This is a genomic window from Cryobacterium glaciale, from assembly GCF_004402535.1.
Classification (GTDB): domain Bacteria; phylum Actinomycetota; class Actinomycetes; order Actinomycetales; family Microbacteriaceae; genus Cryobacterium; species Cryobacterium glaciale.
This window is the reverse complement of record NZ_SOEY01000006.1, coordinates 403,574-447,806: the sequence shown is the minus strand read 5'-3', so window position 1 is coordinate 447,806 and position 44,233 is coordinate 403,574. Positions and strand designations below refer to the sequence as shown.

Annotated in this window: 41 protein-coding genes and 1 pseudogene (1 of these 42 only partly in view); 26 read left to right on the top strand and 16 right to left on the bottom strand. The window is 63.2% G+C overall.

All coding sequences use genetic code 11. From position 1 onward, the window contains the following. The first annotated feature begins 284 nt into the window (after positions 1–284). The gene (locus E3O06_RS03850; protein WP_134501646.1) at positions 285–836 is read left to right on the top strand and encodes a hypothetical protein; all 552 of its coding nucleotides are present in this window, start codon (positions 285–287) and stop codon (positions 834–836) included. Between the two features lie 112 nt (positions 837–948). Here the strand turns inward: E3O06_RS03850 and E3O06_RS03845 are convergent, their stop codons facing one another. The 3 genes from E3O06_RS03845 to E3O06_RS03835 form a co-directional block, all read right to left on the bottom strand. Then, a complete protein-coding gene (locus tag E3O06_RS03845; protein ID WP_134501691.1) occupies positions 949–1,719 on the bottom strand; it encodes an SDR family NAD(P)-dependent oxidoreductase in 771 nt (256 codons plus the stop codon). 110 nt (positions 1,720–1,829) lie between these two features. Next, on the bottom strand, positions 1,830–3,482 hold the full coding sequence (locus E3O06_RS03840) for a flavin-containing monooxygenase (RefSeq protein WP_134501645.1): 1,653 nt from the start codon (positions 3,480–3,482) through the stop codon (positions 1,830–1,832). Between the two features lie 64 nt (positions 3,483–3,546). After that, positions 3,547–4,461, bottom strand: coding sequence for an alpha/beta hydrolase (locus E3O06_RS03835; protein WP_134501644.1), 915 nt, complete (start codon positions 4,459–4,461; stop codon positions 3,547–3,549). 429 nt (positions 4,462–4,890) lie between these two features. Here E3O06_RS03835 and E3O06_RS03830 point away from each other — a divergent pair, with 429 nt between their 5' ends. From E3O06_RS03830 to E3O06_RS03815, 4 genes are all read left to right on the top strand, one after another. Further along, positions 4,891–6,036, top strand: coding sequence for a substrate-binding domain-containing protein (locus E3O06_RS03830; RefSeq protein WP_134501643.1), 1,146 nt, complete (start codon positions 4,891–4,893; stop codon positions 6,034–6,036). A 121-nt stretch (positions 6,037–6,157) separates the two neighbouring features. After that, positions 6,158–6,877: an SDR family NAD(P)-dependent oxidoreductase gene (locus tag E3O06_RS03825; protein WP_134501642.1), complete on the top strand. Its 720-nt coding sequence runs from the start codon at positions 6,158–6,160 to the stop codon at positions 6,875–6,877. 14 nt (positions 6,878–6,891) lie between these two features. After that, positions 6,892–9,432 carry an ATP-binding cassette domain-containing protein gene (locus E3O06_RS03820; RefSeq protein ID WP_134501641.1) on the top strand — a complete coding sequence of 847 codons (2,541 nt, stop codon included), beginning with the start codon at positions 6,892–6,894 and terminating at the stop codon, positions 9,430–9,432. Next, entirely contained in the window at positions 9,429–10,481 is a 1,053-nt protein-coding gene (locus tag E3O06_RS03815; RefSeq protein WP_134501640.1) for an ABC transporter permease, read from the top strand. Before E3O06_RS03820 ends, E3O06_RS03815 begins: the two co-directional genes overlap by 4 nt. A gap of 22 nt (positions 10,482–10,503) precedes the next feature. On the opposite strand, the gene E3O06_RS03810 is transcribed toward E3O06_RS03815, so the two are convergent. Then, on the bottom strand, positions 10,504–12,228 hold the full coding sequence (locus tag E3O06_RS03810) for a sigma-54-dependent Fis family transcriptional regulator (RefSeq protein ID WP_166788089.1): 1,725 nt from the start codon (positions 12,226–12,228) through the stop codon (positions 10,504–10,506). Positions 12,229–12,469: 241 nt separating this feature from the next. On the opposite strand from E3O06_RS03810, the gene E3O06_RS03805 reads away from it, so the two are divergent. From E3O06_RS03805 to E3O06_RS03795, 3 genes are read left to right on the top strand one after another with little or no spacing between them, the layout of a single operon-like run. Further along, entirely contained in the window at positions 12,470–13,963 is a 1,494-nt protein-coding gene (locus E3O06_RS03805; RefSeq protein WP_134501638.1) for an NAD-dependent succinate-semialdehyde dehydrogenase, read from the top strand. Then, positions 13,963–15,213: an iron-containing alcohol dehydrogenase gene (locus E3O06_RS03800; protein WP_134501637.1), complete on the top strand. Its 1,251-nt coding sequence runs from the start codon at positions 13,963–13,965 to the stop codon at positions 15,211–15,213. Before E3O06_RS03805 ends, E3O06_RS03800 begins: the two co-directional genes overlap by 1 nt. 4 nt (positions 15,214–15,217) lie before the next feature. Continuing rightward, positions 15,218–16,189 (top strand): 3-hydroxyacyl-CoA dehydrogenase, encoded by a 972-nt coding sequence (locus E3O06_RS03795; protein WP_134501636.1) that lies wholly within the window; start codon positions 15,218–15,220, stop codon positions 16,187–16,189. Here the strand turns inward: E3O06_RS03795 and E3O06_RS03790 are convergent. Continuing rightward, complete coding sequence (locus tag E3O06_RS03790) at positions 16,184–16,888, bottom strand: GntR family transcriptional regulator (protein WP_134501635.1); 705 nt, start codon at positions 16,886–16,888, stop codon at positions 16,184–16,186. The two genes, E3O06_RS03795 and E3O06_RS03790, sit on opposite strands and share 6 nt — an antisense overlap. 486 nt (positions 16,889–17,374) lie before the next feature. Here E3O06_RS03790 and E3O06_RS03785 point away from each other — a divergent pair, with 486 nt between their 5' ends. After that, positions 17,375–17,734 carry a DUF6994 family protein gene (locus E3O06_RS03785; RefSeq protein WP_420898863.1) on the top strand — a complete coding sequence of 120 codons (360 nt, stop codon included), beginning with the start codon at positions 17,375–17,377 and terminating at the stop codon, positions 17,732–17,734. A 227-nt stretch (positions 17,735–17,961) separates the two neighbouring features. Here E3O06_RS03785 and E3O06_RS03780 read toward each other — a convergent pair whose 3' ends face one another. Further along, complete coding sequence (locus tag E3O06_RS03780) at positions 17,962–18,594, bottom strand: DUF2510 domain-containing protein (protein ID WP_206751362.1); 633 nt, start codon at positions 18,592–18,594, stop codon at positions 17,962–17,964. A gap of 86 nt (positions 18,595–18,680) precedes the next feature. Beyond that, the gene (locus tag E3O06_RS03775; RefSeq protein WP_134501632.1) at positions 18,681–19,397 is read right to left on the bottom strand and encodes a neutral zinc metallopeptidase; all 717 of its coding nucleotides are present in this window, start codon (positions 19,395–19,397) and stop codon (positions 18,681–18,683) included. Positions 19,398–20,400: 1,003 nt separating this feature from the next. On the opposite strand from E3O06_RS03775, the gene E3O06_RS03770 reads away from it, so the two are divergent. Then, entirely contained in the window at positions 20,401–20,763 is a 363-nt protein-coding gene (locus tag E3O06_RS03770) for a hypothetical protein (protein ID WP_134501631.1), read from the top strand. Beyond that, complete coding sequence (locus tag E3O06_RS03765; RefSeq protein ID WP_134501630.1) at positions 20,763–21,413, top strand: hypothetical protein; 651 nt, start codon at positions 20,763–20,765, stop codon at positions 21,411–21,413. The genes E3O06_RS03770 and E3O06_RS03765 overlap by 1 nt, the downstream gene beginning before the upstream one ends. A gap of 253 nt (positions 21,414–21,666) precedes the next feature. On the opposite strand, the pseudogene E3O06_RS03760 reads toward E3O06_RS03765, so the two are convergent. From E3O06_RS03760 to E3O06_RS17420, 4 genes and pseudogenes are all read right to left on the bottom strand, one after another. Then, positions 21,667–22,911, bottom strand: a pseudogene (locus E3O06_RS03760) (IS256 family transposase). Then, positions 22,901–23,596, bottom strand: coding sequence for a hypothetical protein (locus tag E3O06_RS03755; protein WP_134501629.1), 696 nt, complete (start codon positions 23,594–23,596; stop codon positions 22,901–22,903). The pseudogene E3O06_RS03760 and the gene E3O06_RS03755 overlap by 11 nt, the downstream one beginning before the upstream one ends. 72 nt (positions 23,597–23,668) lie before the next feature. Continuing rightward, positions 23,669–24,403 carry an HNH endonuclease signature motif containing protein gene (locus E3O06_RS17425; RefSeq protein ID WP_166788087.1) on the bottom strand — a complete coding sequence of 245 codons (735 nt, stop codon included), beginning with the start codon at positions 24,401–24,403 and terminating at the stop codon, positions 23,669–23,671. Continuing rightward, complete coding sequence (locus tag E3O06_RS17420; protein ID WP_166788086.1) at positions 24,348–24,986, bottom strand: hypothetical protein; 639 nt, start codon at positions 24,984–24,986, stop codon at positions 24,348–24,350. The genes E3O06_RS17425 and E3O06_RS17420 overlap by 56 nt, the downstream gene beginning before the upstream one ends. A gap of 345 nt (positions 24,987–25,331) precedes the next feature. Between E3O06_RS17420 and nadE the strand changes: the two genes are divergently transcribed. Beyond that, on the top strand, positions 25,332–26,153 hold the full coding sequence (gene nadE, locus E3O06_RS03745; protein WP_134501627.1) for an ammonia-dependent NAD(+) synthetase: 822 nt from the start codon (positions 25,332–25,334) through the stop codon (positions 26,151–26,153). 78 nt (positions 26,154–26,231) lie between these two features. Here the strand turns inward: nadE and E3O06_RS03740 are convergent, their stop codons facing one another. Both E3O06_RS03740 and E3O06_RS03735 read right to left on the bottom strand, forming a co-directional pair. Next, positions 26,232–26,996, bottom strand: a complete 765-nt coding sequence (locus E3O06_RS03740) for a hypothetical protein (RefSeq protein WP_174843201.1) — start codon at positions 26,994–26,996, stop codon at positions 26,232–26,234. A gap of 83 nt (positions 26,997–27,079) precedes the next feature. Continuing rightward, positions 27,080–27,325 (bottom strand): DNA mismatch repair protein, encoded by a 246-nt coding sequence (locus tag E3O06_RS03735; protein ID WP_134501626.1) that lies wholly within the window; start codon positions 27,323–27,325, stop codon positions 27,080–27,082. Between the two features lie 152 nt (positions 27,326–27,477). Here E3O06_RS03735 and msrA point away from each other — a divergent pair, with 152 nt between their 5' ends. From msrA to E3O06_RS03710, 5 genes are all read left to right on the top strand, one after another. Next, positions 27,478–28,002 (top strand): peptide-methionine (S)-S-oxide reductase MsrA, encoded by a 525-nt coding sequence (gene msrA / locus E3O06_RS03730; protein WP_134501625.1) that lies wholly within the window; start codon positions 27,478–27,480, stop codon positions 28,000–28,002. A 208-nt stretch (positions 28,003–28,210) separates the two neighbouring features. Beyond that, positions 28,211–28,771, top strand: coding sequence for a single-stranded DNA-binding protein (locus tag E3O06_RS03725; RefSeq protein ID WP_134501624.1), 561 nt, complete (start codon positions 28,211–28,213; stop codon positions 28,769–28,771). A gap of 65 nt (positions 28,772–28,836) precedes the next feature. Further along, complete coding sequence (locus E3O06_RS03720; RefSeq protein WP_241979844.1) at positions 28,837–29,370, top strand: DUF6993 domain-containing protein; 534 nt, start codon at positions 28,837–28,839, stop codon at positions 29,368–29,370. A gap of 5 nt (positions 29,371–29,375) precedes the next feature. Next, complete coding sequence (gene ettA / locus E3O06_RS03715; protein ID WP_134501623.1) at positions 29,376–31,058, top strand: energy-dependent translational throttle protein EttA; 1,683 nt, start codon at positions 29,376–29,378, stop codon at positions 31,056–31,058. 18 nt (positions 31,059–31,076) lie between these two features. Continuing rightward, on the top strand, positions 31,077–31,547 hold the full coding sequence (locus E3O06_RS03710) for an acyl-CoA thioesterase (RefSeq protein WP_134501622.1): 471 nt from the start codon (positions 31,077–31,079) through the stop codon (positions 31,545–31,547). 38 nt (positions 31,548–31,585) lie between these two features. On the opposite strand, the gene E3O06_RS03705 is transcribed toward E3O06_RS03710, so the two are convergent. Beyond that, on the bottom strand, positions 31,586–32,035 hold the full coding sequence (locus E3O06_RS03705) for a QcrA and Rieske domain-containing protein (RefSeq protein WP_134501621.1): 450 nt from the start codon (positions 32,033–32,035) through the stop codon (positions 31,586–31,588). Between the two features lie 147 nt (positions 32,036–32,182). Between E3O06_RS03705 and E3O06_RS03700 the strand changes: the two genes are divergently transcribed. After that, positions 32,183–32,692, top strand: coding sequence for a sigma-70 family RNA polymerase sigma factor (locus E3O06_RS03700; RefSeq protein WP_134501620.1), 510 nt, complete (start codon positions 32,183–32,185; stop codon positions 32,690–32,692). Beyond that, a complete protein-coding gene (locus E3O06_RS03695) occupies positions 32,689–33,393 on the top strand; it encodes an anti-sigma factor family protein (protein WP_134501619.1) in 705 nt (234 codons plus the stop codon). Before E3O06_RS03700 ends, E3O06_RS03695 begins: the two co-directional genes overlap by 4 nt. Before the next feature lie 5 nt (positions 33,394–33,398). On the opposite strand, the gene E3O06_RS03690 is transcribed toward E3O06_RS03695, so the two are convergent. Further along, the gene (locus tag E3O06_RS03690; RefSeq protein WP_241979843.1) at positions 33,399–34,274 is read right to left on the bottom strand and encodes an acyl-CoA thioesterase; all 876 of its coding nucleotides are present in this window, start codon (positions 34,272–34,274) and stop codon (positions 33,399–33,401) included. Positions 34,275–34,342: 68 nt separating this feature from the next. Here E3O06_RS03690 and E3O06_RS03685 point away from each other — a divergent pair, with 68 nt between their 5' ends. Then, positions 34,343–35,020: a DUF8185 domain-containing protein gene (locus tag E3O06_RS03685; protein ID WP_134501618.1), complete on the top strand. Its 678-nt coding sequence runs from the start codon at positions 34,343–34,345 to the stop codon at positions 35,018–35,020. Between the two features lie 4 nt (positions 35,021–35,024). Here the strand turns inward: E3O06_RS03685 and E3O06_RS03680 are convergent, their stop codons facing one another. Further along, entirely contained in the window at positions 35,025–36,578 is a 1,554-nt protein-coding gene (locus tag E3O06_RS03680; RefSeq protein ID WP_134501617.1) for a PucR family transcriptional regulator, read from the bottom strand. Positions 36,579–36,729: 151 nt separating this feature from the next. Here E3O06_RS03680 and gabT point away from each other — a divergent pair, with 151 nt between their 5' ends. The 6 genes from gabT to E3O06_RS03650 all read left to right on the top strand — a co-directional run. Next, a complete protein-coding gene (gabT, locus tag E3O06_RS03675; protein ID WP_134501616.1) occupies positions 36,730–38,109 on the top strand; it encodes a 4-aminobutyrate--2-oxoglutarate transaminase in 1,380 nt (459 codons plus the stop codon). Then, positions 38,106–39,608 carry an NAD-dependent succinate-semialdehyde dehydrogenase gene (locus tag E3O06_RS03670; protein ID WP_134501615.1) on the top strand — a complete coding sequence of 501 codons (1,503 nt, stop codon included), beginning with the start codon at positions 38,106–38,108 and terminating at the stop codon, positions 39,606–39,608. The genes gabT and E3O06_RS03670 overlap by 4 nt, the downstream gene beginning before the upstream one ends. 25 nt (positions 39,609–39,633) lie before the next feature. Then, positions 39,634–40,995, top strand: coding sequence for a flavin monoamine oxidase family protein (locus E3O06_RS03665; RefSeq protein ID WP_134501614.1), 1,362 nt, complete (start codon positions 39,634–39,636; stop codon positions 40,993–40,995). Beyond that, positions 40,992–41,894 carry a universal stress protein gene (locus tag E3O06_RS03660; protein WP_134501613.1) on the top strand — a complete coding sequence of 301 codons (903 nt, stop codon included), beginning with the start codon at positions 40,992–40,994 and terminating at the stop codon, positions 41,892–41,894. Before E3O06_RS03665 ends, E3O06_RS03660 begins: the two co-directional genes overlap by 4 nt. A gap of 12 nt (positions 41,895–41,906) precedes the next feature. Then, positions 41,907–43,445 (top strand): APC family permease, encoded by a 1,539-nt coding sequence (locus E3O06_RS03655; protein WP_134501612.1) that lies wholly within the window; start codon positions 41,907–41,909, stop codon positions 43,443–43,445. A gap of 208 nt (positions 43,446–43,653) precedes the next feature. Then, positions 43,654–44,233: the 5' portion of an FMN-dependent NADH-azoreductase gene (locus E3O06_RS03650; protein WP_134501611.1), read on the top strand. Its footprint extends 68 nt past the window's final position; the window shows 580 of its 648 coding nt (coding positions 1–580); it begins with the start codon at positions 43,654–43,656; its stop codon lies off the right edge, out of view.

Sequence of the window (44,233 nt, the reverse complement as noted above, 5' to 3'; positions counted from 1 at the left end):
CAGATAAGGACCGGTGAGTGTGAGAAAGTTGCATCTACGAGATGTCTCCCTGAGCGTTGAATAGTTTGTCTAGATAACAACTATTTTAGCTGGTCAGAGGGGCATTCTCGGTTTAACGCGCCGTTAAAACCTCAAGGTCGACCGGTGGATTCAGGCTGAGTCGGGCCGGGCTCCCGCTGAAACTTCTGCACGCGACGACTGCGGCTGAGCGCCGCACCAACGAGCGCGAGGCCGACGCGTATTTCAATGACCCGGCGCGGCCGGAGCATCTGCGGCAGTTCACGGTGTTTGCCGAGTCGCTGACCGAGCACATGCTCACGAACGGCGCCCACATGCGCGACTTCGCCGAGGCGTACGTCTCGTCACGGGCGCGCATCGGGCTTCCGTCAGTGCCGGTCGAGACCATCATCTATGCCCGAGCCGTCGAGATAGTCGCAGAGCGGATGCGCCGGGTCGACCTACTGACCGGCCGCGACGTCGCGGCGGCCGTACGCAGCACGAAAGCCGAGGTGTGGCGGGAGGAGCGACAGCGGCAATTCCAGGGGCTCGTGAAAGGTGTAATAGTCCATGTGCACAGCAATCGTGCACGGTTAAGTTTGGAATCGAAGATGGAGAACCAGGCGAGGGTACGTGTAGGAAAGCCGCGTGAGCCAGGCGAGTCACTGGTGGTCTGGCTCGCCACGCGCGAGATTGCTGGGCGCGTGCCCACCGGTAGTCTGTCGATCGAGGAGGCTCGGAACGCCGTCCGCATTGCGGGGCTGCATCTTTTGACGTCCCCCCAAGCGCATCGACATGCGGGCGACGATCAAACTTATGCGCGGTGGGTCGGTCGTTAGCGAATGGCTCGCCGCATGTCGAGGAGCGGGGACATCCCACGGGTCGGGGCCACGAGCAACAAAAGCCCATATTCTCAACACATACCCGTACCACCGCAGCTAGCGAGTGATGTTACCTTGCCATGAATCCACCGTCGATGGGCAGGTTGACGCCGGTCACCCACGTGGATTCATCCGACGCGAGATACAAGACCGCGTATGCAACGTCTAAGGGCACACCTAAACGCCGAATCGATTGATTGGCTGTGTTGACCTTTTCATATTCAACGATGCCACCGGGGAACGCGTTCGCGATACCTTCCACCAAAGGGGTGAGCACTGTGCTGGGGTGCACAGAGTTCACACGGATGTTGTACTTGCCGTACACGGCCGCATCCTGTTTGGTCTGCATCGTCACTGCGCCCTTGGCCACGTGATATGCCGTGAATTCTTCATTTCCAGTCAGGCCATAGATGGAGGAAAAGTTGATAATAGAGCCAGCGTTTTGGCGAATCATATAGGGAATGGCGTGTTTGGTTGAGAAGAATACGCCTTTGACGTCCACCGCGAACAGGGAGTCCCAGTCGGCTTCAGAGAGTTCGTGTGTGGGCATATCTACGCCGATGATCCCGGCGCAATTCACCAGTACGTCAATGGTGCCGAATTCCACGCCGACCTCTCGGTACACCCGGGCAACATCGTCTTCGCGAGCAACGTCGAGTTGCCAGAATCGCGCCTGGCCACCCTCTCGTGTGATTGCCGCTACTACTTCACTGCCCAGTTCTTCGCTCAGGTCGGTCACAACGACTCTCGCGCCTTCCCGTGCGAAAAGTTCAGCGGTCGCGCGCCCCATGCCGGATGCGGCGCCGGTGATGACAGCTGTTTTGTTCATGAGTCTGTTCATGATGGTCTCTTCCAATTGCTTTTGTTCGCTCAGAGCGGTAGTCGTATTCGTGTCGTGGTCCGGCCATCAATGGCCGGACCACGACAGGAGTGGGATTCCTCTTGGGTGAGTCAGACCGTGGCTGGTTCGGTAGCGAAGAATGCTTGATAGCCGTTCGCCTCGGCATCTCGGCAGAATTGCTGGTATACCTGCCCGCCTCCCATGTAGACCATGAACTCTTCTGCCTTACCGGCAACATTGTCGCCGAGGAACCAGGCCTTGGCTTTGCGACCTTCGGAGTACATGACCGTTGCCTTGCCGGCACGGTCAACTTCGCCGGCCCACCACTGTTCGGATTCGAGGGTGGCTTCAAGCCGTTCGATACCGTGCTCCTCCGCGAAGGAGATAGCCCGTGCCATCCACTGGGCACCGAGCTGAATCGGAACCGGGAGGTTGGAGTACGGCGTCTGCGGTCCGAGCGACATAAGAAAATTGGGGAAGCCGTTGACGGAGATTCCGAGGTTACTTCGAAGGCCGTTCTTCCACTTGTCCCGCAGGATTAGGCCGTCCCGCCCAACGATGTCGATATTGGTCAGGGTTCCGGTCATCGCATCGAAGCCAGTCGCGCAGATGATCACGTCGAGTTCGTACTCGGTGTCGCCAACCTTGAGCCCCTTCTCCGTGAAGGTCGTGATGGGGGTGGACGCAGTGTCGATCAGGGCTACGTTGGCGCGATTATAGGCGGCGTAGTATCCATGGCCCGTTGGCACTCGTTTGCCGTTGAAGGAGTATCCCTTAGGGGAGAGCAACTCAGCGGTTGCCGGGTCCTTCACGATTTCGCGAATCTTCGATCGGATGAACTCGGACGCGAGTTCGCTCGAATCGTGATTCGTCGCAAGGTCGTTAAAACATTCGTTGGCGAAGTGGAATCCGCCCTCGTTCCACTTGCTCTGGAATATTCGTTCGCGTTCCTCCGGCGTTACCTCGAGGGCGCTCTTCTCCGCCTTCTCCATTGCCACTCCGAACGGGTGGTTCGCGGCCTTCGCGTAGATGGCGTCATAGTTGTCCTTGACGAATTGCATCCACTCGGCATCGACAGTTTCATTGTTCGTTTCGACAATGAAGTTTGGTGTGCGCTGAAAAACAACGAGCTCTTCGGCCAATGGCGCAATAGTCGGCACGATCTGAATCCCGGAAGCTCCGAGGCCGATGATTCCGACGCGCTTGCCCGCGAGGTCAACACCGCCACGGGGCCAGCTCGAGGCATGGTAAAGCTGGCCGGTGAACGACTCTCGACCCGGAATGTTGGGCCAGATGGCTTGTGATAATACGCCCATGCCCGAGACCAAGTATTTTGCGGTCTGAGAGTGGCCGTCCGCAAAGTTGACGGTCCAGATGTTGCTGGCTTCGTCGTAAATGGCTGATTCCACGCGGGAGTTGAACTGAATGTCCCTGCGGAGATCCAGCCGGTCGGCGACGAATTGGAGGTAGGCGAGAACTTCTTTGCCCGAAGGATAGCGTTCTGTCCAATTCCATTCTTCGCGTACCTCCTTTGAGAAAGAGAACGAGTAATAGCTGAACTCGCTGTCAGTTCGTACTCCCGGATAGTTGTTCTCCCACCAAGTGCCGCCGACCTCCGATGCTGCGTCGACGACGAGCACGCGCTGACCGATTTCGCGGAGGTGATGCAGGATGGCGAGACCGGAGAAACCAGCCCCGATTACAATGCTGTCGTAGTCGGTTCCAGCGCTGGAACCGAAAACGCCCGTATCTGAAATTGACATGGTATTTCCTTTCATGAGTCCGCGTTTGTCCGCGCCTCAAGGCGTCGGACGCGAAGGTGGAGGGTCAGAGAGAGGGCCGGCCGGCCAGATACCAGGTGGCCATCCTGGCGATTTCCTCATCAGCGCGCGGGTGACGGCCGGCGAGGAATGGGTAGACGTGCTGCATGCCCTCTCCGACCGAGAACGTCACATCGACGCCCGCGCCGAGAGCGAGCTTGTGCAAACGCGCGCTGTCGTCGAAGAGGGACTCGATGTCGCCGGCGCATATGTACAGGCGAGGGAAGCCCGAGAGATTCGCATATAACGGGTTGACGCCCGGTTCTGTGGGATCGGCGGCACCGTCGATGTAGCGATCGATGTTCGCCTGCAGGCCCTCCGGTGCGATCAGGAAATCGGTGTCGTTATTGGTGACAAGAGTGATGCCACTGTTTTCCATGTCGAGCCAGGGAGACATGGTTAAGACCTGATGCGGGAGGGGAAGCCCCAGATCTTTGGCCCGAAGGGTCATACTGATGGCGAGGTTACCCCCGGCGCTATCTCCGACCAGGGTGATGTCATCCGGAAGGTAGCCATCCGCTAGCAGCGCACGATAGATGCTGAGCCCGTCCTCGATTTGCGCTGGATACTTGTGCTCCGGTGCAAGGCGGAAATCAGCCACGAACGACATCGTGCCGCAGGCCTTGGCGATGTGACCGGCCAGCTTGCGATGACTGGCGGATGACCCCAGAGCGAATCCACCCCCATGCATCACGATCTGCATCTGCCGAGGATCGCTTCCCAGCGGCGAGACGAGTATTCCCGGGACACCGCCCAGCGATGTATGCGTGTAGGTTACGTCCCCCGGCTCCGCTGTCGCGCGTTGCCAGTCATCGAATATGATTCGCAGCAATCCCACGGACATGTCGGGGTACTTCGAAATTTCTTCGATCCACTGGGCGTAGATCGTGCCGAGCAGGTCGGTCGGCTTCACTGGCGACATAAGGCACTCCTAATTGTGCGGGGTTTCGTTGCAGCATTGCGCAGAGGCATCAGGCCGGGAATTGCATCCCCAACGACCTCAGACTGCCTCTTGATTTTGACCCGTAACAGTGTCGTCTCAATTTGACGCACAGTGATTTCAAGCTGACGCAAGAAGTGACAGAAATGAATGTGAACATGAGAATCACCCGGGGAAACCTGGGCACCACCACCCCGGAAAAGCAATACGGGGTATGTGGGATATTTCTTCTTCCCTTCGGAACCTGTGGCTCAACTTTCGTCAGAGACGACGATTTTGGTCAATGAAGATGGGTGACCTTCGGATGCGAATTCGCGGGTCCGGGTTAGCACCAGGCTCCTACCGAGAGGGACAGTCACACACTTTCGGTGTGCACTCTCGGATTCCTTAACACCAAGAGAAAGAGTTGCCATGTTCGCAAAGACCACGCTCTCGCTCGCCGCACTTATTGCAGCGAGCGTACTGGTCCTCACCGGCTGTTCGACGGGATCCCCTGCAGGTGGGTCCAATGACAGCGCCGCTGTGGATCAGGAGATCGGCCTCGCCGGCACGCAAGACCAGATTCTGGACATTTCGGAATTCTGTGGAACCGAACCCATCAAGGTTGCATACGCCGACGGCTTCGGCGGCAACTCGTGGCGCAAGATCACGCGAGCCATCTTCGAGGCCGAGGCCGCGAAATGCTCCAATATCACTGACGTCATCTACACGGATGCTCAAGCTGACACGCAGAAGGCCATCTCTGACATCAACGCCCTAGTTGCACAAGGGGTCAATGTGATCGTCTCCTTCACCGATGGCGGAGAGGCTCTCCTGCCCACCATTCGGAAGGCCACAGAGGCCGGCGTGAAGTTCGTGCCGATCATTGCCTGCCCCGGGGGCGAGCCAGGGACAGACTATGTCGACTGTGTCTCCGAAGACGTCCTCACCTACGGCAAGGGTCTGGCCGACTGGACGATTGCTCAGATGGGTGGCAAGGGCAACCTCGTCATGTCAGGCGGACAGGCGGGTAATCCCTACTCCGCCGCTGTGTATGAGGGGGTAAAGAAGTCCGTCGCCGAAAACCCTGGCATCACTTTGCTCAACACCGAAATGGGTGACGTACCCGTCGACACTGGCTGGGAGCCAGGCAAGACAAAACAGGTCTTTGCTGGCTTGATCACCAAGTTCGGTCAGATCGACGGAATCGTAGCTGATTACGGTGGAGGTTCCGTCGGTGGCGTCGAGGCGTTCGTCGACGCAAGCCAGCCGGTGCCACCGTGGTCTGCCAATGACTCCAATTCTTTCGCCTGCCTGTATTACGAGTACAAGGACACGCAGCCTACGTTTCAGATCGCTACGGAATCGTCTCGCAACTGGGTAGCTGTCCCGGCCCTGCATAAGGGACTCGCCGCGTTCAACGGAGTCGAGAACACCGAGCCGTCGACTTACAACCTGGGCATCATTGAGGATTCCACCAACCCTGACATGATGCCCGTTTGCGAAGAGGACCTCCCGAATGACGCCATCATCTCGTCGGGCCTGTCGGTTCAGGATCTGACCGACCTCTTCAAGTAGCCAGAATCAACTCCGCCGGTGCCGGAGGAACAATGTTCCTCCGGCACCGGACTTGATTCACCCACATACCTCGACGGCGAAGCTCAGTTCACTCGTCGAAAATTCCTGAACGGAGACAGACATGAATCGTTTGCAAGGCAAAGTCGTCATTGTGACGGGTGCCGGGCGCGGCATCGGCCGCGCTACGGCCGATCTCTTCCTCAGCGAAGGCGCAACCGTCATCGCCACCAGCCAATCCGAGCATTCGGACTTCCCGTCCGGCGTCGAATTCGTTCAGCAGGATGTCGGTGACGAACAAGGATGGGCCGAACTTGTCTCTGGCGTCGTGGCCCGGCACGGTCGGGTCGACGTGCTCGTGAACAATGCTGGGATTATCGCCTACGAGCCTCTCCTCGAGCTGACGATGGCCGCGTGGGAACGCGTCATCGCTGTCAACCAAACCGGCGTGTGGCTCGGCATGCGAGAGGTCATCCCGCACATGGTGCAACAGCGCGCGGGTTCTATCATCAATGTCTCCTCGATCTGGGGGAATGCCGCAGTGGCCGGGGCTCACGCGTACCACGCCACCAAAGGCGCTGTGCGAACGATGTCGAAGAACGCGGCCATCACCCACGCGACGCACGGAATCCGCGTGAACTCCCTGCATCCCGGATTCATCGCGACACCGTTGACGGACGCTCAGTCGGATAACGTCAACGAGTTCGTTATCGGCCAAACCCCCATGGGACGTGCCGGCCTGCCCGAAGAGATTGCTTACGGTGCCCTTTTCCTCGCTAGTGACGAGTCCCGATTCATGACTGGATCAGAGCTCATCATCGACGGTGGATACCTCGCTCAGTAGGAAGGACTGAAATAATGACTATTGAAGAACATCCCCCCACGCAGTTGCTGTCACTCTCCCCGGAGAAGGTGGTGAAAGCCGGCACCGTCGTACTCAAGCTCAATGGGATCGTCAAGACCTTCACCGGTGTCCGAGCCTTGACCAACGTAGATCTGGAGGTCGTCGCGGGAGAAGTACACGCTCTGGTCGGCGAGAACGGCGCCGGCAAGTCCACGTTGATGGCGGTCGCATCGGGAGCCATGGAACCCAACGCTGGAACCGTGGAGATCGTCGGCCAGGTGTTGACCAGCGCCTCCCCAGACGAAGCACGAAAGCTTGGCCTTGGCATTGTGAGGCAAGACCCGGCGCTGCTTCCTCACCTAACCGTTGCCGAGAATATGGCCATCGGCGTGGGCTATGCACTCGCCGGAGGTTTCAAGCGAGCCCCTGGCTGGGCGCAGGCGCACCTGGATCCTTGGCAAATGGGTATCGACGCCCGTTCCCGGGTGGAGGACCTGTCCGTCGAGCAACGATTCATCGTCGAAATTGCCAAGGCACTGGCCCTCAAGCCTCAGGTGCTGATCCTCGATGAACCCACCGAACATCTCAGCAGCGACGAAGTGCAGCGATTGTTCCGTCGAGTGCGGGAGGTTGTTGCCGGTTCGGCTGCTGTCGTCTACATATCGCACCGTATTCCCGAGGTGAAGGAGATTTCGGACCGCATCACGGTTTTACGTGATGGCCAGGTGCGGGGAACCTTCCAAGCTGAGGACGTCGACGAACACCAGATCATCGAATTGGTCATCGGACGGGCCCTCGAAACCGTTTTCCCGCCCAAGGGTGCGGAGTCAGGCGCGATCCGAACCGAAGACCGGCTTAAAGTGGAGGGCCTGCGCGGAAATCACTTCCACGACATCTCCTTCGCCGTCAAAGCCGGGGAAATCGTGGGTCTCGCTGGAGTGCAGGGCAACGGACAGGGCGAGCTCATCCGTGCTCTCGCCGGAATCGAGCCGGCCAGCGGAGAAATCCTCGTCACCGACCGGTCCGTGCGACTAGGAAGCAATGCTGCGGCGGCGCGAGCCGGAATCGTCTATGTCCCGTCAGACCGGCACGGGGAAGGCGTTTTCATGCCCCTCACCGTCGGCGAGAACATCGTCATGAAGACGTTGAGCTCGGTATCCAGGGCGGGCATCATCAGCGAGAAGCGCATCACGCAGGTCGCCAACCAGCAGATCAAAAATTTGTCGATCAAGACTCCGTCCTCCCGAACGGCGATCGCTTCCCTATCCGGTGGCAACCAGCAGAAGGCCGTGCTGGCCCGCACGCTGCTCGCTGAACCGACGGTCTTGCTGGCGGAGGAACCCACCCAGGGCGTAGACGCCGGCGCTAGGGTCGATATTTATCGCATCCTTCGGGACGCCGCCGACAACGGTGCCGCCGTAGTCATCCTCTCCTCGGACGGAGTCGAGCTGGAAGGGCTGTGCGACCGGGTCTTCATCATGTCCCGGGGAGAACTCATCGCTGAACTTGAGGGCGATAAGGTTACCGAGGTCGAAATTGCGCGGGCAGCACTGACCTCGACGACCATGCGGCAACGCGTAGAGGCATCAGGATCACGCTCAGGGCGGTTCCGTAGTTGGTTGCGCGGTGACCACTCCCCAGCTGCAGTTTTGGGGGTGGTGATTCTACTTCTGGCGCTGATTGTCGGGGGCAGTAACGGCGCCTACTTCTCCGCCTTCAGCCTCAACAATCTGTTATTTTTGGCCGCTCCGCTGATCCTCATCGGTGCTGCCCAACAGATTGTCGTCCTAGGTTCAGGCTTTGACCTCTCAGTCGGTCCGCTGATGGGGTTCCTCGTTGTGCTCGCATCCTTTTTCGTCATCGATGGAGGGAACATCGTCCTAGGGCTTGGCCTGATGATCGTTGCGGCACTTGCCGTTGGCTGCATTAACGGGTTCCTCGTGACGCGGTTCAATTTGAGCCCCGTCGTCGTGACGCTGGCCATCGCACTGGGGCTGCAAGGAGCATTCCTCATGCTGAGGACAACGCCGGGCGGAATTATCACGACGGACGTCACCGACCTGGTGTTCGCGCGCGTCGGCTTCGTGCCCGTCGTTACGATCGTGGCGGTTGTGGTCGCTCTGCTTCTCGAATGGGCTCTGCGTCGGAGCCGTTGGGGCGTGGAACTTCGTGCTGTCGGCTCACGCAAGGATGCTGCAGAACGCCTGGGCATCAATGCGCGCCGGGTTCAGCTGCTCTCCTACCTGTTCACCTCATTCTTGGTGATGCCGACTGCGGTCCTCCTGATGGCGCAGATCGGTATCGGGGACGGTCGGCCCAGTCTTCCATTCACGCTGTCTTCGATCACCGTCATCGTCCTGGCCGGTGCGAGCATTTTCGGTGGGAGGGGCTCTTTCATCGGAATCGTGGCCGCCGGGGTCTTGGTTGCCCAAATCCTCGGTATCCCGGCCTTCCTCGGTCTCTCCGGCGCCTGGGGATACTGGCTCCCCGGCCTGATCACCGTCGGAGCCGCCGTTTTGTACGCACAACTGCGCAGAGTAAGGAAGACCTCATGACAAGCCCTGTCGACATGAGAATGGACGTTCGTTGGAAGCGACTGTTCTCGGGCGGTTCTGGTGCCATCTGGATCGCAACGATTGCCCTGTTCCTGCTGAGCCCTATTGTGGCCCCAGGCAGCCTCGACGCCGCTCCCGTAGTTGGCATGTTGCCCTTCGCCGCAGTTCTGGGGATCGCGGCCGTCGGCCAGACTCTGGTCATTCAACAGCGAGGGCTGGACCTGTCGGTTCCGGGCATGATGGCCTTCGGCGCAGTTCTCGTCTCGAGCCTTCCTCAGAATTACGGCTGGCCCGTATGGGCGGCCATCATCGCGGCGATTGTTCTGCCTGGTGCGGTGGGGCTAGTCAATGGCATCTTGGTGACCTACTTCGGCGTCATGCCATTGGTTGTGACGCTGGGTATGAACGCTGTGCTCCTAGGAACCGTCTTCGGTCTCTCGAATGGCACGCCCGCTGGTTCCCCGGCCCCCCTGGCTGATTTCGCTAGCGATAAATCCGCCGGGGTGCCCAATGCCTTGTTGGTCGCGATCCTCGTCGTTGCGCTCGCCGGATTCATCACTCAGCGGTCCACCATCGGTCGACGCCTCACTGCAGTGGGCGTGAGTGAGAAGTCCGCGGCTGCGGTGGGCATCCGGGTGCGAAGCTACCAGATGCTCGCGTACGCCTTCGCGGGTGTCGCCTACGGAATCGCGGCAGTTCTGTACACCGGATATGTGTCGACGCCGCCGCTTTTTTTCGGGGAGAGCTATCTGTTGCCCACGGTGGCGGCTGTCGTCCTAGGGGGCACGGCCCTGACCGGTGGACGTGCCGCCCTCATCTCGACCGGAATCGCGGCTCTGTTTCTCACCCAGTTGGGCCAGCTCTTGCGTGCCCTCGGCTGGCCTGAACCGCTTCAGCTCCTGGCCCAAGCCGGCGTGCTTCTGTCGGTTGTGCTCCTTCGCGAACTCGTGCCGGCTCTGGCCCGAGCGAGAGCGTCGCGCGCTGAACGGTCGACCAGACCTCGAAGCTCGGCCACGGCCGAAGTCGAACCCTCAGGTTCGAGACGATGATGACTGTGACGCCGACCCTCTACTATGTGCCAAGTCGGTATGCCTTCATCTTTCGATACACCGTGGCGCGGGAAATGCCTAAGATGTCCGCTGCTTTCACCCGGTTACCGGATGCCTGTTGGAGGGCCTTCCGAATGGCCTCGAGTTCCATGCGCTCGATGAGGGTCAGCGTCTTAGCGCTCTGCATCGGAGTGGGAAGGTCGGTGGGCTGGATGGCGCCCGACTTTCCTCGGGCCGCCAGCCCGATGATAAGCTGCCGCAGCTCTTTGACGTTGCCGGGCCACGAATACGCGCGCAGCAACTCCTTCGTCCTGTCCGTGAGCTCCAATTTGGCGCTAGGAGCTACCGCATCCGCCAACGTGCGCCACAGGTCAGGAAGGTCATCAGTTCGGTCGCGTAACGGGGGAATCCAGACGCTCTTCACGTCGAATCGTCGCTCAAACTGCTCGGCATCTGTAAGGGAGTCAGCGGTCAAGGTCAGGAGAAGCGGTGCCGTAGGTTGTCGCGTGTCGAGGAGTGACCGCAGCCCATCGAGTGCTGGTTTGTCTAGGGTCTCAATTCCGCGAATGACAATTTCGGTTCGCGCCTGTGTCGCCTCAATCACACGGCCGAGCCACTGGCGTGTCCCCACGATGTGGCGTTCGGCTGCATCAATGAGCGTCATCGACCCCGGCACGGTCCCTGCCTTGTACGGGATTCCGAGGGCCAGCGACGTCTTCCCTACCCCGGTCTCACCGACGAGTATCACGGGAGTGTTGAGCGACCGGAGCTTGTCAATGTGGTTTACAACGGCCAACCATTCCGGCGAACGCCCGGCCATTCGCGGTGCCGGAGGTGTCGGGCGACTGGGGGTTTTGCGAGCGGCTTGCGCACCGACGACCACGACGTTGTTTCCCTGCCCAACCATTGTGAGGTCGAGCTGGGTAAGCCCCGAGGACAGTTCCACGAGGTATCGCCCGCTGGGACGGTCCTCTTGGCCCAGCGAGCGAAGCAGGTTCATATCATGAGCATTCAGTTGGTGGGCCGTCGAGCTTTGAATAAGGGCTCCCTGAGGCCCGAATGCCACGACCGGGGAGTTTTGTTTACGGGACAAATCCAAAAAGACGCTGAACATCTCCCGGGCCCCTGGCTGCTCAACGGACATGAGGTGCTGTTCCAGCTGCGCAGTCAAAGACTTCACCAGCGGTTTAAGCAGGTCGCTGCGAGGTGTCATATCGCAGGACAGGGTGATCACTGCCAGCAACTTGCGCGTGATTGGGTGCAGAACGGGAGCTCCGGTGCACACCGCGTCCTGGTACATGTCGGCGAAATGCTCGGTACCACGGATCTGGACGCTGGCCCCAGTCGCGACGACAGTCCCCACTCCGTTCGTACCGACTACGTTCTCGGCGAGGACCGCACCGCGAACCGTGCCGACCCGATCAAGGTGCGAACGAGATTGCCGATCCTCGGACCAGCGCTGCAAAATTTGACCTCGAGAGTCGGCCAGAAGAAGTGCCAGGCCGGTTCCTTCCAAATCCTCAGCGAACCTGTTCATGGGCGCACCGAGCATGGCAAGGAGGTGCTCGTCGAGGAGTGCCTCCGGAACGTGGGGCACCGGCCCGACGTTGCCCGGGGCGCCGAGCGCCGCTTGGGAGCGTTGCCAGGACTCGACCAGACCGATGTTCCGGATTTCCTGAGGAACCGTCGAACCGAGGAAATCTTCCTTGATTGCCTGGGTCAAGTTCGCGTCAAAGTTCGATGTCACGATTCCACTCCAATGGGGATGTCTGTGAAGGTCAGTCGACATTGCAAGCCGACAGGCAATCAGACGAACTTCATGCTACTAGCGAGAGGCCTGGTGAGCATAGGAGCCCAGTCAGACACGAAGGAAGCATTGCCTTCTGTAGTACCGTATTACGAGAATACCCTATTAGAGCCAAGCGTCAGCGGAAATGCACTTTCCAAACGACCAATGAGGCGCACACGGATCAAAGGAGAACCGGAACATGAACCTGCACGTTGATACCGAAACGCGGGTGAACCTTCGGGGCCACCTCGTTCCCACCGGGCTGTTCATTGATGGAGACTGGCGAGCGACCGACTCGAGTTTCACTGTCACGAACCCTGCCGACGCAACTGTTATTGCCGAAATGGCCGACGGAACAGCTGAGCACGCATTGTCTGCGCTGGACGCAGCAGTCGCAGCCTCTGGAAAATGGCGCCTGTGGTCGCCCCGCCGCCGGGCAGACCTGTTCCACCGCGCCTACGCGCTGCTAACTGAGCGCGCCGATGCCTTTGCCGACGTGATGGTCTTGGAAAGCGGTAAACCTCGGGCAGAAGCACAGGGCGAATTCGCGCTCTCTGCCGGATTTTTTCTCTGGTACGCGGAACAGGTCGCCCACCTGCACGGCACATATCAGGAGGGGTCGCCCGGAGGCTACCGGATTATCGAGACCCACCAGCCCGTCGGGCCCAGCTTCTTGGTAACCCCGTGGAATTTTCCCCTGCTGATGTCTGCCCGCAAAGCCGGAGCCGCATTGGCAGCCGGCTGTACCGTCATTATGAAGTCCGCCCGCGAAACGCCCCTAACGGCGGCACTGTTCGTGCAGACCCTGCACGATGCCGGGTTCCCGGCCGGTGTCGTCAACCTTATCCACACCAGCACCTCGGCCAAGATTTCGACTGCGGTCATGGCCGACTCCCGGCTCCGCAAGGTGAGCTTCACGGGATCGACAAATGTCGGTTCGACCCTGCTCACGCAGGCCTCCGAGCACGTCATTAACTCGTCGATGGAGCTGGGGGGCGACGGGCCATTCATCGTTCTAGATGATGCTGACGTCGATCTGGCGGTCGATCAGGCCATGATCTGCAAATTTCGGAATGCCGGTCAAGCCTGTGTTGCCGCGAATCGAATCATCCTTCACAGCGCTATTGCAGACGAGTTCACGCGCAAGTTCGTCGCACGAACCCGCGAACTCACGGTCGGTGATGGCTTCGACTCGAAGGTCGAGGTTGGCCCGGTCATCTCCCAACGCCAGCTGGACCGCGTCGTCGGCCTCGTGAAGTCCTTTCAGGAAATCGGGGCCACCGTGCTTACCGGTGGCCGCGCGCTCGACGGTGCAGGGTTCTTCTTCGAACCGACCGTCCTAGCCTTCAGCACACTCAAGCACGCGTTCTGCAACGAGGAACTCTTCGCGCCGGTGGCGGCCCTGTACACGGTCGATTCCGTGCCCGAGGCCCTGGCCTTCGCCAACGACACTCATTACGGGCTGGCAGCCTATCTATTCACGAGTGATCTCTCACGGGCGGTCACCATCGCTGAACGCCTCGATTTCGGAATGGTCGGGGTGAACCGGGGCATCATGGCTGACCCCGCGGCACCGTTCGGTGGAATCAAGGCATCCGGACTGGGCCGAGAAGGCGGACACGACGGAATCTACGAATTCATGGAGCGCAAGTACGTTGCGCTCACCATCGACGAGAAGACAGGACTGCTCTAATGACTGTTCCCAGCATTGACAACCAGCTCGGCCTCGGCCTGCTCCGCCAACCTCGGTCAGTGTTTTTTGGCCCGGGCCAACGTCGGCAGATTCCCTTCATAGTCGAACCGCTCGGCACGTCGGTGCTCATCTGCACGGACGAGCGAATGGTGACGACGGCAGAGTTTCGAGACGTCGTTCAATCCCTGGAATCTCGTGCGCTGACCGTCCAGGTCTTCTCCAGTGTTGAACCGGACCTGCCGCGCAGCAACGTGCTTGCTCTGCAGGAGAGGTTCACCTCCACTGGGATCGAGGTCATTGTTGGACTCGGCGGCGGCAGCTGCCTCGATATGGCCAAGGTGGCAGGCCTGCTTCTGTCCCGCGGCGGCGATGTGCGGGACTATTACGGGGAGAATCTCGTCGAAGGACCGGGCTTGCCCGTCGTCACCGTGCCGACTACCGGGGGTACGGGCGCCGAAGTGTCGTGCATTGCCGTCGTCTTTGACGCCGATCGGGGCATGAAGATTGGGGTGGCCAGCGCCTACCTGGAACCGGTCGCGGCGGTCGTTGACCCCGAGCTCACCCTCACCTGCCCTCCCGGTCTCACTGCAGCAACGGGCGCCGACGCTCTTTCACACTTGATTGAGACCTTCACCGACCGCTCTAAGAATCCATCCCCAGAGGAGCTCGCGGCGCACCTGTATGTGGGCAAGAACGTGCTGACGGACATTTACTGCCGTCACGGGCTCTCCCTTCTCGCGACATCCTTGGAACGCATCGTGGCAGATCCCAGCGACCTTCAGGCTCGATCTGACACAATGCTCGCGGCGTTCTGTGGCGGGATGGCGCTGAATACGGCGGGGACCGCGGGTATCCATGCAATTCAGTCTCCGATCGGAAACCTGACCCACACGCCGCACGGATTCGGCGTCGGCGCCCTTCTTCCTTATCTAATGCGGTATAACTTGCCAGTGCGACAGGCTGAATTCGCGGAAATTGGGCGCATCCTTGGTGTGGCGACCGATTCTCAGACGGAACTTGAACAGGCTCGGGCGGCGATCGTGCGAGTGGAACAGATTCTTGCTGCGCTCGGTGTGCCGCTAAACCTCAAGGAACTCGGACTAGAGCCGGAAGACTTCGAATTTGTGGCAGACCAGGCTCTGCTGGCATCGCGTTTGACGGCTAATAATCCGCGCCCGCTGACGAAGGAAAACATCGTCGCGATCCTTGAGCGCGGCTACGCCGACGACCGTTCTTGGTGGAGGATCTAACGCGATGAATCGGACAGTCGCCATTGCCGGCGCCGGCTCGATCGGTGTGGCTTTCGCCGTGTTGTTCGCGTCGGCCGGCTTTTTTGTTCGGGTCTGGGACGTGCTTCCCGAGGCGTTTGACCGCGCTCGTAATGATCTTTGTGACCGTCTTGCCCTACTCAATGAACACGGGCTGATCTCTGAACCGGTCAATGACATTTCGCGGCGGGTGAGTTTTCACGAGATCTTATTCGATGCGCTGCGTGGGGCAGAACTCGTTCAGGAATGTGTACCTGAGCGCCTCGACATCAAGCGCGAAGTTTTCCAGCAACTCGGGGCATACAGCGAGACGTACGCCGTGCTGGCGAGCTCGAGTTCCGCGATCGTATCCAGCGAATTCGCGTCGGCTACTCCCGCGCGTGAGCGAGTGCTCATCGCCCATCCGGGAAATCCGCCGTATCTGATCCCGGTGATGGAGCTTGTTCCCTCGGACTACACCGCCAGGGAGACCGTCGAGCGGGCGACGGAGATCTATCGTGCTGCCGGGCTCAGGCCCGTTCTTGTGCGGAAGGAAGTTGAGGGGTTTCTCTTCAATCGGTTGCAGGGTGCCGTGCTTCGCGAGGCCTATTGCCTCGTTCGGGACGGCGTGGCCTCGGTCGAAGACATTGACGAGGTCATGCGCAGCGGCCTCGGCCGCCGATGGAGCGTGATCGGTCCGTTTGAAACGGTGGACCTCAACACCAGGGGCGGAATCGAATCGCATGCAGCGAAGATGGGCCCGGCCTACGAACGCATGGGCTCGTCGCGGGGCCAGGCCGATCCGTGGACACCAGACTTGATTCAGGCTGTCACGGAACAGCGCCGCTCGATACTTCCGCTGGACCAGTGGGAGAGTCGTGTCCGATGGCGTGACGAAGCCCTTATGAAGCTCAAAACCCACTTTGAGGACCTACCGGCTACCAGGCGAACTACGCCCAGGGTCCCATTCCGCCTATGAGAGGAGCGCCGTTCCCAAGGAGAGGTCGATCCGCGCCCGATATTCGAGCACCGCAAGGGCGCCCGCCAACCGGATGTGTTCTTCGCAGCGTTGGCGGGCGCCGTCCGGATCCCGGTCCACAGCGGCGGACTGAACGATTCCGCGCAGTTCCTTCATCGAGACGTTGACCCGTTCCTTGTCCAGAAATGCGTAGTGCCGAAAGATGCCGATGCGAGTGTGGATGCCCTTCAAGGACGCGGAAAGTACTTCATTCCCTCCACCACGGAGCAGGATTCGGTAAAATTTGTCCTTCGATTCACCCCGGGTATGCAAGTCGCCGGCCAAGTACGTCGTCTCCATGAGTGCAAGATGCTCAATGAGCTCCCCGACGTGATCGGCGGTCGCGTTGCGAGCGAAGAGTTCTCCCGCTAATCCCTCAAGACTGGCGCGTACCTCATACAGAGATTCAATGTCACGAGCAGACAGAATCGTCACAATCGGTCCGCGGTTGGGCAGCATCGTGATGAGGCTCTCTGACTCGAGTTGCCTCAACGCTTCGCGGATGACCGTTCGGGAAACCCCGTAACGCTCGCAGAGGGTGCTTTCGAGAAGGCGTTCGCCAGGATGCATGATGTTGTCGAGTATGTCTTGACGCAGGATCTCGACTACTTGCTGGCGAAGCGGGGCAGCGCGCTGTGCGATGATTCGTGGGTCAGACATATTGTGACCTTCAACGTCGACGAGTGCATGTTGGCGAAGTGCCGGACACTCATTCATGCTAGCGCACGCGCTGTAATACGGTCAGACACGCCTAAATGTTGACCTCAATTTTGCCGTTTGGTGGTCGATATATCGGACACCGGCGTCATTGAACTCGATTCCCGTGATGCGCAGACGTCGCAACGATGGAGATAACGAGGAAATGGGGGTCGTGTATTTCGGCAGAGCAACAGGCAGTAGGCGTACCTCTCCTTTCGTTTCAGGCTCGGATCCAATCCATCACCCTCGAAAGCTCTTGCGCCGGAACCGACGGGCGGTGCGAGCTCGAGGACATTTCCCCACCGAGCAAGCAGCTCTGAAATGCTTGTATCTGGTCACTCGCAGTCTCGACCCGACCGGGGTCGGCCGACTGCGGTGGGTCACGTCCCGTGTAGTGGTGTAGTTTTTGGTTTTTCCTCGTCGTCTTGTTGACGTGGGGAGCCGACGATCAATAGTGCGCGCGGCATGCATCCGCGGAATCGCGATCGATTCGACCTGACACTCGAATGCATCCGCCGCCACTACGAAGGCGAGCAGAGCTCGCTCGAGGAAACACTTCTGCGGTACGCGGACTTCTTTCGCCTGTTCGAGGACTTCCGGGGGTACGTGGACCTCTTCTTTCTGCAGGACCTAGTCAGCGTCGTTTACGCGGCCGTCGAGTTCTTCACCCCGTTCGACAACTTCACCACACTCGCTCTGCCAGGAAATCTCGCAGCCTACGAGCATTATCGGTCGCAGTCCGTCGGGTTCGTCCAGGCGAGAAACGGCCGGATCGCGGACAGCCTCACAGTGGCAGAACGCTCCTAGGGCGAACGCGAGGCTGTCGGCTGATTGCAGCCGTGATGACGGTGTCGTCGAAACCCGCCAGTTGCCCTCCCGAACTCGGCCATGGTTCTCACCGTCCCGCGCGATAGGCTCCGCGTATGCCGAGTTACACCATGCGCGACTGCCCCTCTACAAGGGGTTCAAAGGAAGCTGCAGCACTGGGGTCGCCTTCTGCACCCACACGTGCGGAACCCTGGCCCCCTTGAGGATCACAGTGAATTGATACCCGCCCAGACGACCGCTGCGCCGATCGCGAACAGCAATGCAGCCCCGGACACCACGGTACCGGTGATCGCCAACGGACGGGACGTGGCCGACGAGACGGTGCCCGCTCGTGCGCCGCTGGACTTCACCAACGCGACGATCCCGAACACAAGCCCCGCCGGCCCGCACAGCAGCCCGGCAGCCGGAATGAACCATCCAAACAGGATGGCGATGCCGCCGAGGATGGCAGACGTCAACGCCAGCCCGGCCGGCGGCTTAAAAGCAATGGCTGCGACGACAGGATCGGCGTGCTGGTACGGCGGGGCCCAATGCTGCACGGGCCCCTGCGGTTGCATGTAAAGAGGCGTGGCGTAAGGGCTCGGTGGTACCTGTTGCGGCTGGGCGAGATACACCGGCTGCGGCGGGCCGGGCGGCGCACCCGGTGGGACCTGTGCGCGGGGCTTGGTATCCGCCGTCCACTGAAAGCCGTCCCACCAGCGGATATCACCGGGGAGTTTCGGATCCCGGTACCAGCCTGCAACCGCCATGATGAGTCGCCTTCCTGTTCGCGCACATCTTAGCGAGTAGACCAGCCCGCCCGTCTGTACCGGAGGAAGCGAGAAGTCAGAGATCGGCACCGTGGTCTTTGCCGCCAGCGTTGCGGAGGGCCTGCAGGCCCACGGTCTCGACGCAAGGATGGAGATGCTCGACTGATGACCTGCGGTCACTCGACGACGGGGTAGCAACCTTCCACCCCGCCGATCCGGCCATCATTGAACGCGTCGATCCGGTCGAGAGGGTCACCGTGATCGTCGATGTTGGTCCAGGGGGTTTCGTCGGCGAGGACGGTGAGGGCATTTGTGATCTCGGCAGTATCGCCCTCCTCCCAAGTAAAGATCCGATCCTCGGCGGCCCCGTAAAGAGCAGCGGCGGCGAAGCAGTCCGCTTGGAGCTCCTGTGCGTTCCAGAGGTAATCGTCGGTGATCTGCGATTGGATGGCGTGACCCCATTCGTGGGCGACCACTAGGTAAATGACGGCGTCACCTCCGTTGACGTAGAGATAGTCCATCAGCGCCTGGTCCCAGAGCAGGGTGTTGTCCGGGTAGCAGTAGGCCGCGTTGTCGGGAACGACTTCCTCACCGGCGCAGTACGGCAGGCCTGAGGCGACGTAGGGAATAAAGCCCGTCGGCGGAGTGTATTCGTCGCCGCCGTAGAACTCGGAGAAATGCGCCGACCAGAACTGGTCGACGACGTCGATCGCGTCGGTGATCTCGTCGTCGATCTCCTCAGCGGGGACGGCAGAGTCTGTTCCGGTATCGATATTGTCGGTTACCGTGCCAGTTCTGTCCCCTTGGTAGAGCCCGCCGAGGACAGCCGAGCATCCGGCCAGCATCAACACCACTGCCGCAGCTGCCGCTGAAGTTGCGAGTCTGCGGATCATTCGAGTCTCCCGTCGTCACAGGCTGGATTCAAGATAGTCCAAGTTGTTCCCGTCCGGTATCCCGAATAAGAGGCCGAAGACGGCGGCTGCCTAGATGGCGGTTCGCGAACCCCCGTGTTTTAGGGGGCGATCCGCAAGAGGTCAGCGGTATCGGGGGCGGAATCCGCACTTGGTGGTGTCGGAGAAGAAACAGGCCACAACTCTAGGGTGCACGAGCCGCGAAACACGAGGAGGAATCCGATGAGCACCCGCAACAGCCTCGTCCCCGGCGCCACTCTTCGATCGGTGGTCGCGCGAGTGCGACTTGTGGCGCGGGTTTCGTGGCCACTCTCGGCGTCGACGAGCCCGCCGCCATCAACGCGAGGTTGTTCTGCTCGGATCGGCCCGGACTCTTCCAGCCTCCGCCTAAGCAGCTCCAGTCTCGGTTCGAACCACAGAACGAACTCGACACCGTTGTCGCCCGCCGTTTCCGAGAGGAAAAGTAGTCCCGAGCGTCCGTGAGCCTCGACGATTTCCCGCACGACATTGCAGCTTCAACGACTGAATCTGCAGACGCGCCGTCGTCACATTGGAAGGCGCGACGGCGTTCGTGTACGCGTCGGCGAATGGAACACCTTCAACATCTACACCGCCCGGATGGACGGCGAAGTCTGCCATGGACGACACCATGCCCTTGAGATCCTGGACGATGAGGCGTGATTCCCGCGCAACAGCGACTTCCACGCGGAGCTTGAGGCCAGGCGATGGGCCTCAGCTCAGCCTGAGGGTCTCGGGCAAGTGCAGGGGACAGTGAACTTCGTGGCCTGACCGCGCGGCCCCACGAGCAATCCGACAGACTTGCTGGACCGCTGGAGACCTCGAGCCACCCATCCTTGGTCCCGTGTTCGTTGGGTCCCCAGCGGTTCGAAAGCCCGACGTGCCCCAGAATCAGGGAGTGCCGGCGGGTGCCACAGGTGGTAGAACTTAAGGTGTTCATTCGGGCCCGACGAACAGGGGATGCTCAATGGTTGAGAACGAGCATCGGCCCATCACGCGTGGGGTGAACCCCATTCCCCCAGACGGCTGGCCGTGGCACCTCACGGACTACGAGGTCGACTACGTCCGAGCCTTCAAGGTCCGCCCGGTCCGCGAAGGATGGCCAGGGACGCCGGAGGAGAACTACCGACTCGACCAAGAGGCGTACGGCGTTCAGGTGAACGCGGTCGGCCCGGCGCCTGGGCGGCGCCTTTACCGACTTTGGCTGTGGATCTCAGTGACCGGAGCCGTTGTCACTATCGGAGCGGTCGCAACCATCATCGGTATCAACAACCTGAGCGCCGCCGCGAACTTGAACGAGAGTACGTCGAATATAGAGGCTGTTCTCTGATGTCCGACTCCCTCCCTAGCCACGAACCCGCGTCGGAAGACCGTGTCGTGGGCGAACCCGCGCCACGCCGCCGGAAACCGAAGACGATCGGCGGGGGCTTGCTCCTGGCGTTGCTGCTGTCGTCCACGCTGTTCGCTGGCGCCGCCGGGCTGTTCTACTTCTGGTCAGTCAACCAGCTGAGCCTCGCCGAACATCAACACTCCGTTGCAGTCGAGGCGATGGACGCGAGAGTCTCAGAGGAAAAGAGAACAGCCGCAATCGAGAAGAAGCGGAAGGCAGATGCGGCGGCAGCCACGGCTGCCGCCGCGGCTGCCGCCGCCCGCAAGGAGGCGGAGAAGGCAGCCCGAGATAAGTCGTACACCGACGTGGGGTGGAGCGTCACGATCGCCGACGGCATCTACTACGCACCTGTCCAAGGTGAGTACTACTGCACCGACGCTCCAATGTGCGCGATCTTCAGCATCCTCACCGACCAGCCCTGCATGGCAGGGGTGTTCGTCGCAGTGTCAATGCTCCGGGGCGACGTCTCCTACGAAGGCGTTTCAGGGGTTTCAGCGGGCCTCCCGGCCGGTGGTCAAGCACAGATGGAGCTCAGCGCGTCGTCGGACGGTGACACGTACCAGATCACCGACGTTCGCTGCGTCGGCTGAACGGACAACCGCCTCATGCGTCCGCGCAGAGGCTGAATGGAATCAACGCTGAGCGCACGACCGATCCACGGCGCAGAGCAGTTTGCGGGTCAATCACGCAGGGCACAAATGTGAATGTGAGGGTCTGCACGACACTTGATCAGCCCAAAATACGGGACAATCAAGCACTTTCGTTTAGGCCATCGAGCACTGCCTGAGGTCACGTCCCGCGTCGTGGGGGAGTTTGTCGACATCGTGCGGGTCAGTTGTTTGATTATGCCGTGGCGAGTTCGGGTATGGGAACTACCTCCTCGATCTGGGGCGTGGGCGTGGTGAGGGTGTCGAGGTCACGCATGGACGTTTCGGAGAGGTAGCGGCGGTCGCCGGCTTCCCATGCGTCGTGTTGCTCGACCAGGACGGCGCCGGCCAGGCGCAGCAGCGCTGCCGGGTTGGGGAAGACGCCGACAACGTCGGTGCGGCGTTTGATTTCCTTGTTGACGCGTTCCATCGGGTTCGTGGACGAGATCTGACGCTAGTGCCGGAGCGGGAAGCTGCAGAAAGCGAGCACGTCGTCGCGGGCGCCGTCGAGCATGACCGCGACCTGCGGGTGCGAGGTGGTGAGCATGCGAACGACTTCGTCGAACTGTGCGTTGACGTGCTTCGCATCGGGTTGGGCGAACGCGGTGCGGATGATGGACGCCCCCATCTGCTGGCCAGCCCGTAAGATCACGGAGAGGACGTTGCGCATGAAGTGCACCCGGCAGCGCTGCCACACGGCGCCTTGGAACACGACGCTGATCGCTTTCTTCAGCCCGGTATGCGCGTGGGAAATGACGAGCTTCACCCCGTCGAGGCCGCGGCTTTTCAACGACCGCAGGAACGCCGTCCAGAAGCCTTCGTTCTCGCTGTCTCCCACGTCAAAGCCCAGAACTTCCCGGCGACCGTCGGCGGCGACCCCGAACGCGACCACGATCGCCTGAGACACGACGCGGTGGTTGACGCGTGCTTTGCAGTAGGTCGCGTCGAGGAACACATACGGGTATCCCAGCGCGGACAGGTCCCAGTCACGGAACGCGCCCACTTCGGCGTCGAGGCTGGCGCAGATCCGCGAGACCTCGGACTTGGAGATGCCGGTATCGGCGCCGAGTGCTTTGACGAGATCGTCGACTTTGCGGGTGGAGACGCCATGCAGATACGCCTCCATCACAACGGCGAACAGGGCCTGATCCACCCGGCGGCGGCGCTCCAGCAGCGACGGGAAGAATGATCCCCGCCGCAATTTGGGGATCGTCAAGTTCAGATCTCCTGCCCCGGTCGTCAAGATCCGGGGGCGTGAGCCGTTGCGTTGTGCCGTGCGCTCATCGGAGCGTTCAAACGGGCCGGCGCCGATGAAGGCGGATGCTTCGGCGTTGATCAGCTCCTGGTAGAGCTTCTCCGTGGCCGAGCGAACCCGGTCGGTGACGTCGGTTTGTTTCAGTTGGCCCAGCAGGTCCAACAGGGCAGACTGGTCAAGAGCCATCGTGTGTTGTGTCCTCTCGTGAGATTCCTAGACAGTTCTCACTGACCATCGCACGATGGCTCCCCACGTCAACGGGATGACGGGAAAAACCAAGAACTACACCACTACACGGGACGTGAGCGCTGCTGAGGAACAGATACCGCAGCAGCGACCGCAACGCCGTAATCGTCAGCTTCGCTGTTCCCACCGACAGTTGGGGAATCGTCGATGAGACAAACTCCGCGACCACTTTCGCATCGACCGTGTCCCATTCCAGCACCGACCCGCGCAACCGTGAGACGACGAACGGCGCCGCCAGCGCCCGGTAATACACAACCGTCGTCGGAAAAAGTGCTCGGTCACCCAGTAAAAACGCAGCCCAGCGGTCCAACACCGCATCAACAGGCCCCACCGGAGCAGCGACGCACGCAGTTGCGGACGGGATCGCGCCAACCGAGCGCAGAAAAGTGAGCAGCGGGGCCAACTGCCCCGTCGACGACAAATCAACGTGGGTCTTCTTTCGCGCGATAAGGAACCGATCGATTACCGCCGAAACCAGCTGCGCTGCTGAGAGATGCTCGGTGCTGCACCACCCGCTCAAATGCGCGAACAACCGCATCCGCGACCCGATGGACGTCGGAGCATACGCCGACCCAGCCAGATACCGTTCGAGTCCTGCAGCCCATGACTCGAACGGTCCAGACACGGAAACATTCATTACAACGACCACTGCGTCTTCCGTCGCTCGACGAAGGACCAGCGTGGACCCGGGCCCTGATTATGCCGACAACACCCACGCCGATGCCAGCACAGACAAGGGATCCACCGTCAACATCGGCATAATCCGGACATCGGCATAATGCTGGTTATGCCGATATCGGCATAACCAGCACATGAGTGTTCCGTTGTCGACGTTGGTTGGTCCGCCTTGTCCGGCGGGGTGGACGTGGTGGACTTCGGTCCAGCGGGCGGGGATGGTGCAGCCGGGGATGATGCAGCCTCCGTCGCGGGCGGCGATGGCGGCGCGTTGTTTGGCGGTGAAGCAGCGTATTTTGTCGCCGAGGGAGAGGATGGCGCCGTGGTCGCTGAGGATGATTTTTTGGGCGCCGCCGGTGCAGAGGGTTTCTTTGACCCGGCGGAAGCTGATGGGGGCTTCGATGCCGTCGATCCAGCCGACGCCGCGTTCGTTGTCGAGGTCGGTGGCGTTGATGTGGATTATGACGGTGGGGGCGGCGCCGCCCATGGTCGGGGTTTTCGGGTCGCGGGCGGCTGATTCGAACACGGCGCGGAGGATGTCGGCGCGTTTCTCGCCGGCGGTGCGGCGGTCGCCGTCGTAGCGGGTGTCACCGGTGAAGGGGTCGGCGCTGAAGCGTTCACCGTCACCGTTGGGATCGTCGAGAGTGAGGCCGTCCAGCGCGGAGCCGCTGCCGTCAGTGGGTTCAGCGGGTTCGGTGGGTTCAAACCGCGGCGTGCGCGACCGTGCGGACAGGTGGGTGTCGAAGAGGGTGTCCATGATGCCGCTTAGTTCGGGGGTGACGTCGGCGCGCAGCGGGTAGAGGCCGTTGCGGAGCAGGCCGAAGGTGGTCGAGGTCGTCCTGCATGACCTTGCCGTGCAGCGCGGTGAGGGTGGTGGCGATGACCTCCGCCGACTCGATACCCAGCTCGCCGCTGCCCAGTCCGTCGGCGATGACCGGGTACCGGGCGGGCACGGGCAGGCCCATCGGGGTGCGTTCGACCGTGGTTTCACCAAGTTTGAGGCGGCGTTTGGCTTCGCGGCCGGAGATGCCGGCGAGTTGGCTGATGAATTCGACCCCGTTGCGGCATCCGTTTCGGTAGGCGAGCGACCCGCTGCCGAGATCGGTCTCAGCGCGAACGCCAATGTCGGTGGTGGCTCGTAGCCTGGCCCCATCGACCTTGCGACCCAGCCCTTCGAGGGCTGCCAGCACCGCGACGGCTTCACTGTCACCGAGGTGACCGAACCGAACCCCGTTCAGCGCCGCAGCCAGAATCGACCCGGCCTGAGCGACCGCCGCCACCAGGGATCCCTCGGGTTCCGGCACAGGGCCGGGTGCGGCGGGCGGGGCGGTGAGGGTCATGGCGACGGTGCCTCCTTCACCCACAATCCTAGCTCAAATCGCCCTTAAAGGCGAGAGATTCTCAACAATATGATGACGTCTACTCAGAAATATATTCTGATTTGCAACAACGGATCGACGCGCGGGCGCCTCCATCCTCGCAAGCGGAGCGGGCAGGATGTCGGTGACGACGAGGCAGCTGGCCGAGCACGGCAGGTCGTCATCGATCGCCTCTTAAAACAGTGGTTACCAGTCGGAGACCGAGCGGTCTCTGACCGTACGGGAATTCAGCGCGACCGTTCGACGGCGCCCGGTGATCATTCCGCCGGCAGCAGCACGAAATCTCGAGGATTGGTAGATTCAAGTATGCGAGAACTCCAGGCGCGAATCATCGCGGAACTCAACGTCTCACCCACCATCGAACCGGCCGCCGAGGTGCGCCGCCGGGTGAAATTCCTCAAGGACTACCTCAAGCGCACCGGCGCCCAGGGCCTCGTGCTCGGCATCAGCGGAGGCCAGGACTCCACCCTCGCCGGCCGGCTGTGTGCGATGGCGGTCGACGAACTCGTCGACGAGGGGCACCCGGCGACTTTCGTGGCCGTGCGCCTGCCCTACGCGGTTCAGCGCGACGAAGCGGATGCCCAACTCGCGTTGGAATTCATCCGCCCGCCCTCGCAGGCCACCTTCAACATCGAACTGGCCGTCGACGGTTTCGAGAGCGAATTTCTGGCGAGCCTCGACTTGGCCATGACCGACTTCACCAAGGGCAACGTCAAGGCGCGCTCCCGCATGATCGCCCAGTATGCCCTGGCCGGTCAGCTCGGTCTACTCGTAGTCGGAACCGACCATGCCGCCGAAGCGGTGACCGGATTCTTCACCAAATACGGCGACGGCGGCACCGACATCCTGCCCCTGACCGGGCTGACCAAGCGTCAGGGCCGAGCCCTGCTGATGGAGTTGGGCGCGCCCGAACAGCTCTACCTGAAAGATCCCACCGCCGACCTGCTCGACCACACTCCCGGCCAGACCGACGAGGCCAACCTCGGGCTGCAATACGAGCACATAGACGACTTTCTCGAGGGCCAGCCGGTCGAAGACGAAGTGGCCGACGCCATCGAAGCGCGCTATCTCAGCACCGAGCACAAGCGTCGGGTGCCGGCGTCCCTCTTCGACGAGTGGTGGAAGTAGTTCTCGACCGGGTGACAAAAAACGAGCCGGCCAGCGCTGCGAAAGCGCCGACCGGCTCGTTGGTATTGCTCTAATCGTTTAGAGCGTGGGCGCCGCCGAGGATCGCGTGAGCGGGTCGGTGCTGCGCACCTCGAGCTTGTTCACGTCGTCGAGCAGGCGCTGGGTCTCCGTTGAGGCATCGGACCCAGATACCGGTGAAGCGGATGCCGGTCCACGGTTGACGGCCGCGGGCGTGAGCGGCGCTGCCCGTATGGGCCCCGGTGCGGAATCGCTCGCGTTGTACTGGTCGTGATGTTGTTGGGCGACCCACGCTTCCTGCTCGGCGAGCAGGCTCTTCTCGGTGGAGGTGTTCTGCGCCTTCCACCGGTCCAGATCACCCTGAAAGATCTTCCGTGCGCGGGCCGGCTTGTTCTGCCATTCGACCAGGCGGTCACGAAATTCAACCAGGGCCGGTTCCAGCTGGTAGCCGAACGTGGCAGAGGTGCGCTTGAGTTCGTACAGTTCGTGGGCGGCCCAGTTGGCGGCGATTCCCGCTCCGCGGATCGGCAGCAACCGCACCTGGAAGTCGGCCTGGCCGACCGCGCGGTCGCTCATGACCTGCTCCTGCGGCGTCAGCGAATTCCAGACGGATGCCTCGGTGGCGGCATCGACGAGGGTCGCTATCGCGGCCACCTTGATCTCACGATCCCGTTGGGTGATGAGCCGTTTGACGGCCCCGCGCGAGATCAACGCGGCCAGCACGCTGGCAATGACGATCGCGCCGATGAACACGACCGCGGTGAAAACCAGCGGTCGGGTGCTGACGTCGGTAAACCAGGCTACGAAGCTATTCCACCATTCCATGTGGTGGATTTTATCCGCGCCGAGCCCCGTTGTCGGGGACCAGACGCGGCGTGCCCCCGCCCAAATGCAGTTAAAGGTGCCCGCTAGCGAAAGCAGTCGACCGCGTCGTCGATGCGACAAAACAGGCCGAGCTCGCGGGTTCGGGTCGCGAAGACGACGCGCCGAGCGCTAAATCGATCGCCGTCGACGCCCGCCTGGCGTTCGATATAGCCGATGACAGCGCCGCTGGGGTCGACGATACGCCACAGCCCGTCGCGCACGAGGATGAAGCTGCGGCCACGCACGGGCGGCATGGCTGAGCGAGTACGTGGTGCACTGAGAGTGGACATGCGAGCTCCTTCGTTGCAAATCAGTGATACCAGCCGGCCGCAGGTGTTTCCTTCACCGTATGGGTGACCACCGACATCCGCTTTCGGCGAACAGGCGCAGTGAAGGCCGGTTCGAACTGCGGGCAGAGCAGGCGACGAGTTAGGCTGAACGGGTGCAAACTTTTGTGGTGGCAGGCGGATGTTTCTGGTGTCTCGATGCTGTTTATCGGGTCTTACGCGGAGTGAGCGACGTGGTCTCCGGGTATACCGGCGGCACGACCGCCACTCCGAACTATGAAGCGGTCTGCACCGGGCGCACCGGCCATGCCGAAGCCGTTGCTGTGACCTTCGACCCCGACGTCATTCCGGCCAGCGTGATTCTCGACGTGTTCTTCACGCTGCACGATCCGACCCAGCTGAACCGCCAGGGAAACGACGTGGGTACCCAGTATCGGTCGGCCATGTTCTACACCGACGATGGGCAGAAGCAGTTGTTCGAGACGGCTCGCGATCGGGCGGCCGAGTGGTGGGGCTCCGGCATCACGACCACGATCGAACCGCTCGGCGACTATCACGAGGCCGAGGATTACCACCAGGACTTCTTTAATAAGAACCCCGGTCAGGGCTACTGCATGGCCGTCGCCGTGCCGAAGGTCAACAAGATTCGCAAGTCGTACTCCGAATACCTCGTCAGCTAGCTTCTCCTCCCCAGCACTTCGGTGGCAGGATTCTCCACCGATTCCGTGCGGCTCGCACCGAGACGGTGCTTCGGGCGGCACACTCGCGGTGTGCGACCTGGGGACGACGAAGACTGGCACGAGTTGTCGTTCCCGGGTCGTGTGCGCCGGCGGACCGCCTGGCGCCGAGCGCTTGCGTCTTCACGCGACCACCGTGCCGGGAGAAATCATGAGCGACCAAATCACGATATCCGGAGTCATCGGTACCGTCCCCCGTTTGACCTTCGGCAAGAACGGGGCTCCGATCACCACCTTTCGGGTGGCCTCACGCCAGAGCCACCGTGACAAGGCCACGGACGCATGGATCGTTGACGAGAGTTGCTGGTACTCCGTCACGACGTTTCGCCAGCTGGCCGCGAATGCGGGGAAGTCTCTAAACAAGGGCGAGCACGTTGTCGTCACCGGACGGCTGGTCATTCGCCAGTGGACCAACGCGGAAAAATCCGGGACTTCCGTTGAGATCATGGCCGAATCTGTCGGTCACGACCTCACCTGGTACACCACGACGCCGGTGCGCAGCGCGGCACCGAGCCGTGCTGGTGCCGAGCGGAGCAGTACCGAGCAGACCGGATCGGGTCCGACCGAGTCGGAACCGGTGGAATCCTTTGAATCCGCCGACTCCTGCGCCGCATACGAGGCTGGCCCCGGCCCGACCGAGCGTTCCGGAGACGGCTTCATTCCGGCCGACGCCGACGCTGATCAGGATGCGTATGCGCGTTTAGACTCGTAGCATCGTCCACGTGCGTGGACCGGGGGAGGCAGTTCGTGAGCGTGGCAGAACCAGCAGGGCAGAAAATGACGACGGGTTCCGCGCGACGGCGCACCCGCCGCTCGCCGCGTACCGGGGGAGTGGTGGGCGCCGGAGTGGTGGGCGTGGTACTGCTCCTCACGATCAGCCTGACGGCCTGCACCGGCGGCCCGGCGGAGCCCGCGTCCAGCGGGACAGCGTCGTCCGGCTCCGCTACACCCGAGGCCTCGGCAACACCCGAGCCCGACCCGACCCTGCTGCCCACCGGAACCGCTGCCGACAACCTCGTCTACTTCAACTTTCTGGCCGCCGCGGTCACCAAGGCCAACCCGGCCGCCGACGGACGCGCCTACATCGACGCGCTCGTGGCCGGCGGGTTCGACCGTGCCGCCATGGAAGTGACCTTCGATCGCACCCAGGCCGATCTCGCTGCCGACGCCGTACAGTTCTCGGTGCGGTTCGCCGGCGAATGCCTGATCGGCCAGATCGGACCGGCCAGCGACGGCTTCCACAGCGTGGTCGCACCGATCCTGTCGACTGGTTTGTGTCTGGTCGGGGGCACCCGGCAAATAGACTGGTAAACACTATGGCCGAATTTATTTACTCAATGGTCCGCGCTCGCAAGGCGATCGGCGAAAAGCTGATCCTCGATGACGTCACCATGTCCTTCTTTCCCGGCGCCAAGATCGGTGTCGTCGGCCCGAATGGGGCCGGAAAGTCCACCATTCTCAAGATCATGGCTGGCCTGGACACCCCCAGCAACGGCGAGGCGAGGCTCTCTCCCGGCTACACCGTCGGCATCCTCATGCAGGAGCCGCAGCTCGACGAGAGCAAGACCGTACTGGAGAACGTGCAGGAGGGTGTCGGGCCGATCAAGGCCAAGGTCGACCGCTTCAACGAGATCAGCCTCGCCCTCGGTGAGCCCGACGCCGATTTCGACTCCCTGCTCGCCGAAATGGGCGTGTTGCAGGAAGCCATCGATGCAGCGGATGCCTGGGACCTCGACTCCCAGCTCGAGCAGGCCATGGACGCCCTGCGCACCCCGCCGGGTGACTCCGAAGTATCCAACCTCTCTGGCGGTGAGAAGCGCCGCGTCGCACTGACCAAATTGCTGCTGCAGAAGCCTGACCTGCTGCTGCTCGACGAACCCACTAACCACCTCGACGCGGAGAGCGTGCTGTGGCTCGAGCAGCACCTCGCCAAGTACCCGGGCGCCGTGCTCGCTGTGACCCACGACCGGTACTTCCTCGACCACGTCGCCGAGTGGATCGCCGAGATCGACCGCGGACACCTGTACCCGTACGAGGGCAACTACTCGACCTACCTCGAGAAGAAGCAGGAACGTCTGCTCGTGCAGGGCAAGAAGGACGCGAAGCTGTCTCGTCGTCTCGCCGACGAACTCGAATGGGTGCGTTCCAACGCCAAGGGCCGCCAGGTGAAGTCGAAGGCTCGACTGGCTCGCTATGAAGAGATGGTCACCGCGGCCGAGAGCACCCGCAAACTCGACTTCGAAGAAATCGTGATTCCGGTGGGCCCGCGCCTCGGCGCCCAGGTCATCGACGCGACCAAGCTCGAAAAGGGCTTCGACGGGCGCATGCTCATCGACAACCTCAGCTTCACCCTGCCGCGCAACGGCATTGTCGGCATCATCGGCCCGAACGGCGTAGGAAAGACCACCCTGTTCAAGACCATCGTCGGCAAGGAGCCGCTCGACGGTGGTGAGCTCAAGATCGGTGAAACGGTTGACATCTCCTACGTGGACCAGGACCGTGGCGGCATCGACCCCAACAAGACGCTCTGGGAAGTCGTCTCCGACGGACAGGACTACATCCAGGTCGGCAAGACCGAGATTCCGTCGCGCGCCTACGTGTCGACGTTCGGTTTCAAAGGTCCCGACCAGCAGAAGAAGGCCGGTGTGCTCTCCGGTGGTGAGCGCAACCGTCTGAACCTGGCCCTCACCCTGAAGCAGGGCGGCAACCTGCTGCTCCTCGATGAGCCCACCAACGACCTCGATGTCGAAACCCTCGGTTCCCTCGAGAACGCACTGCTCGAGTTTCCGGGTTGCGCAGTGGTGATCACCCACGATCGGTGGTTCCTCGACCGGGTGGCCACGCACATCCTCTCGTATGAGGGCACCGACGACAACCCGGCCAACTGGTACTGGTTTGAGGGCAACTTCGAGTCGTATGAGCAGAACAAGATCGAGCGTCTCGGCCCGGATGCCGCCAAGCCGCACCGCTCCGCCTACCGCAAGCTCACCCGCGACTAAGAGAACCGCGGAGATCCTGTGAAGCTGCACGTACCGATTCGCCTGCGCTGGTCCGACCTTGACGCCTACGGTCACGTCAACAATGCCGAGATGCTGCGCCTGCTCGAGGAGGCGCGCATCTTGGCATTCTGGGTGACCGAGGACGACGGGGCGATCGGTGCGAGCACGGCCGTGCTCGACGGTCGCCCGGGAGCGGCGACCCTGACGCTCATCGCGCGGCAGGAGATCGAATATCTCGCGCCGGTACCCTACCTGCGCCAGCCGCTGGACGTGCGACTGTGGCTCGGCAAACTCGGCGGGGCCAGCCTCGACGTCTGCTACGAGGTCTTCAGCCCGGAAGGCGTCGCGCCCGAGCTGTTGTACGCCCGAGCGAACACCACCATTGTGCTCGTGGACGCGGCGAGCGAGCGACCGCGCCGCATCAACGACACCGAACGCGCGGCCTGGACGCCGTACCTCGACGCACCGATCGAGTTCGCCCGCCGCTGAGCTACTCGTGCCGCTGAGCCACTACAGGTGGCTGGTCGTCACCCGGCCAGGACCGTGTCGCCGTCGACCATGACGGTCACCTTCTCGAGCGCCCGCGGCGCCGGACCGCCGAGCACCTCGCCGGTCGCCAGGTCATACCGGGACTGGTGGCACGGGCAATCGAACTCCGTCGCTGCCGGCGCCACCTTGCATCCCTGGTGAGTGCAGATGGCGCTGAAGGCGACGACCGTACCCTTCGTCGGTTGGGCGAGCAGGATCGGTTGTCCGTCGAGGGTCGCGGCGATGCCGCTGCCGACGGGAATGTCGGAGAGTTTCGCGACCTCTGTGGGCGACGAGCCGGTTTCACTGCCCGAGTCGGTCGTTGCCTCACGTGTGGGAACGGTGGCGGCATCCGTTGGGCTGCTGCACGCGGCCAGGGCCACCGCTGCGGCAGCGCTGCCGCCGGCCAGCATCATGTTGCGACGGGACAGGTAAAGTGCCGGTGTCATGATTCTCCTTGATGAACGTGTTCGCGAGTAGGTTGGCTCTGCTCTAGTTGAAAACGAGGCCGGGAGCGGTTCGGTTCAGTTCAGTGTTTCAGCGCTGCAGGTGAACCGCAATGACGACATCATCGTGTTAATCAGGGGAGGTAGGTCATGGCCGATGAGCGTACCGAACTCGTGCAGGCCCTTCACGACGAACACGGGGCGCTGTTGTGGCGCTATGTCGTGCGGTTGACCCACGACCCGGCCTTCGCTGACGACGTCGTGCAGGAGACCCTGCTGCGCGCCTGGCGACGCCCGCGTCTGCTCGACCAGACCGAAGTATCGGCCAGGGCCTGGCTGTTCACGGTGGCGCGCAACCTGGTGATCGATGATCGTCGCTCGGCACGGGCCAGGCACGAGATATCCACCGACCAGTTGCCCGAGGTGCCCACCGACGACCAGACCGACGCGTTGCTCGACGCCTGGCTGGTCGCAGATGCCCTGCACGACCTCTCACCCGATCACCGGGCGGTCATCGTCTGCGCCTATTATCGGGGCCAGTCCGTGGCCGAGACCGCGGGGGACCTCGCCATTCCCGAAGGCACCGTGAAATCGCGGCTGCACTACGGGCTGCGCGCCCTGCGGCTGGCCCTGCAGGAGCGAGGAGTGACGCAGCGATGAACACTCCGGCAGATCAATACAGCGACTGGGATGGTGCCTACGTACTCGGCGCACTGTCACCGGGAGACCGACGGGACTACGAACGTCACCTCAACGACTGCGACGCCTGCAGCCAGGCTGTTGCCCACCTCGTGGGCCTGTCAGGGCTGCTCGCGCAGGTTCCCCTCGAGCAGGCCCTGCAGCTCGGCCAGTCCTCCGGTTCCTCAACGGATGCCGCCCCCTCCGCCACCCTCCTGCCCCGCCTGGTGCAGGCGGCCAGGGCGCGCTCCCGGCGCGCAAGGCTGCTCGCCGCCGGAGCGGTGGTTGCGGCCGCCGCGATCGCGGCATCCGCTGCCTTGATCGTGCCGGGCTGGCCCCCGCAGCCGGGCCGCAGCGTGAGTGAGCCGGCCGTGGCCATGACCGCGGTGGTTCCCAGCCCGCTCACCGCGACCTTTCGCCTGACCGGCGAGGACTGGGGTACCCGCATCGATGCGAGTTGCAGCTATGCGGAAAGCGGCAACGATTTCGGGCCGCAGCCGTACGCCCTGTTCGTGACCGACCGACGCGGTCAGGAGAGCCTCGTCGCCAGCTGGATTTCGGGCCCCGGCACGACGATCAGCGCGGCCGGCACCACGAGCGTCGCCGAGAACGACATTGCGAGTGTGGATATTCGGTGGATGCCCGACGAGCGGGTGCTGCTCGAATCCAAGCCCACCTGGTAGCGGAGCTATTCCAGAATGATCGGCACGCGTAGCATGCCCTCCTGCGCGATGGTGGCCAGGAGTACGCCCTCGCGGCTGAAGATGCTGCCGGTGGCGAGGCCGCGGCCCCCCTGCGCGCTGGGGGAATCCTGCACGTAGAGCAGCCATTCGTCGACCCGACCGAAGCGGTGCCACCACATGGCGTGGTCCAGGCTCGCGACTTTCAGTCCCGGCGAGGACCAGGCGACGCCGTGCCGGCGCATGATCGGCTCCATGATCGAATAATCGCTGGCGTAGGCCAGGGCGGCGCGGTGCAGGTCGGGGTCGTCGGGCAGGGGAGAGAACGTCTTCATCCAGACGGCCTGGCGTGAGGTGTGCTCACCGTTGACCTTGAGGTAGATCGGCGAGGGAACGTGCCGTATGTCGAAGGGGCGCTCGCTCGCCCAGTAGCGGGCCACCGTATGGTCGACGTGTGCGAGCGAATCGGATGCCGTCGGCAGGCTTTCCGGGTCGGGGATATCCTTCGGCATTTCGATGTGGTGTTCCAGGCCATCGTCGGCGTCCTGGAACGAGGCGATCATCGACAGGATCGGCACGCCGTTCTGGTAGCACTGCGTGCGGCGGGTGGAGAACGAGCGACCATCGTGAATGCGCTCGACCGAGAAGGTGATCGGCTGGTTGACGTCGCCTGGGCGTAGAAAATAGCCGTGCATGGAGTGCACGTGGCGTTCGTCGGGCACGGTACGCATCGCAGCGACGAGCGACTGGGCCAGCACCTGCCCGCCGAACACGCGGCCGAGCGGCATCCACTGGGACGGACCGGTGAAAATGTCCTCATTGGTGCGGGCACCGGTGTCGGTCAGATCCAGGACAGCCAGGAGGCCTTCCATCGGCTTGTGCATGCTGTCTCCTCGGGCAAGTTCGCGACCGCGGCATGCGGATGTTTCGTATCTTGGTAGTTTAGGAGGTGATGAGCCAGTCATTCACTCTTACCGATTCCCAGTCCCTCAGCGACCTGATCGTGTTTCTGTCACGCTCCGGGCGTGTTCTCGACGGTTCCGTGCGCCTCATGGCCTCGGAAGGCGTCCTCGCGGTCTACACCGCCATCTTCCATCCGCGGGGTCTGCTCGACGCGAGCCCGACCGTGCTCGGCCTGCGCACCTTCGCGCTGAAGGAGCCGGTCGACCTCGACAAGGTCGTGCCGGTACGCTCCCTTCTGGAACGCCTCAAGCGCCTCGAATCCACCGCGCGTGACCTGACCCTGCCGGTCATTGTGACCGTCCCCCTCGAGGTGAACACCGTGACCTGGGCCGGCATCTCCCCACCGAAGGGCGGCTGGGAACCGCACGGGCAGACTCCGGCCGCCCATCTCGAAGCGGCCGCTCGGGCGGGGATCGACGAGGTTGCCGCTGCTGTCCCCGACGGCGCTGGCGAGTTGATCGTCGAGCGCGTGCGCTCTGAGGTCTGGGGTCGTCAGGTCGACGGGCTCGAATTCGTGCCGACCGGAGCCGGGTTTGCGGCGTTCAGCCTGGGTTTTCTCGCCGATGACGAACCGGTACAACTCTTCGAGTCGGGGTTGTGGACCCGCCTCAGCACGAGCCGCGGCCACGTCCTGGTACGGCGCAAGCCGTGGACACTCAAGGCCTGATCGCCTAGAGAACTGCGGTGTCGGTCGCCAGCAGGGCCGCCCAGACATCCGCGCGGGCCGGGAATGACCCGAGGTCGCGGGCGAGCAGTTGCTCCGCCTGCTGGATGCGGGTGCGCACCGTGTGGCGGTGCACGCCGAGTTGGGTTGCGGTCTCGCCGAAGTGCCCGTTGCACAGCAGCCAGGTGCGCAGGGTGCCCAGCAGCTCGGTGGCGTGCACGCGATCGTGCGCGAGCACCGGCGCGAGCGTGGCGAGGCCGACCTCACGGGCATCCGTTCTCGCGAGGAGCGCCAACACGCCCTGTCGGGCGACGACGCTGAACTCGGTCACGCCCGGCGCGCTCTCCCGCGCCCGGTCGAGAGCCTGCTGGGCCTGGTCGAGGGCGCGGGGCAGCTGGCGATAGCTGCTCGGCTCCGACAAGCCGGCGTGCAGCTCGAACAGCGTGCACAGGTTCACGAGGATGCTGCGGGCCGCGCGGTCGAGACACAGCACGATCGTGTCGTCCTGGCGGGCGAAGAACAGCTGCCCCGGGGAGTCCTCGACGCGCAGCTCCAGGTAATCGGTGATGGCGTCGCGACGCGGCGCAGGCGCATCGACGACGGCGACTTGCACCGGTGCGACCGGGAGCGCACCCCACATCTGCCGGGAGATCTGTTCGACCAGTTTCTGGTCCCCGCCGAGCAGCGTGTGCATCAGCCCGGTGCGCAGCAGTCCCTGGGCACGGTCGAGGGCGTTGTTCTGCTCCAGGGCGAGGCCAGCCAGGGCGATCACGCTCGTGACGACCTCGGTGCTGGCCTGATCGAGGGCTCGAGGGCCGCCGAGAGCGAGAACGCCGCGCAGGTGGTCGTGGCCGCCGAGGGTCTGCAGGGTGAGGGTCTCGCCGCCAGCGTCGACGGTGCTGCTGGAGCGCTGGCCACGGGCCAGCAGGCGCCGGGCCTCGTGCTCCACGGTGGCGAAAGCGTCGGGGGCGGCCGTGAACGTGGCGCGGGGAAACACTCGGTCGAGGGTGCCGCTCGCATCGAACAGGGCCACCCAATGGCCGAGCTGGGCTGACAGTTCGGCCAGGGTCGCGCTCAAGCCGTCGGGGCGGAGGGCGGCGAGCGCGATGGCGCGTTGCGCTTTGAGGGCCCAGGTGGCGCGGGCGAACCGATCCTCGGCCACGAGGTCGCCGGCCGCCCGAGCCACGGCAATGAACGGCGTGCGGTAGGGAACCTCGAATAGGGGCAGGCCCAGGGCCTGGCAGGCCGCGAGCAGCGCGTCGGGCGTTCCGTCCCGAATCACCTCGGTGCCGAAACCGAGAGCGGTGATGCCTCGGGTAGCCAGGCGCTGCACATAGGGGAGGAAATCGACATCCGCTGCCGTGTCGGTGCCGAACTGGGTGCCGGTCGTGAGCAGCACCTGATCGGCGGAGAGAAACGGGGTCGGGTCGACCAGATCGGAGCTGTGCACCCATTCGACGGTTCTCTCGAGCATCGCCCCGAGCGCCGCAGGTTTTGCGTCTCCGAGCAGGGCGAGTCCGAGGTTCGGATCAGCGAGGAGCAGGCGCAGGGTGGGAAGCATGGGTACCCTATACGAATTGGCGAGTGAACATACCCGTACTATACAGGCGGGATAGGGCGCGGCGGGCGGTTTCTGCCTAGCATTGCCCCGTGCTGCTCTGGCACAGCGGCATCGTGCCGCGATACCGCCCGTCGCATCGATCGGAACCCTCATGACACTCGTAGCTCCTGTTCGCCCCACCAGCACGCCGCTCGGTGGCCCCTCGCTGGCCCAGGAACGCAAACTGGTAACGAGCATCCCCGGGCCGAAGTCGCGCCTCTTGAGCGAACGCAAGGCCCAGGCGGTCTCGGCCGGCGTCGGCATCGCGCTGCCCGTCTATGTCGTGGCGGCCGGCGGAGGCGTTCTCGTCGACATCGACGGCAATTCGCTCATCGACCTCGGTTCGGGCATCGCCGTCACCGGTGTCGGCAACAGCGCCCCGCGCGTCGTCGCGGCCGTCGCCGCCCAGCTGGCCCAGTTCACCCACACCTGCTTCACGGTGGCGCCCTACGACTCCTACATCGAGGTCGCCGAAGCCCTAAACCGGCTCACACCCGGCGACCATGAGAAGCGCAGCGTGCTGTTCAACTCCGGCGCCGAAGCGGTCGAGAATGCCGTCAAGATCGCCCGGCACTTCACCGGCAAGCAGGCCATCGTGGCGTTCGACCACGCCTACCACGGCCGGACCAACCTGACCATGGGCATGACCGCCAAGAACCAGCCATACAAGAACGGTTTCGGCCCCTTCGCCCCCGAGGTGTATCGGGCACCCATGTCGTACCCGTTGCGCGACGGCGGGATCGACGGTGTGGTCGCGGCAAACCGGGCCATCTCGCAGATCGAAAAGCAGATCGGCGCGAGCAACCTCGCCGCGATCATCATCGAACCCATCCAGGGCGAGGGCGGCTTCATCGTTCCAGCCGCGGGCTTTCTCGCCACCCTGCTGGCCTGGTGCTGCGCCAACGAGGTCGTGTTCATCGCCGACGAGATCCAGACCGGCTTCGCCCGCACGGGGCACATGTTCGCCTGCGAGCACGAGGGAATCGTGCCCGACCTGATCTGCACCGCCAAGGGCATCGCCGGCGGCCTGCCGCTGTCGGCCGTCACCGGACGCGCCGACATCATGGACTCGCCGCAGGCCGGTGGCCTCGGGGGCACCTATGGCGGCAACCCGCTCGCTTGTGCCGCCGCGCTCGCCACCATCGACACCTACGAGACGGATAACCTGGTGGAACGCGCCGCCACCATCGGACAGGTCATGGGCGAGCGCCTGACTGCGCTCGCCGCGGTCGATCCGCGCATCGCTGAAGTGCGCGGCCGCGGCGCCATGATGGCCATCGAACTCGTCGACCCCGCCACCGGTGAGCCGGACGCCGCCCTGACCGGTCGGGTCATCGCCGCCGTCCACGCGCAGGGCGTGATTCTGCTCGGTTGCGGAACGTACGGCAACGTCATCCGCTTTCTGCCGCCGCTCAGCATTCCCGATGACCTGCTGCTCGAGGGCCTGCAGGTTCTGACCGACGCACTGGCTGCCGATTCGGCCGCAGCATGAGCGCCGTGATCGAGGGCGCCGTTCGTTCCACGGTTGTTCGTTCGGCCGGCGAGGTGGCACTGCTGGCCCGCGTGCCGGACCGCCTGTACATCGATGGCCAGTGGGTGGATGGCGCCGGGGAACTGATCGTGGTGACCGACCCCGCGACCGGGCAGGTTCTCAAGCAAATTCAGAACGCATCCGTCGCTGATGGCGCCCGCGCGCTCGATGCGGCCGACCGGGCAGCGAACTCGTGGGCGGCCACGCCGGCGCGGGTGCGCGCCGAGATCCTGCGGCGGGCTTTCGACCTGCTGCAGGAGCGGCGCGACGACTTCGCCACCCTGATGACGCTCGAAATGGGTAAGCCGATCGCCGAAGCCAACTCCGAGGTCACCTATGGCGGCGAGTTTCTGCGCTGGTTCAGTGAGGAAGCCGTGCGCATCAGTGGCCGCTACGGCGCCACCCCGGAGGGCACCGGCACGATGGTCGTCACCCAGCGACCGGTGGGCCCGTGCTACCTGATCACACCGTGGAACTTCCCGCTCGCGATGGCCACCCGCAAGATCGCGCCGGCGCTCGCCGCGGGCTGCACCGTCGTCGTCAAGCCCGCCGAGCTGACGCCGCTGACCACCTTGTTGTTCGTGCAGCTGCTGGAGGATGCCGGCGTGCCGGCCGGTGTCGTCAACGTCATCACGACGACCCAGTCGCAAGCCGTGTCCGCCCCGATCATCGCCGACCCTCGGCTGCGCAAGCTCAGCTTCACCGGGTCGACCGTCGTCGGGCGTGCGCTCATCGCTCAGGCGGCCCAGAACGTGTTGCGCACCTCGATGGAGCTCGGCGGCAACGCCCCCTTCGTCGTGTTCGCCGACGCCGACCTCGAGAAGGCCGTCACCGGCGCCATGCTCGCGAAGTTTCGCAACACCGGCCAGGCCTGCACGGCGGCCAACCGATTCATCGTTCACGCGTCTGTTGCTGAGGAATTCGGCCGTCGGCTGACCGAGCGGGTGAGTCAGCTCGTGCAGGGCCCCGGCATCGACCCCACGGTGAACTTCGGACCACTCGTTACCGACGCTGCCGTTGACAACATCGCGTCCCTGGTGCAGGACGCCCTCGCGCACGGTGCCACGCTGCTCACCGGCGGCACGCGCCCCGACGGGCCCGGCTCGTTCTACGCGCCGACCGTGCTGGCCAACGTGAGCGCCGACAGTCGTATGGTGCGGGAAGAGATCTTCGGGCCGGTCGTCGGCATCAGAACCTTCGAAACAGACGAAGAGGCCATCGAAATGGCGAATGACACCGAATATGGTCTGATTGGTTACGTTTTCACCACCGATATCGCACGTGGCCACCGTATGATCGACAGTATCGACACCGGAATGATGGGACTGAACACCGGCCTCGTTTCCAATGCCGCTGCACCGTTCGGCGGTGTCAAGCAGTCCGGCCTGGGTCGTGAGGGTGGCCTTGAAGGCATCCACGAGTACCTCTCGACCAAGTACACCCTCATCCCCGCGGTCTAACCCGCCAGCCACAACAGGAGCAACCATGACCACGCTTGATCGTGACGTCGTTATCATCGGCGCCGGGGCGTCCGGTCTCACCGCCGCCACGGCACTACAAAAAGCCGGTCTCACGGTGGCCGTGCTCGAGGCCCGCGACCGGGTCGGCGGGCGCCTGTGGACCGAAGAAATCGCCGGCGCCATGCTCGAGATCGGCGGCCAGTGGGTGTCGCCCGACCAGCACGCCCTGAAGAACACGCTCGCCGAGCTCGGCCTGGAAACGTATCCACGCCACCGGGCTGGCCGCAACGTCTACATCAACGGTGCCGGCGTGGTCAGCCGGTTCGACGGGGAGATCTTTCCGGTACCGGCGGGTACCGAGGCGCAGATCGTGGGCCTGATCGACAAGCTCGACGTCCTCGTGGCGGAGATCAACCCGGATGGCCCTTGGGAGCATCCGCTTGCCAAGGAACTCGACGAAATATCCTTCAGCCGCTGGCTGGAGACGCAGACCGACGACCAGGAAGCCCGCGACAACATCGGCATGTTCATTGCCGGTGCCATGCTCACCAAGCCGGCGCACGCGTTCTCGGCGTTGCAGGCGCTGCTCATGGCGGCGAGCGCCGGGTCATTCAGCAACCTCGTCAACTCCGACTTCATTCTCGACGAGCGGGTGGTCGGCGGTCTGCAGCAGGTGCCGCTGCTTCTGGCCGAGAAGCTCGGCAGTGATGTCTACCTCGAGCAGCCGGTGCGCAGCCTGGCCTGGAACGAGGCCGGTGTCACGGTTGTCGCCGACGGCATGACGGTGACCGCCCGGCACGCCATTGTGGCCGTTCCGCCGCCCCTGATCAGCCGGATCAGTTTCGACCCGCCCCTGCCGCGTCGGCAGCAGCAGCTGCACCAGCACCTCTCGATGGGCTTTGTGATCAAGGTACACGCTGTCTACGAGACGCCGTTCTGGCGTGCCGACGACCTATCCGGCACCGCTTTCAGCCCGTACGAGCTGGTGCACGAGGCATACGACAACACCAACTTCGAGGACCCGCGCGGCACCCTGGTGGGTTTCGTCTCCGATGAAGAAGCGGACGGCGTCTTCGCGCTGACGGCCGACGAACGCAAGAAGCGCATCCTCGAGTCGATGTCGCACTACTACGGTGAGCAGGCGCTGCACCCGGTCGTGTACTACGAGAGCGACTGGGGCTCCGAGGAATGGACCCGCGGCGCTTATGCTGCGAGCTTCGACATGGGTGGACTGGCCCGGTACGGCGCCGAGCTGCGCAGCCCCGTCGGTCCGATCTCCTTCTCCTGCAGCGACATGGCCGGTAAGGGGTACCAGCACGTGGACGGCGCCATTCGCGTGGGGCAGGACACGGCTGCGTCGATCATCGCGGCCCGGGTGAGTGCGTGAGGTTTCTGGTCGGCTACACCGCCACCCCGGCGGGAGCGGATGCCCTTGCCCTCGGCGTGCGTCTGGCCCGCGCTCCCGGCGCCGAACTCGACGTTGTGCTCGTGCTCAATGGGGGAGAACGCGCGACGCTAACTCCCACCGACCCCGGTTATGACCGGCTCCTGCTCGACACGGCCGAGGGCTGGCTGTTAGAAGCGCGCGCCCTGGTGCCCGTGGGCATCTCCGTGCACACTCACCTCGTACACGCCGACTCTTTCACCCAGGGGCTGCTCGCCGCTGCCGCCCGACTGCAGGCGAATCTGATCGTGGTCGGCGCGGCCACCCACGGCCTGCTCGGTCGTTTCGCGATCGGGAGCGTCGCCGGCGGTCTGCTGCACTCCTCCCCGGTGCCCGTAGCGCTCGCGCCAGAAGGCAGCCGGGTCATGGGCACCGACGAACCGATCGGCCGGGTCACCTGCGCGGTCGGCACCAAAGCGGGTTTCGACGGATTGCTGACGGCCGGCATCCTCTTGGCGCGCACAGTGGATGCCCCGCTTCGGCTGGTCTCACTCGTCGCGATCGACCGCCCCGGTGCCGACGCGCCGACCATCCAGCTGGCCGCCGACCACGCCCAGTCGGTGCTCGACTACGCCACCGAGCATCTGATGGACGGGCTCGAGGTGACGGCGAGTGTCGCCTCCGGCAATACCATCGAGCACGCCGTGCGCGGCCTGCACTGGGATCCGGCCGAAGTCGCCATCGTCGGTTCCAGCCGTCTCGCCCAGCCCCACCGCCTTTTTCTGGGCTCGATCGCGGCCAAGATGCTGCGCGAACTGCCGGTGCCCCTCATCGTGGTGCCCCGTGATTACACAGTGTTGCCCGATATGGCAGTGACGCCCCAAGTCACCGTGACAGTGTAGGAATAACAGACCATGACTCAAGAACTCAGCGTCAGTGCAGCCGTTGACCGCAAGGCCGGTGGTATCTCCAAGAAGGGCCTTTCCGCCGGCTCCGTCGGGCTGGTCGGGGCCGTCATCATCGGCATCTCCTGCATCGCCCCGGCCTACACGCTCACCGGGGCCCTCGGCCCCACCGTGGCCGAGGTCGGCCTGCAACTCCCGGCGATCTTCGTGGCCGGGTTCATCCCCATGCTGCTCGTGGCCCTCGGCTACCGCGAACTGAACAAGGCCATGCCCGACAGCGGAACGAGCTTCACCTGGGCGACCCGCGCTTTCGGGCCGTGGATCGGCTGGGGCCTCATCGCCGCGACGGTCGTGGTGCTGAGCAACCTTGCCGGTATCGCCGTCGACTTCTTCTACCTGATGCTCTCGCAGATCTTCGGCAACAGCGCCGAGATTGCCGGGCTCGCCGGCAATCCGTTCATCAATGTCGGCACCTGCCTCGTGTTCATTCTGATCGCCACCTGGATCAGCTATCGGGACATGCAGACTACCCAGAAGGTGCAGTATTGGTTGGTCGGTTTTCAGCTGATCGTGCTGGTGGGCTTCGGCATCCTGGCCTTCGTGCACATCGCGAACGGCTCAGCGTTCGACCCGACACCGGTCTCGCTGGAGTGGTTCAACCCCTTCGCCGTCACCTCGTTCTCGGCTTTCGCGGCCGGACTGAGCCTGTCGATCTTCATCTTCTGGGGTTGGGACGTCACTCTGACCATGTCGGAGGAGACCAAGGGATCCCGCTCCACACCCGGCCGCGCCGCGACCCTCACCGTGATCATCGTCATGGTGCTCTACCTGTTCGTCGCCATAGCGGCCATCTCTTTCGCCGGCGTAAGCGGCGACGGCGTGGGCCTCGGCAACCCCGAGATTCAGGGCAACGTGTTCTTCGCCCTGGCTGGCCCGGCACTCGGCCCGTTCGCGGTACTCATGTCGATCGCCGTGCTCTCCAGCTCGGCCGCGTCGCTGCAGTCCACCTTCGTCTCACCGGCCCGTACCCTGCTCGCGATGGGCCACTACGGCGCCCTGCCGCCGGCCTACGCCAAGGTCAGCCCGCGATTCTTCACCCCCGGGTATGCGACCATCGCCTCAGCGATCGTTGCCGCCGGGTTCTACACGATCATGCGTTTCGTCAGCGAGGACGTGCTTTGGGACACCATCACGACCCTCGGCATGATGATCTGTTTCTACTACGGCCTGACCGCGTTCGCCTGCGTCTGGTACTTTCGCCGGCAGTGGTTCGCCACTGTACGGAACGCCTTCTTCACCTTCGTGTTCCCACTGGTCGGCGGCATCATCCTGACGGTGCTGTTCTGCACCACCCTCATCGACAGCATGGACCCGAACTACGGCAGCGGATCCGAGATCTTCGGACTCGGCCTGGTCTTCGTTCTCGGCATGGCGATTCTGCTCATCGGCGTCGTCATTATGATCGTGCAGTCGCGGGTGCGCCCGGAGTTCTTCCGCGGCGAGACGCTCAGTCTGGCGGCGCCGCGCTACGGCGAGCTCGAGGAATAGCCGAGGTCCTGAGCGGGGCGCGGCATCCGCTTTTCGAAAGCGGATACCGCGCCCCAACGTGCGTGCGACCCTTGCCGAGGTGAGAGTTTCAGAAAGTTGCAACGTTTTAATTGCGCTGAAACTCACACCTCGTCGGCCGTGCGAGAACTCAAAGGCCACCACATCGCAGACACGAGTGGGTGCGCTGCCTGCACCTAGGCTTGGCGGCATGCCCACACTGTTGCACCTGGACTCATCCGCCGACCTCCTGACATCGCGTTCGCGGGCCATCACCGCGACTTTCGCGGATACCTGGCGTAGCCTCGGCGACGACCACACGGTGGTTCACCGTGATCTGCATCGCGACCCGCTGCCGCACCTGACGGATGCCGCGCTGCACTTTCCGCCACGACTCCGCCCGGCAGGTGCGAGCCCGAGCGTGGCGCAGGAGGCGTTGCAGCAGCTTCTCATTGCGGAATTGGTCGCGGCCGATGTTTTGCTGATCGGGGTTCCGCTGTACAACTACTCGATGCCGTCCACCCTGAAAGCCTGGGTCGACTACATCCATCTGCCGGCGGTGACGGCTCCATTCGACGATCCCGCCAGCCAGCAGCCGCTGGCCGGTCGCCCGGCCGTCCTGGTGTCGACCCGCGGTGGGGTCTACGACCAGGGCACCTCCACGGAATTCGACGATCACGCGCTTCCCGCGCTCACCCTGATCCTGGCGAGTGCCCTGGGAATGAGCGTCGAGACGATCGTGGCCACCCGCACTCTGAGCGAACGGTTCGGCGCTCCCGCCGACGAGATCG

What these genes read in the sequence shown, in the direction of transcription:
- E3O06_RS03665 (WP_134501614.1), top strand. Translation starts at nt 39,634, where the DNA reads ATGACCACGCTTGATCGTGACGTCGTTATCATCGGCGCCGGGGCGTCC.
- E3O06_RS03800 (WP_134501637.1), top strand. Translation starts at nt 13,963, where the DNA reads ATGACTGTTCCCAGCATTGACAACCAGCTCGGCCTCGGCCTGCTCCGC.
- ettA (WP_134501623.1), top strand. Translation starts at nt 29,376, where the DNA reads ATGGCCGAATTTATTTACTCAATGGTCCGCGCTCGCAAGGCGATCGGC.
- E3O06_RS03815 (WP_134501640.1), top strand. Translation starts at nt 9,429, where the DNA reads ATGACAAGCCCTGTCGACATGAGAATGGACGTTCGTTGGAAGCGACTG.
- E3O06_RS03735 (WP_134501626.1), bottom strand. Translation starts at nt 27,325, where the DNA reads ATGTCCACTCTCAGTGCACCACGTACTCGCTCAGCCATGCCGCCCGTG.
- E3O06_RS03805 (WP_134501638.1), top strand. Translation starts at nt 12,470, where the DNA reads ATGAACCTGCACGTTGATACCGAAACGCGGGTGAACCTTCGGGGCCAC.
- E3O06_RS03670 (WP_134501615.1), top strand. Translation starts at nt 38,106, where the DNA reads ATGAGCGCCGTGATCGAGGGCGCCGTTCGTTCCACGGTTGTTCGTTCG.
- E3O06_RS03840 (WP_134501645.1), bottom strand. Translation starts at nt 3,482, where the DNA reads ATGTCAATTTCAGATACGGGCGTTTTCGGTTCCAGCGCTGGAACCGAC.
- E3O06_RS03820 (WP_134501641.1), top strand. Translation starts at nt 6,892, where the DNA reads ATGACTATTGAAGAACATCCCCCCACGCAGTTGCTGTCACTCTCCCCG.
- E3O06_RS03655 (WP_134501612.1), top strand. Translation starts at nt 41,907, where the DNA reads ATGACTCAAGAACTCAGCGTCAGTGCAGCCGTTGACCGCAAGGCCGGT.
- E3O06_RS03795 (WP_134501636.1), top strand. Translation starts at nt 15,218, where the DNA reads ATGAATCGGACAGTCGCCATTGCCGGCGCCGGCTCGATCGGTGTGGCT.
- E3O06_RS03680 (WP_134501617.1), bottom strand. Translation starts at nt 36,578, where the DNA reads ATGCTTCCCACCCTGCGCCTGCTCCTCGCTGATCCGAACCTCGGACTC.
- E3O06_RS03825 (WP_134501642.1), top strand. Translation starts at nt 6,158, where the DNA reads ATGAATCGTTTGCAAGGCAAAGTCGTCATTGTGACGGGTGCCGGGCGC.
- nadE (WP_134501627.1), top strand. Translation starts at nt 25,332, where the DNA reads ATGCGAGAACTCCAGGCGCGAATCATCGCGGAACTCAACGTCTCACCC.
- E3O06_RS03770 (WP_134501631.1), top strand. Translation starts at nt 20,401, where the DNA reads ATGGTTGAGAACGAGCATCGGCCCATCACGCGTGGGGTGAACCCCATT.
- E3O06_RS03690 (WP_241979843.1), bottom strand. Translation starts at nt 34,274, where the DNA reads ATGCACAAGCCGATGGAAGGCCTCCTGGCTGTCCTGGATCTGACCGAC.
- E3O06_RS03765 (WP_134501630.1), top strand. Translation starts at nt 20,763, where the DNA reads ATGTCCGACTCCCTCCCTAGCCACGAACCCGCGTCGGAAGACCGTGTC.
- E3O06_RS03790 (WP_134501635.1), bottom strand. Translation starts at nt 16,888, where the DNA reads ATGTCTGACCCACGAATCATCGCACAGCGCGCTGCCCCGCTTCGCCAG.
- E3O06_RS03725 (WP_134501624.1), top strand. Translation starts at nt 28,211, where the DNA reads ATGAGCGACCAAATCACGATATCCGGAGTCATCGGTACCGTCCCCCGT.
- gabT (WP_134501616.1), top strand. Translation starts at nt 36,730, where the DNA reads ATGACACTCGTAGCTCCTGTTCGCCCCACCAGCACGCCGCTCGGTGGC.
- E3O06_RS03705 (WP_134501621.1), bottom strand. Translation starts at nt 32,035, where the DNA reads ATGACACCGGCACTTTACCTGTCCCGTCGCAACATGATGCTGGCCGGC.
- E3O06_RS03685 (WP_134501618.1), top strand. Translation starts at nt 34,343, where the DNA reads ATGAGCCAGTCATTCACTCTTACCGATTCCCAGTCCCTCAGCGACCTG.
- E3O06_RS03845 (WP_134501691.1), bottom strand. Translation starts at nt 1,719, where the DNA reads ATGAACAGACTCATGAACAAAACAGCTGTCATCACCGGCGCCGCATCC.
- E3O06_RS17420 (WP_166788086.1), bottom strand. Translation starts at nt 24,986, where the DNA reads ATGACCCTCACCGCCCCGCCCGCCGCACCCGGCCCTGTGCCGGAACCC.
- E3O06_RS03695 (WP_134501619.1), top strand. Translation starts at nt 32,689, where the DNA reads ATGAACACTCCGGCAGATCAATACAGCGACTGGGATGGTGCCTACGTA.
- E3O06_RS03740 (WP_174843201.1), bottom strand. Translation starts at nt 26,996, where the DNA reads ATGGAATGGTGGAATAGCTTCGTAGCCTGGTTTACCGACGTCAGCACC.
- E3O06_RS03835 (WP_134501644.1), bottom strand. Translation starts at nt 4,461, where the DNA reads ATGTCGCCAGTGAAGCCGACCGACCTGCTCGGCACGATCTACGCCCAG.
- E3O06_RS03720 (WP_241979844.1), top strand. Translation starts at nt 28,837, where the DNA reads ATGACGACGGGTTCCGCGCGACGGCGCACCCGCCGCTCGCCGCGTACC.
- E3O06_RS17425 (WP_166788087.1), bottom strand. Translation starts at nt 24,403, where the DNA reads ATGGACACCCTCTTCGACACCCACCTGTCCGCACGGTCGCGCACGCCG.
- E3O06_RS03700 (WP_134501620.1), top strand. Translation starts at nt 32,183, where the DNA reads ATGGCCGATGAGCGTACCGAACTCGTGCAGGCCCTTCACGACGAACAC.
- E3O06_RS03775 (WP_134501632.1), bottom strand. Translation starts at nt 19,397, where the DNA reads ATGATCCGCAGACTCGCAACTTCAGCGGCAGCTGCGGCAGTGGTGTTG.
- E3O06_RS03830 (WP_134501643.1), top strand. Translation starts at nt 4,891, where the DNA reads ATGTTCGCAAAGACCACGCTCTCGCTCGCCGCACTTATTGCAGCGAGC.